Annotated in this window: 31 protein-coding genes and 3 pseudogenes; 21 read left to right on the top strand and 13 right to left on the bottom strand. The window is 69.7% G+C overall.

Annotation, left to right across the window (positions count from 1 at the left end; all coding sequences use genetic code 11):
* The coding region (locus ACFY15_RS35120) for a transposase (protein WP_390826867.1) at nucleotides 1-409 on the bottom strand (409 nt) is incomplete at its 3' end.
* Between the two features lie 129 nt (nucleotides 410-538).
* Here ACFY15_RS35120 and ACFY15_RS35115 point away from each other — a divergent pair.
* Both ACFY15_RS35115 and ACFY15_RS35110 read left to right on the top strand, forming a co-directional pair.
* Nucleotides 539-1,723: an IS701 family transposase gene (locus ACFY15_RS35115; RefSeq protein WP_390826866.1), complete on the top strand. Its 1,185-nt coding sequence runs from the start codon at nucleotides 539-541 to the stop codon at nucleotides 1,721-1,723.
* A gap of 174 nt (nucleotides 1,724-1,897) precedes the next feature.
* Nucleotides 1,898-2,851 (top strand): sigma-70 family RNA polymerase sigma factor, encoded by a 954-nt coding sequence (locus tag ACFY15_RS35110; protein WP_390826865.1) that lies wholly within the window; start codon nucleotides 1,898-1,900, stop codon nucleotides 2,849-2,851.
* Between the two features lie 154 nt (nucleotides 2,852-3,005).
* On the opposite strand, the gene ACFY15_RS35105 is transcribed toward ACFY15_RS35110, so the two are convergent.
* The 5 genes from ACFY15_RS35105 to ACFY15_RS35085 all read right to left on the bottom strand — a co-directional run bounded on the left by ACFY15_RS35105 (nucleotide 3,006) and on the right by ACFY15_RS35085 (nucleotide 14,497).
* Complete coding sequence (locus ACFY15_RS35105; protein ID WP_390826864.1) at nucleotides 3,006-3,755, bottom strand: transposase family protein; 750 nt, start codon at nucleotides 3,753-3,755, stop codon at nucleotides 3,006-3,008.
* A gap of 224 nt (nucleotides 3,756-3,979) precedes the next feature.
* A complete protein-coding gene (locus ACFY15_RS35100) occupies nucleotides 3,980-5,305 on the bottom strand; it encodes a hypothetical protein (protein WP_390826863.1) in 1,326 nt (441 codons plus the stop codon).
* 37 nt (nucleotides 5,306-5,342) lie between these two features.
* Nucleotides 5,343-8,984, bottom strand: coding sequence for a hypothetical protein (locus ACFY15_RS35095; RefSeq protein ID WP_390826862.1), 3,642 nt, complete (start codon nucleotides 8,982-8,984; stop codon nucleotides 5,343-5,345).
* The gene (locus ACFY15_RS35090) at nucleotides 8,981-11,212 is read right to left on the bottom strand and encodes a hypothetical protein (protein WP_390826861.1); all 2,232 of its coding nucleotides are present in this window, start codon (nucleotides 11,210-11,212) and stop codon (nucleotides 8,981-8,983) included. The genes ACFY15_RS35095 and ACFY15_RS35090 overlap by 4 nt, the downstream gene beginning before the upstream one ends.
* 6 nt (nucleotides 11,213-11,218) lie before the next feature.
* On the bottom strand, nucleotides 11,219-14,497 hold the full coding sequence (locus ACFY15_RS35085) for a DUF6603 domain-containing protein (protein WP_390826860.1): 3,279 nt from the start codon (nucleotides 14,495-14,497) through the stop codon (nucleotides 11,219-11,221).
* Nucleotides 14,498-15,164: 667 nt separating this feature from the next.
* Between ACFY15_RS35085 and ACFY15_RS35080 the strand changes: the two are divergent.
* Nucleotides 15,165-15,907: pseudogene (locus tag ACFY15_RS35080) on the top strand (transposase family protein).
* Nucleotides 15,908-15,989: 82 nt separating this feature from the next.
* Here ACFY15_RS35080 and ACFY15_RS35075 read toward each other — a convergent pair.
* Nucleotides 15,990-16,373 carry a hypothetical protein gene (locus tag ACFY15_RS35075; RefSeq protein WP_390826859.1) on the bottom strand — a complete coding sequence of 128 codons (384 nt, stop codon included), beginning with the start codon at nucleotides 16,371-16,373 and terminating at the stop codon, nucleotides 15,990-15,992.
* A 91-nt stretch (nucleotides 16,374-16,464) separates the two neighbouring features.
* A complete protein-coding gene (locus ACFY15_RS35070) occupies nucleotides 16,465-19,698 on the bottom strand; it encodes an ALF repeat-containing protein (RefSeq protein ID WP_390826858.1) in 3,234 nt (1,077 codons plus the stop codon).
* 756 nt (nucleotides 19,699-20,454) lie between these two features.
* Between ACFY15_RS35070 and ACFY15_RS35065 the strand changes: the two genes are divergently transcribed.
* From ACFY15_RS35065 to ACFY15_RS35040, 6 genes are all read left to right on the top strand, one after another.
* Nucleotides 20,455-20,919, top strand: coding sequence for a hypothetical protein (locus tag ACFY15_RS35065; protein ID WP_386962880.1), 465 nt, complete (start codon nucleotides 20,455-20,457; stop codon nucleotides 20,917-20,919).
* A gap of 69 nt (nucleotides 20,920-20,988) precedes the next feature.
* A complete protein-coding gene (locus tag ACFY15_RS35060) occupies nucleotides 20,989-22,635 on the top strand; it encodes a trypsin-like serine protease (protein ID WP_390826857.1) in 1,647 nt (548 codons plus the stop codon).
* A gap of 118 nt (nucleotides 22,636-22,753) precedes the next feature.
* Nucleotides 22,754-25,201, top strand: a complete 2,448-nt coding sequence (locus ACFY15_RS35055) for a trypsin-like serine protease (protein WP_390826856.1) — start codon at nucleotides 22,754-22,756, stop codon at nucleotides 25,199-25,201.
* 208 nt (nucleotides 25,202-25,409) lie between these two features.
* Complete coding sequence (locus ACFY15_RS35050) at nucleotides 25,410-26,123, top strand: hypothetical protein (protein WP_390690908.1); 714 nt, start codon at nucleotides 25,410-25,412, stop codon at nucleotides 26,121-26,123.
* 308 nt (nucleotides 26,124-26,431) lie between these two features.
* Nucleotides 26,432-26,968, top strand: a complete 537-nt coding sequence (locus ACFY15_RS35045) for a toxin-antitoxin system, toxin component (protein WP_390826855.1) — start codon at nucleotides 26,432-26,434, stop codon at nucleotides 26,966-26,968.
* A 110-nt stretch (nucleotides 26,969-27,078) separates the two neighbouring features.
* Nucleotides 27,079-28,185 carry a DUF6545 domain-containing protein gene (locus ACFY15_RS35040; protein ID WP_390690910.1) on the top strand — a complete coding sequence of 369 codons (1,107 nt, stop codon included), beginning with the start codon at nucleotides 27,079-27,081 and terminating at the stop codon, nucleotides 28,183-28,185.
* Nucleotides 28,186-28,196: 11 nt separating this feature from the next.
* On the opposite strand, the pseudogene ACFY15_RS35035 reads toward ACFY15_RS35040, so the two are convergent.
* Nucleotides 28,197-28,487 (bottom strand): annotated as a pseudogene (locus ACFY15_RS35035) (dihydropyrimidinase); the annotation flags it as partial.
* 21 nt (nucleotides 28,488-28,508) lie between these two features.
* On the opposite strand from ACFY15_RS35035, the gene ACFY15_RS35030 reads away from it, so the two are divergent.
* Together ACFY15_RS35030 and ACFY15_RS35025 are read left to right on the top strand one after the other, a co-directional pair.
* On the top strand, nucleotides 28,509-28,820 hold the full coding sequence (locus tag ACFY15_RS35030; protein WP_390826854.1) for a transposase: 312 nt from the start codon (nucleotides 28,509-28,511) through the stop codon (nucleotides 28,818-28,820).
* A 199-nt stretch (nucleotides 28,821-29,019) separates the two neighbouring features.
* Nucleotides 29,020-29,523 carry a hypothetical protein gene (locus ACFY15_RS35025; protein ID WP_390826853.1) on the top strand — a complete coding sequence of 168 codons (504 nt, stop codon included), beginning with the start codon at nucleotides 29,020-29,022 and terminating at the stop codon, nucleotides 29,521-29,523.
* 569 nt (nucleotides 29,524-30,092) lie between these two features.
* Here the strand turns inward: ACFY15_RS35025 and ACFY15_RS35020 are convergent.
* A complete protein-coding gene (locus tag ACFY15_RS35020; RefSeq protein ID WP_390826852.1) occupies nucleotides 30,093-30,905 on the bottom strand; it encodes a hypothetical protein in 813 nt (270 codons plus the stop codon).
* Nucleotides 30,906-31,100: 195 nt separating this feature from the next.
* On the opposite strand from ACFY15_RS35020, the gene ACFY15_RS35015 reads away from it, so the two are divergent.
* From ACFY15_RS35015 to ACFY15_RS35000, 4 genes are all read left to right on the top strand, one after another.
* A complete protein-coding gene (locus ACFY15_RS35015; protein ID WP_390826851.1) occupies nucleotides 31,101-31,259 on the top strand; it encodes a hypothetical protein in 159 nt (52 codons plus the stop codon).
* A gap of 102 nt (nucleotides 31,260-31,361) precedes the next feature.
* Entirely contained in the window at nucleotides 31,362-31,766 is a 405-nt protein-coding gene (locus ACFY15_RS35010) for a hypothetical protein (protein WP_390826850.1), read from the top strand.
* Nucleotides 31,767-31,875: 109 nt separating this feature from the next.
* Nucleotides 31,876-33,138 carry a DUF6875 domain-containing protein gene (locus ACFY15_RS35005; RefSeq protein ID WP_390826868.1) on the top strand — a complete coding sequence of 421 codons (1,263 nt, stop codon included), beginning with the start codon at nucleotides 31,876-31,878 and terminating at the stop codon, nucleotides 33,136-33,138.
* A gap of 435 nt (nucleotides 33,139-33,573) precedes the next feature.
* Nucleotides 33,574-33,726, top strand: a complete 153-nt coding sequence (locus ACFY15_RS35000; protein WP_390826849.1) for a hypothetical protein — start codon at nucleotides 33,574-33,576, stop codon at nucleotides 33,724-33,726.
* 132 nt (nucleotides 33,727-33,858) lie between these two features.
* Here the strand turns inward: ACFY15_RS35000 and ACFY15_RS34995 are convergent, their stop codons facing one another.
* Nucleotides 33,859-34,059: a hypothetical protein gene (locus ACFY15_RS34995; protein WP_390690918.1), complete on the bottom strand. Its 201-nt coding sequence runs from the start codon at nucleotides 34,057-34,059 to the stop codon at nucleotides 33,859-33,861.
* Between the two features lie 21 nt (nucleotides 34,060-34,080).
* On the opposite strand from ACFY15_RS34995, the gene ACFY15_RS34990 reads away from it, so the two are divergent.
* The 4 genes and pseudogenes from ACFY15_RS34990 (at nucleotide 34,081) to ACFY15_RS34975 (ending at nucleotide 37,567) form a co-directional block, all read left to right on the top strand.
* Nucleotides 34,081-34,950, top strand: coding sequence for a hypothetical protein (locus tag ACFY15_RS34990; protein ID WP_390826848.1), 870 nt, complete (start codon nucleotides 34,081-34,083; stop codon nucleotides 34,948-34,950).
* A 90-nt stretch (nucleotides 34,951-35,040) separates the two neighbouring features.
* Nucleotides 35,041-35,433, top strand: a complete 393-nt coding sequence (locus ACFY15_RS34985; protein ID WP_390690920.1) for a hypothetical protein — start codon at nucleotides 35,041-35,043, stop codon at nucleotides 35,431-35,433.
* 457 nt (nucleotides 35,434-35,890) lie between these two features.
* A pseudogene (locus ACFY15_RS34980) lies at nucleotides 35,891-36,740 on the top strand (IS5 family transposase).
* 62 nt (nucleotides 36,741-36,802) lie between these two features.
* Nucleotides 36,803-37,567, top strand: coding sequence for a maleylpyruvate isomerase family mycothiol-dependent enzyme (locus ACFY15_RS34975; RefSeq protein WP_390826847.1), 765 nt, complete (start codon nucleotides 36,803-36,805; stop codon nucleotides 37,565-37,567).
* A gap of 353 nt (nucleotides 37,568-37,920) precedes the next feature.
* Here the strand turns inward: ACFY15_RS34975 and ACFY15_RS34970 are convergent, their stop codons facing one another.
* Both ACFY15_RS34970 and ACFY15_RS34965 read right to left on the bottom strand, forming a co-directional pair.
* Nucleotides 37,921-38,319 (bottom strand): hypothetical protein, encoded by a 399-nt coding sequence (locus ACFY15_RS34970; RefSeq protein ID WP_390826846.1) that lies wholly within the window; start codon nucleotides 38,317-38,319, stop codon nucleotides 37,921-37,923.
* Nucleotides 38,316-39,179, bottom strand: a complete 864-nt coding sequence (locus tag ACFY15_RS34965; protein WP_390826845.1) for an IS5 family transposase — start codon at nucleotides 39,177-39,179, stop codon at nucleotides 38,316-38,318. Before ACFY15_RS34965 ends, ACFY15_RS34970 begins: the two co-directional genes overlap by 4 nt.
* Before the next feature lie 201 nt (nucleotides 39,180-39,380).
* Between ACFY15_RS34965 and ACFY15_RS34960 the strand changes: the two genes are divergently transcribed.
* Nucleotides 39,381-40,679, top strand: coding sequence for a hypothetical protein (locus ACFY15_RS34960; RefSeq protein WP_390826844.1), 1,299 nt, complete (start codon nucleotides 39,381-39,383; stop codon nucleotides 40,677-40,679).
* 170 nt (nucleotides 40,680-40,849) lie between these two features.
* Nucleotides 40,850-41,068, top strand: coding sequence for a hypothetical protein (locus ACFY15_RS34955; RefSeq protein ID WP_390826843.1), 219 nt, complete (start codon nucleotides 40,850-40,852; stop codon nucleotides 41,066-41,068).
* Nucleotides 41,069-41,370 lie beyond the last annotated feature (302 nt).

Below are 41,370 nucleotides of genomic sequence, written 5' to 3'. Positions count from 1 at the left end.
CCTCCCCCTTTTGCCGGGCCTTCTCCGCCTCCTCGGCGGCTTTCTCCAAGGCGGCCAGGGCATCGGGCTCCAGGTGCATCCCGGCGGCGTCATGATGGGCCCGGACGGTGGTGGAATCCACACTGACCAGGGACAGGTCCACCTCGCCGCGCTTGGCGGCCTCCGCGATCGCGCCCTCCAGGACGGCCTCGAACACTCCGGCGTCCCTCCACTGCCGGAAGCGGTTGTGGACGGTGGACCAGGCACCGAACTCCCTGGGTATCTCACGCCACTGGCTGCCGGTCTTGAAGTGCCAGATCACGCCCTCGAACTGCTGGCGCAGCCGTTCGGGGTACGGGCCGTACTCGCCGATCGGCAGGTACGGCTCGATGAACTCCCACTCCGCATCTGACAGTTGCACTCGCGTCACGGCATACAGTCTACCGGATCAGGCCACGCCGCGAGGGCAACTTCCCAGAATGATCACGACCAAATACGCGCCCTAGTACTGCAACGGCGTTTGGCGTGACTGGTTGCCAGGGCGGTCGTTGGTCTGGTCATGGGTGGGGTGCTTGGGGATGTCAGGTCATGGGCGGCGGGTCTGGGTGAGTTGCACGAGCGGTTCGTGCACCGGTTCGCCCGGTCGGAGCCGCGGGAGTCGGCGTTGGCGTATATGCGGGGGCTGATAGCCCCGTTGGAGCGGAAGAACGGCTGGACGCTCGCGGAGGAGGCCGGTCATGGTGGCCCGGACCGGATCCATCGTCTGCTGAACCGGTGCGACTGGGACGCCGATGAGGTCCTGGCCGATGTCCGTGACTATGTAGTCGAGCATCTCGGTGACCCGGGTGCGGTGCTGATCGTGGACGACACCGGGTTTCTGAAGAAGGGTGTCCGATCTGCCGGGGTCCAGCGCCAGTACTCAGGCACCGCCGGGCGGACGGAGAACTGCCAGGTCGGTGTCTTCCTCGCCTATGCCGGCGAACGCGGCCGCACGTTGATCGACCGCCGTCTGTATGTGCCCACGTCATGGACGGAGGACCGGGAACGGTGCCGGGCCGCGGGCATCGAGGACACGGTCGCCTTCGAGACGAAAGTGGCCATCGCCAAAGCCATGGTCCGCCGGGCGATCGCCGAGAAGATCCCGTTCCGCTGGGTGACCGCGGACGCCGCCTACGGCTACTCCAAAGGCTGGCGGAGCGAACTCGAGCGGGCCGATGTCTTCCACGTCATGGCCACCACCCGTCACGACACCGTCGTCACCCGCTGGGCCATGGACCACCCCGTCCACGACCTGTTTCCCGGCCTGCCCCGGCAGAAATGGAAACGCCGTTCCTGCGGCAACGGCGCCCACGGGCCACGCGTCTACGACTGGGCCCGAGTGGAGGTCCGTCCCTGGCACCGCGAAGACCGACGGCATTGGGTGATCGCCCGGCGAAGTGTCCGCAAGCCCCAGGAGATCTCGTACTACATCGCCTACTGCCCCGCCGAATCCACCCTCGACGAACTGATCCACGTCGCCGGCAGCCGGTGGGCGGTCGAGGAATGCTTCCAGACCGCCAAACAGGAGTGCGGCCTGGACGACTACCAGGTCCGCCGCTATTCGGGCTGGCACCGCCACATCACACTGGCCATGGCCGCCCACGCCTGCCTCACCGTCCTACGGGCCCGCGAACAGGATGCCGGGAAAGCAGAAACGGATCCTCCCAGCTCATCCCACTCACCCTCCCCGAACTCCGACGCCTGATCACCCGCTTCACCCGACCCCGCCCGAGCATCGACCACGTCCTGCACTGGTCACACTGGCGTCGACGACGACAACACCAAGCCCGAATCAGCCACTACAAACAACGAGGCCACACACCACCAGAAACTGCCCAACCGTCACAGCAAAGACCGTTGCAGTACTAGGGTGATCCACATGGACACCGTCAGCGATCGCTTCGACACCAGCCGGTTCGAGGCCAGCCGGAACCGGCTGGCCTCGCTGGCATACCGTCTGCTGGGCTCCGCCGCCGACGCCCAAGACGCCGTGCAGGACGCGTTCTTGCGCTGGCAGGCCGCCGACCGGCAGCAGATCAAGGCCCCGGAAGCATGGCTGACCAAGGTCGTCACCAACCTGTGCCTTGACCGACTCCGCTCGGCACAGGCCCGCCGCGAACGTACCGCCGGCACGTGGTTCCCCGAACTGCTCCTCGACGGAGACCCGATGCTTGGGCCGGCCGACACCTTCGAACAGCGCGAATCGGTCTCCTTGGCCATGCTGACCGTCCTGGAGCGACTCTCACCCGTTGAGCGGGCCGTATACATTCTGTGCGAAGCCTTTTCCTACGGCCACGCAGAGATCGCCGACATCCTCGACATCACCGAGTCCGCGAGCCAACAGCACCTCCACCGCGCTCGGACCCGCATCGGCGCCACACATCGCCGCGGCGGCAGCGAAGTCGACCCGGCATCCGCCCGCAGGATCATCGAGGAATTCCTGAGCGCCGCCACCTCTGGCCGCACCGACCGCCTGGTGGCGCTGCTCACCGACGACGTGATCGCGATCTCCGACGGCGCCGGCCTGGCCGAGAAGCTCATGCGGTACGACACTCCGCAGCGCGTAGCCGCCGTCATGCGCGGCGGCTTCAGGCCCACGCCCGCGAAACGGCGCCTTGCCGGCGGCGCACCCGCCATCCACTACGCGCTCGTCAACGGCGCCCCCGCCGTCCTCTTCGTCCTCGGCGGCCAAGTTCTGGGCGCCGTGACGTTCGATGTCACCGAAGACAAGATCGCAGCGGTGCGCGGTATCGCCGCCGCGGGCCGGCTCGCGCGCCTCAACGAGGCTTGGCGGCAGCACGAACCCGACGCGCCGGTCATCGCCGCATGGTGACCGCATACCAGTGACGGTTACGTAAGCCCAAATTTAGTGACCTGTCGCGGTGGAGTGAAGTGATCCAGACCGGCTGCGCGGGTCAGCTCGACGACGCCACACCCAGCACGGCTTCGCAGTCATCATCAGGGGTGTCGCGGATCAGTGGGCGTTTTCAGCCTTGCCGCTCCAGGGTGAGGACGGCTTTGGCGATGACGGTCATGCGGTTGGGGCTGATGCGGGATCTGCGGAAGATCTGCCAGGACTTCAGCCGTGTCATGCCTCGTTCGACCGGTGCCCGGGCCGCGGCCAGGGCCCGGTTGACGGTGCGCTGGGTGAGGGTGAGCTCGCCGCCTGGTGGGCGTTTGAGTCCGGTGGTGACCCAGGGGCCGGCGCCCTGGTACGCGCGGTCGGCAAGGATGGGGACGCCCTGACGCTCGCAGATCCGGATGATGCGGTGGGTGCGGGCCGCGGTCAGGTCGTGAGTGCGGCCCGGCAGCGCGGGCGAGATCCACAGCACCTCACCGGCAGGATCGGAGATGACTTGGACGTTCACGCCGTGCCGGCGGTGCTTGGCCGAGTAGTCGGCCCGGCTGTCGCCGACGCGGTCGCATTCGGCGAGTGTCCCGTCCAGGAGGACGAACTCCGGATCGCGCTCGCGCAGAGTCTTGAGCAGGCCCGGCGCGCGATCGGCGGGCAGACCGGTCACGGCGGTGACGTATGCGTGGACGGTGCCGACGGATATCCCGAAGCCGGCCGCGATCCGGACGAGGGTGTCGTGGCGGCGCAGGTACACCAGAGCGATGAGCGCCCGCTGGTGCGGCGGGAGTTTGCACCTGCGGTCACCCTCACGGGTGACGATGAGCATCGTGACCCACTCGACGAGGGCATGCGGGAGGTCGAGTGCGGCAGGATAGGGAACCAACAGGGCTCCTGTGCCGATGGGTTGAGACTTCGAACACCTCCACCAACGGCACGGGAGCCTTGTGCGTTGCGGTCCTCACCTCGACTTGACCGGCATCACCCGATCAGTGGCCACGTTGAAAACGCTCACTGTTACACATCACCGACCAGAATGGTGCCCGCGCCGACAGAACTGACCGCGACGGGGCCAATGCGTGACCTGCGCCGGCGCCCCCGGCGGCCGGTTCAAAGTTGCGGGTCCGGGGTGACGGTCTGCTCATCCTGCGAGAGGTCTTCCGGCTCCTGCATTCCCTCCGGCTCCTTTCCAAACGAGCTGGCAGAGGAGACATGCTGTGTCCGCCAGGCGGCGTTGTTGTAGAGGATCCTAGAGGTTTGGGCTACCTCCTTATCGCCGCCATAGTCGGGCCCCTCCTGCAGGTACCTGTTCTTGTGACTTACGAAGCGGAGCGTGTCGCCCGCCCGGAGCACCCGATTTCCTCCTGCCTTGATATTGCCGTTGGCGGTGAGATTGTCGGTGATGGTGACGCTGTTACCGGGCAAGACGTTGACGTGACTGTTGATTTTGAGCGGTTCGCCGTACGGGCCGCGGAGGTCGGCGATCCGGACGATCTTCCCGGTCCCGACAGCGGTGACAGAGCCGTTGAAGGTGCTCGCCCCGGTGACGTTCAGGGCCGCGTCGACCTTCAGGCCCGCGTTCTGGCTGACCCTCAAGGGGTTGCTGCCCGCACCGCGCACCGATCCGGCGATCGTCAGGTCCTTGGCGGTGTTGCTGAGGCTGACGCTGTCGGCGAATGTGGCCGGGCCCTGGACGGTGAGGTTCCTGACGACGAGGTCAGGAATGCGTACGGTGACGGCCGTGGTCAGGGTGTGGGTGAGGGTGACGCCGCCGGCTGTGACCTCGGCGCGGAGCATGAAGCCGGTGACGGTGGTCAGGCCGCGCGGGGTGGACCAGACACGTTCCTTGTCAAGGGAGACTCCGGCGGGGGTGTCGCCCCAGTGCAGCGTGTACTTCGCGTCCGAGCCCTCCCAGCGGAGCACGGCTACCTCACCGTTCTCCACCATGATCTTCTCGGGCGCGAAATTCCGGAACACGAACCCGGCCGGGAACTTGTCCACCTCGACCGCGGCGTTCTTGTTGGTGAAGCTCCCGTTCGTCGTTGACGAACTTTCGATGATCTCGATGGAGACCTGACCCGCCGTGCGGTTGACTGCGATGTTGGACAGGGTGAGGGTGACGATCTGTCCGGTGAACTGTACCGCGCGGGCCGGGGTGAAGGTGATGACCGCGAAGCCGCCGGAGACGGTGGGGGGAGACGGCGTCCAGCCGGTACTGGCACCGGTCCTGATGCCGGCGCCTTCGGTGGTGAGGTGCTCGGCTCCCGCGCCGACCGGTACCCGGATGGTGATTCTGTTGCACCAGGCCGGGGTGGTGATCCCGCTGCCGACATTGATGTTGACGGAGCCGTATTCGGTTTCCTCAGCGGAGCTCACCCGCAGCGGCTTTGGGTCGGTCGACGGTTCGTATGGCAGCAGGTTGGTGGTGTTCACCATGACAACGCTCATGCAACAGCCCTTCTGGAAAGGAGGTTCAGGACGCCTCGGTCGCGTCGAGCAGCAGGTATCCGTACCGGGCCTCTGCCTGCGGATCCCCGAAGTGCGCCGTGGAATCGGCCGGAACGATCGGTAGCTCCACCCACTCGGTCTCCGAGCCACGCGGCTCGGCCCAACTCCACGCTCCGTGCCACGACGCGGGCTGCGGCAGCACCACACCTGCCTCCGTCGGCTCCTCCCCCGTCCACGTCCGCCGGGCTTCCTCGGCCTTGTCGACCCGCTCGGCCGCGAGCAGTGGACCGAGCCGGAAGGACGCCCGGATCCGCCGCATCGCCTCGGACACCAGGTCGTCGGGCAGCTGGACCTTGGTCACCGGGAGGATGTCCGTGGTGGCGTGCACCGCCGCGTTCGGATCCATCAGCAGCGTCAGGTGGTGCGTCACCGGCTGGTCCGGGGTGCGCGCGGGCACGGCCAGGCCGTGGCCTTTGTCGATCGGGGTGAGATAGCCCCCGCCGCCCTGCGGCATGACCGCGTGGAAGAGTTCGTACGAGGTCTCCTGGTCGGGCCCGGTCGCCCCGGCGAAGTATCCGATGAGGCCGTCGCCGAGCCGCTTCTCGTTGCCGAGGCGGACCGGCCAGCGGTAGCCGTCGTACTCCTCCTCCGACTCTCCAAGGACCTGGTCCCAGCTCGGGTTGCTCAGCAGCGGCCCCTCGAGCTCGACGCCCAGATCGGCGCGCACCAGTGCGAGCGGGCGGCCGATGAGCCGCAGCGCAGAGCCGTCCTCCTGCGCCGCGTCGTCGAGGATGGTGTCGAGGGTCTGGTCGATGGTGTCGAGCAGACCGGTGAGTGCGGCGGCGGGTTTGTCCTTGAGGGTGCGGACGAACCGGGCCAGGTGCGGCATGGCGTCCTCGAACTCCGGGGCGTCGACGTCGGGGTGGGGCGAGCCGGGGAGCGGTAGCCACACGCTGTCGTCCGCGCCGTCGATGTCCTTGACGACGCGGAGCTCGCCGAGACAGACGCCGTCGGGTCCGTGGACGACGAGGGTCTGGTCGAGGTGGTTGAGCAGCAGCCAGCCGGCCAGGGGGTTTTCCGTCGTGGTCGCGCGGGCCATCGGCGAGAGCCGCTGTCCGTCCACGGCGCGTACGGTCTCCAGCCGCACGCGGGCGCCCTGAAGGAGACGCGGGCCGAGCTGGACGAAGCGGGCCGTGCCGATGAGGTCCTCGTGCAGGACGCAGTCAGGGGCAACGCTCTCCGCGAGGGTGAGGGAGACCTGTTCGTAGTTGCCGCTGTTGACGATGTCGTAGGTGCGCCCGAAGCGGTCGACGATGCGCAGGTCGTGAAAGGTGAACTGGCCGGCGCGCACGGGCTGGAACGGTGTTCCGGGGTCATCGGCGGGTGGTTCGAGCGGGCCGCCTTCCGGGACGCTCTGGATGTCACCGACGAGCCTGGCGACGGCCTCGGGGACGTGCACGGTGGTCCTGGCGGCGCCGTCCTGCTGGACGAGCCAGTCGTGGAAGCCGTCGAGGCGCTGGGAGAGCATTCCCGGGTCGCCGAGTTCCTCGCGCAGGGCGAGCAGGCCCTCGGTGGGAGCGCCGGAGTAGGTGTCGAGGTAGTGGTCGATCTGCTTCTGCAGAACGAACGGCGCGCTCGGGGTGAGGAACGCCCGGTTCTTGAAGGCGAGCCACCGCAGGTCGGCTTCGCCACCGCCGGGCTGGGCTCCCCGGCCGGACCATTCGTAGCGGCTGCCGTTGAAGGTCCAGTAGGTGGTGTCGTCGGCCTGGAAGGGCGTGGGGCAGTACTTCAGTTCGTATTCGAGGTGCATAGGCAGCCAGGGCTGCCGCCATGGTGCGGTGTACTCGGGGACGGGCCCGGTGACGGCGGCGGGGTCCTTGAGGGCCGCGTCGAGAGCGCCGGGGACCCGGGCTACCTGGTCCAGGAGGGCGAACTCGGCGAGCAGCGGGGTACAGGCGTCGGGGAGACCGGCCAGTCCGGGGCTGGGCGGAGTGGTGGGCCGGTCGTAGGTCGTGCCGCCGACGGTGATCCGGGTGATCAGGGCCTCGGGAAGGCGGCAGGGCAGCGGGGTGTCCCGGGTGAGGGGCTCCTTGGCACCGGTGTCCTTGATGAGCACGACCGGGTCGGCGGGGCGGTAGTAGGACTCGCGGGCGGTGCGCTCCAGCTGGTAGCGCGGGTCGAGTCCGCGTTCGGTCGCGTACTTCGCGATGTCGGCCGCGAGTTCCTCCGGGGTGCCTCCGGTGGGCAGTTGCCTCAGCAGCACGAACTGTTCGTCGAGCAAAGCCTTGGTCCGCCCGGCCAGGCTCGTCGCATCGCTCTCGTTGAGCTGGACATCAGCTGCGGCGTCGAAACCTGCGGGGTGCTCAGGGGTGAACGGGGGAACCGGCTTGTTGCGCAGCCACCAGATGTTCCACAGACGCTGCTGAGAGTGGCGGAGCCTGAGCGTGAGGTCGTCGTACTGCCTTTGGACATCGTTGAGTTCGGTCAGCCATCCGGGTTCCGGCGGCGGGGGCGGCAGCTCGTCGTCGCCGTCGACGGGGCGCGCGGTCACCTTCCAGACATGGCCGCCGTCGGAGCCGGAGAACCAGGAGTGATGGGTGAGGGTGTCGAGGTCCTCTTCGCCGTCGGCGGTGTCGAGTGTTTCGAGGGTGCCGTGGAAGAGGGAGCGTACGAGGTCCCCGGTGCGCGCGGACCGGGTCTGGCGGGCGGCCAGCCGGCCGAGGGCTTCGGCGCTGCTGCTGCCCAGCGTGAGGATCTCGCTGAGTTCGATGTTGCTCGGTTTGTCGGACTCGTGGGTGGCGCCTTCACGCTGCCAGTCGACTCCCAGCGCCGAGCCGCTGTAGAGAGTGCGGTCCAGGGCGTCGACGGCGGTGCCGTCGGGTGTGTCCCAGCCGAGGGCTTCGAGGAGGTTGGCCGTCCCGCTCGCGTCCGGCGGAAGCAGACCGGGCACGGACGCGGCGTGGTTGAGGTAGTCGAGTTCGTCGTCGCTGTACCAGCCGACGACGAAGTAGCTCAGTGTCGCGTCGGGCGGGTAGTTGTCCAGGTCGCCTTTGAGGTCCTCAAGGGTGTCATGGATCGAGAACACGTCTTTGTTGTACGGCTGGTAGGCCGCGAAGCCGGGCAGTCCGGGCCCGGCCGCGGTCAGGTGCGGCTTCTGGGCGGGTGGTTCGGTCCACGGTGCCCGGGTGAGGTCGTGGCGGCGGCCGAGGAAGGTCAGCTCCAGCGGAGCGCCCTCCGGCGTATCGGGGTTCGGGTGCTTGTTGGTGCCGTAGATGTCGTTGCCGTCGGCGTCCTGGACCGGGCGGCTCTCCAGGTAGTCGCTCTGCACGATCCACCCGACGGCTTTGCGGTCCGCCTCCGCCTCTGTGGTGCTGTAGCGCACGACCAGCCAGCGGTTGGGGACGAAGGGGAAGGTCGTCTCCCCCGTCGTCTGGTCGTGGTGTCCGTTGGCCAGCGCCTCGGGCAGCTGCCACTGGACGTAGACGCCTTCGCTGTCCGCGCCCATGGTCTCGGTGCCGACGCCGGGGGGCGGTTCCGCGCTCGCGCCCTCCTCGACCATGGCGTCGAAGTTCGGTGTCCACCGGTTGAACGTCTCGGCGGTGCGGGTCAGCCGGTTGACGACAAGGGCGTTCACCTTGACGGGGACGATCAGGTCCGTGGCGCTCATCGGGCGGTCTCCGTCCGGGCAGCGGTGCCGGTGGGGCTGAGGATTTCCTGTTCCAGCGGGGCGTTGACGAGTTCCAGGGCCAGTTGTCCGGGGTCCAGGTCGGTGAGACCGAACTCCCGGGCCAGGGCAGGCACCAGACCGCCGGTGCCGAACATCCGGAGCACCGCGGGTCCGGTGTCCGGGTTGGAGCGCAGGTGGAGGTCGAAGAGGCTGCCGGTGGCCGGGTAGTAGGTCTCCAGCGGGGTGCCGATCGGCGGGTCGGTGGCCAGGCTGCGCAGGCCGAGGCGGTTCCCGGCGTCGATGCCGTAGTGGATGCCCTGTCCCGGTTCGCGGATGACGACCTTGTCGGGAACGCCGTCCCAGAGGACGAGCAGGATCCTCTTGTCCGGTTTGGCGCGGCGCAGTTCGCTCAGGACGGTTCCGTCCTCGAGGTAGGCGGAGATCTTGATGTCCGGCCAGGCGGGGACGAGTTCGGAGTGGATGAGCAGCCCGCCGGCGGCCCGCTTCGTGTTGCCCGACCGGGCGGTGGCCCGGTTGAGTTCGGGGGCGAGGCGGCTGTCGACGGAGGTGTGTACACCGACGTCGGCGGCTCCGGCGACGAGCGCGTCCAGCCAGCCCTGGTCGAGGCGGAACATCCGGAGGGATTCCAGGGGCAGCATGCGCGGGTCGGGCACGAGGTGGTGGAACGGCACGCCCTGGAGCAGGCCGAGGCGGGCCTGCCAGGCGGCGATGGCCTCGGCGTTGCGTTCCGCGGTGGTCCGCAGCAGGGAGACGGTGCGTTCTTCCGCGAGTACGGACCTTGACTGTGTACGTGTCACTCTCGGCTGTGGTGTCCTGCGTCCGGCGTCGTCCGGGAGCTGGGGGCTCTTGAGGCCGGTGCTGAGCCGCTCGCGGAAGCGTGCGGAGGCGAGTTCGCGCAGTGCGCCGAGGGCGGGCGGGGCATCCGGGTCGACCGAGGCGCGCGCCGGGTCTCCGGCCAGCGCCATCAGTGTCGTCGCCCGGTTGGCGAGTTCGCGGCGGGCCCGGCCGACGGTGGTGGTGTATTCGGGGTCGGCCAGGCCGATGGTGCGACCGAGAGTCCAGGCGACGGCATAGCTGACGTCGAAGATGCCGTGCTCGGGCTCGTAGATGAGCGCGTGGTCGGAGGTGGTGTGTGGGCCGGGGCTGTGCTCGGTGGGGACGTCGAAAGCGGTGACCGGGGTGGCCGGGCCGCGGTACCAGGCGAAGGTGCGTTCGCCGGAGAGGGTCAGGTGAGGGACGGCGGTGTAGCCGAGTGCAAGGCGCTCGCGGACGTAGTCGTCCTCGGGGTCGTCGGTGATCGGTGCGGTAACCGGTAGGCGCAGGGCGAGCTCTTCGGGCTCCTCGGCGCCGGGGGCGACGAGGTTCTCCAGCAGCGTTCCGGGGTCGGCGGCGGGCCCTTCGCTGCTGGTGAAGCTCCAGCTGTGCAGCGAGCACAGGCGGACGGCCGTGGTGCCGCCGGGCAGGGTGCCGGACAGGCGTCCCTCGAAGCCTTCGAGGGAGACGAGGTGGACGGCGTAGTTACCGGGGTTGTGGGGGAAGCGGTTGGCGTTGACGACCGCGTACTCACCTTCTTCGAGGACTTCGCCGTCGGCCCGGGTCTTGTTCGCGTCGACGACCTTGCGGACGTGGGCGAGGTAGTACATCTCGTCGTCGCGCGGGGCGACCGCGTTGAAGAGGTCCGCCGGGACGTCGATGGTCTGGCACTTGCTCCGGGCCTCAGCCTCGTCGACGCCGCCGGGCGGCAGGTTCGGGCCCTTGACCCCCGCCTCGGCAGGGTTGCGGAGCTCCTCGACGGTGCGCAGCACGGTGTCCCCGGACGCGGCGGGGTCGTCGGGCAGTTCGTTCTCGCCGAAGACGAGCAGGGCGAGCCAGGGCGGGCGGGCCGGGGGCGGCTCGGCGAGGGTTCCGGCGAGGTTGCGTTCCCAGGGCAGGATCGACCGGCTGAGGGTGATGTGCGGCAGGGTCCTGGTGTAGGCGCCAGTGCTTTCGCGCGGCGGGTAGTAGGCGTGGACGGACGCTTCGCTGAGCACGAAGCGGATGGCCTTGATCTCGAAGGTCTCCTCCGACGGGAGCAGCTTGTCCTGGGCGTCCAGTTCGCCGTCGGAGTCGCTGAGGGTGTTCTTGACCACGACCCGGTAGTCGCCGGGGGTGGCACGCGGGATCAGGTGGTCGAGGAAGTGGATGCGCAGATCCGGTTCAGCGGTCACGGCCGGTCACCTCGTCGCGGTGGTGGTCAGGGGCGGGGTGGTCAGGCTGCGGCCGGCGAGTGCGGCGTAGCCGGTGAGCGGACTGTCGGTGCCGGCGCCGGGGCCGGCACCGAGCCGGGCGAGGGTGCTGAGCGCGGCGGTGCGGAGGTCCTTGACGGTGGGGGCGGCGACGGTTTTGACGATGGTCCGGATGCTCTGGTCGTCGGCCCGCGGCTCGGGCCCGGCGGGGGCGGACACGCGCAGGGGCATGCGGCCGTCCGGGAGTCCTTCGTAGGAGAGCGCCTGTGAGGTGACGGGCCCGGTGTCGGTGCCGTAGTCCGGCTTGGGGAGGGTGATCCTCAGGCCGGTGAGGCGGTTTTCGAGCAGTTGGTCGCCGTGAAGTGCATCACCGGGTTTGGCCAGGGGCTTGCCCCACAGGCCGGGGGCGACCGTGCCGGTGACCGGCTTGGCCACCCAGTGATGGTCGGTGGGGTGGAAGGTCGTGCCGTCCTTGGTGATGGTGACCCGGTGGGCTGAGGTGACACCGGTCTTCCGCATGGGGCGGATGTCAATGGTCCCCTCGTCGGACTGCTTGATCAGCCGTTCGTTGATGTACAGGTGTGAGGCGGGGATGCCGGCTTCGGTGGTGAAGGTGAATCCGGCCGAGGAGACGAGGGTCGGCTCCTTGGCGGCCGCACGCCGGGTGATCTCGCCCTGATCGGCGTCGGCGAGCAGGCCCTCGTTGGGGATGACCCGGGCGGGTGCGGGGATCTGGGTGCGGAACTCGGGCCAGTCCACGGCGGGGGTGCTGTCGCGGGAGGAGCCGAAGCCGAAGCTGAAGGAGATGAACCAGAGTTTGACGGTGGCCCGGCCCCCGAAGGGCGGCAGCCACAAGTGGAGGTCGATGCCGACCTCGACGGAGATGCGGACCCGGACGAACCAGACTCTGATGGTGGCCGCGACGCCGATGCTGATGCCGAGCCGGACGTCGAGGTAGAAGGGTTTCCACTGGACCAGCACGTCGAGGTGTGCGGTGAACCACGCGGAGAAGATGCCCTTGTCGTAAACGGCGGCCAGGCGTCCGCCGAACATGAACGCGGCGGGCGTGATCGCGGCGTATGCCTCGGCCCGCACGGTGATGTCGCCGGCCGGGGACCACACGAACCCGAGTCGTCTGGGCCGGGGGTAGTGTGTGGGGACGTTGTAGTCGGGGTGGTAGCCGCCGAGGCTGATGGCGAAGTCACCGGCGCGGCCTCCGCCGGTCCAGACGTAGACGGCGATGCCACCGGTGAGTTCGATGGACGGATCGAGCACGTAGCTGCCGGGCAGCAGAGCCACGTCCATGGACAGGCAGTGCTCGGCGGAGCTGAAACCGAGGCTCAGGCCGATGTTCACCCTGGCGATGGCCCGGGCGTTCGGGTTGAGGGTGCGCGGCAGGCTGACGGAGGTGCGGCCGAGCAGCATGGCCTTGACGGAGTCGCCGAGTTCGATGACGGCGAGGGCTTTGGTCTCGATGAAGCCGAAGCTGGTGAACTTCACTCCGGCGGCGATCCAGTACTGGCCCTCGGTGGGGCGGATCCAGCCGGTGGGTCCGGTCAGGGCCTTGAGTGCGTCCTCGGGGGTGTACGGCGTCGGGGCCGGCATGCCCGGCAGGGCCTGGGCCGCGTCCAGTCGTGCCACCAGAGGGAATTCGGCGATCTCGGCACCGGTGGGGACCTTCTTGAAGGAGCTGTTGATCCCGAATCCGGCGGAGAAGCCGGTGACGGTGAAGGGTGGCGGGCCGAAGACCGAGGCGCCGCCGAGGAGGGAGATCTCGCCGTAGATGAAGACGGAGTGCCAGCCTTCGACGCTGCGTGCCCACACGGCCTGGGCGCCGAGTTCGACCGCCATCGCCTGGACGAGGATCAGTCCGGCGAGTTCGAAGTCGAGGGAGGGGTCGTCGGGTGTCTTGTTGAGCAGGCCGCCCTTGAGGCCGATGAGTCCGTCGGCGGCAGTGGCTTCGATGTTCATGCCGTGCAGGAAGGGCAGCAGCGGGAAGCCGCCGCTCATGCCGACGTAGAAGCCGAGTCCGGCGACCTGCCAGGTGAGAGAACCGATCGTGACCTGGCCCTGGAGCTCGATCAGCAGGCCCTTTTTGCGGTCGTAGCGAAATACGATCGACGAGAGGTAGACCGGCCCGAACTGCTTGCCAATCACGAACTCGTATTCGAGCTTCGGCTTGTCCGGGCTCTCCGGAGCCGGTCCGAATTTCGGCGGGACGGTGATCACCAGCGCCGGGGTCGGATGGCCCATGACCGTGAGGTGGACCGCCGCACTCACGTTCTTGCCCAGCGGGACCCCTGCCGCCGCGTTCACCACCGGCAACTGCTGGAGCGGGCCGAGGTCGTACTCCGTGACGACCCGGTTGATCTTGATGACGTCTTCGGCGCTGAGGTTCTCGGAGACGTACATGATCTGGAGCGCGGGCAGGGACAGCAGCCCGTTGCCGATCATGGGTCCGACCACCGGCAGCCCGGAACCGTCCCAGTCCGTGCGGGCCCGGACCATGGCGACGGTGGTGGCCTTGGCTTTGCCGTCCTGGCCGGTGCGGCCGAGCACCGTGGTACGCAGCACCAGCAGTTCCACTGGGTTCGCGCCGGTGCCGTGGTCCACCGGCGCTTCGGCGGTGACCATCAGGTTGTCCATCTTGCCCATCGGGTGCTGGTGCAGCTGGACCCGCTCCAGCCAGTCGACCAGCGGTCCGGGCAGTTCGACGCCGTACTCGCCGAGGGCTTCGAGCAGCGGGGTGATCAGCAGCGGCGGTCCGTCGAGGGGCTGGGCCGTGCCGATGGACTCCTTGCGCAGTTCGGCGCGGAACTCCAGCGGGTCGGCGATTGCCCCGCCAAGCTGGAAGCCCACCCAGGGCCCGGTGCCGGGGCACCGTCCGGCCGCGGCCGCGGCCTGTCCGGCGGCCAGCAGGACCCGCAGTGACCGGCCACCGGACAGCCCGGTCAGGTCGACGCGGGCGACGGCAGTCTGGAGCAGCCAGGTCGCCGGGCTCGCCTCGAAGAGCAGCGCATCGACCGCGGTGCCCGCGGCGAAGAACCGGGCGCTGGCCGGCATCGCCTCACCGGCCAAAGTGACTTTGCCGGTCACTGTCAGAGCGGCGCTGTCGGCAGTCGCCTCACTGAGGGTCAGAATGCCGTTGGGCAGGTGCTCCAGGGACCCGGCCTCGCCGGTCAGCCCGAGCCGCCCGGTGTCGAGCTCGAACGTACCGGCACCCCCCGCCGGGAACAGTGCAACCAGTTCGTCGACCGTCAGCGCCATGGGTGACCCCTGCCTGTGGACACGGTTGAGTGAGGCGCCCGCGGAAATGCGGGGCCTCTGTGCCGGTATATGCCGTTACGGAAAATAAAATAGGCGAAGGTCACGGAAACATCAATGCGGAGCGTGCGGGCGGCACAACCATCCGGCCGATACGTCTGGAAAACATCGGCCAGGTACCTGGAAATGGCCACCTCTTTTCCGTCAAATGTTCTTTCATGTGAGGGGATTTATGATATTTTTCGGGTCACCGAAAGCGGACATCTGAGGGCTGTCCCATAAATGGCGGCCGAGGCAGGTGGGACACGATTGCCCGAGCTGGCAGCGGACGAGCGGTGGCAAGATGACGGTTTCGACCACCCCGAGAGGCCGCTCTCGTGCCCACCCCCACTGACTACCTTGCCCTTGCACGTACAGAGAGGGACGTCTCTGCCCTGCAGGGTCTCGCGCAGTGTCCGTACCCCTTCGTCTGGCAGGCCCTGGCAACCAATCCCCACACCCCGTCCGCCGTCCTCTTTGACCTGAGCGCAGCCCGCGACAGTGAGCGTTTTCAGCGTGGCCACTGATCGGGTGACGGGGGCGGGAGTGAGGGAGGGGTTCGCAACGCACAGGGCTCCCGTGCCGTTGAGGGAGGTGTTCGAAGTCTCAACCCATCGGCACAGGAGCCCTGTTGGTTCCGAATCCTGCCGCACTCGACCTCCCGCACGCCCTGGTCGAGTGGGTCACGATGCTCATCGTCACCCGTGAGGGTGAACGACGGTGCAAACTCCCGCCGCACCGGCGTGCGCCCGTCGCTCTGGTGTACCTGCGCCGCCACGACACCCTCTCCCGCAACGCATCCGGCTTCGGGATATCCGCCGGCACCGCCCACGCGTATGTCACCGCCGTGACCCGCCTGCTCGCCGAACGGGCTCCCGGCCTGCTCAAGACTCTGCGCGAGCACGATCCGGAGTTCGTCCTGCTGGACGGGACCCTCACCGCGTGCGACCGCGTCGGCGACAGCCGGGCGGACTACCCGGCCAAGCACCGCCGGCACGGCGTGAACGTCCAGGTCGTCACCGACCCCTCCGGTGAGGTGCTGTGGATCTCGCCCGCGCTGCCGGGCCGCACCCACGACCTGACCGCGGCCCGCACCCACCGGATCATCCGGATCTGCGAGCGTCAGGGCGTCCCGATCCTCGCCGATCGCGCCTACACGGGCGCCGGCCCACCACCGGCCTCAAACGACCGCCCGGCGGGGAGCCCACTCCCACTCAGCGCGCTGTCAACCGCACCCTCGCGCAAACCCGGGCCCCTGCCGAACGCGGCATGGCACGGCTGAAGTGCCGGCAGAACTTCCCCAGATCCCGCGTCAGCCCCAACCGCATGACCGTCATCGCCAAGGCCGTCCTCGCCCTGGAGAGCCAACGCTGAAAAGGCTCAGTAAGAGGACCCAGGTCGGCGATGTCTTGACCACTGGCCACGTAGTGGACATGGGCAAGCAGCAACGGCGAGCTCAGTTGCCCACGTACCAGAAGGCCGCACCGAGGAACACGGGCAGGGTGAAGGCTATTTGGAGGGCCCACGGGGTGGCCGTCCCGTCCTCCGGAAGGTCCGGGTTCTCCGCCCGGTCGGCCATGTACGCGCGAAGCGCCTTACCGTGCCCCAGGAAGCCCGTGGCGATCGCCAAGTTGATCGCGCAGTAGACGGGGAGCAATTCGGTGATGGGCCACTTGTAATTAAAGGTGAAGGTCATGATGGCGATAAACCCCGCAACCGGACCACAGGACACGAAGATCTTCTGCCCTCGGTTGGCCATCCCCGGGAACAGCGTCGCGAAATAGAGCGCCACGCCGGCCGCCGCGAACACCCACCACAGTGGAGAGGTCTTTTCTAGCATCGATATCCTTTCATCCATGGAGGCCGGACGAGCCTCTCGTGCGGCGGAATGGCGGCGAGGTTCTCACTCGCCGCCAATCCATTCGATCGTCCTACGCTGTGAACCAGCCTACGATGGCCGAAGTCGCGTTGTTGATCCCGCTGACCGCAGCCCTACCCACGTTGGTTTTGGCCATGGAGCTCGCCAGACTTCCCACGCCGCCGAGACCGATGCTCAGAGCCATACCGGCGACACCGACGACGACCTGCTTGCTCCCCCAGCCGAACGCCTTGGCGTTGTACAGGGTGCTGATCCCCGCGAAGACCAGTGAAGCCCCGCCCAGCGCGGCCGCCAGGGGCTGAAGGCCGGGTACGAACGCCGTGACGACCGCGGCCGCTCCCAGGCCCGCGCTGATCTTCGCCATGGTCGTGGCCGTTGCGGCGGCGGACGCCTGGGCCTCGTCCTTGAATTCACCGGGGTTGACGGTGTCGTTCGCCGCCGTATTGGCCGGATCGACATTGTTGGCCTTGTTCTGGCGAGCCTGTTCCGCCGCCTTCGCGGCCTCGGCAGTGATCTCGTCCTTTCGCATCTGCTCGGCGAACTGCTTGGCCTCGACAGCCGCGGCCTTCGCTTCTCCGGCGCTCTTGCCGGCGGCCGTCGCGGACGCGTACGCGCGGGCCGCCGAGGCCTTGGCGCTGTCGGCCGAGGCCACTGCAGCCTGGGCCGAGGCCGTGGCCTGGTTCGCGGAGAAGTTGGCCTGACGGCTCGCTGTGCGTGCGGACGCCGCCGCCGACGCCGCGGTGTTGGCCGAGCTCTTCGCGTCCGCGGCGGACTTGTCGGCGGACGCGGACGCGGCGGCTGCCTGGTTCGCGTACACCTTCGCGTCCTGCGCCGACTTGGCGGCCTTCGAGGCCCAGCCCTGTGCCTCCGTCGCAGCTTGCCGCGCCAGGGCGGCCGCCTGGGCGGCCTCGGCGGCGTCCTTGTAGGCGTCGGCGGCGATGCGCGCCGCCGAGTTGATCTGCGTGTTGATGGACTCCACATGGGTCGTGGTGTCGCGGTCCGCCTCCTGCGCCTTGTAGTAGGCGTAGGTGACGAACTGCTGCACCATCCACTGCGGGCCCTCGAGGGCGGCCTGGGCCGCGGCCTCCACATTGGGCCCCGCGCCGTTCAGCGCGGCCAGTGTCGCCGCGCGGTCGTCTTCGGTCTTCGCGGTCGAGTAGTCGACGAGCAGGAACTTGTGCAGGGCCTGGACACTGCCGTTGTCGAGCGCCGCGCTGGCGGCGGCGGTGACAGCCTTGCCCGCGCCGTTGAGGGTTTTCAGCACGGCCGCCCGGTAGTCGTCCACCTGGACGTCCATGGCACCTTGGAGCAGGAAGTTGCTGACGGCCTTGGGGTCGCTGCTCTCCAGGGTCTTCTGCGCGGCCTCCGAGAGTACGACCCTGTTCTGCTTGGCCAGCGTGAGGACCTTCTCGCGGTCGTCGAGTCCCGCCGCCTTCGTGTATCCGCTCTTCGCCCAGTCGACGACCCCCTGGTCGCCCGCGGTCAGAGCCTCTTGTGCCCCCTGCCGCGTCCAGGCCCCCGCCGAGTCCATCAGGGTGAGCGCGGCCTTGCGGCCGAGCGCGGCGGCCTTCGCGGAATCCGTCTCGGCCTTCGCCCGGGCCAGCAGGTCCTGGGTCTCCTTGTTCGTCGATTGCTCCTGGGCCTGGAGCTTCTGGGTCAGGGCCTGGTACTGGCCCTCCTGGGACTTGAGCTCCTTGGCCACCTCGATGGCCAGAGCACGCTCCTCGGCGAGCTGGGCGGCCTCGGTGTCGCGGGCGAGCTGGGCGATGCTCTTGGCCTTCTCGACCGCGCCGCCCGCTTCCGCGGCGGCGGCGATGGCCGCGTTGGCGTTCGCCGTGGCCTTGTTGGCCCACTCCACCGCCTGTCCGGCGTGTGCGGCCGCGTCCTCGGCCGCCGCCGCCGCGGCGTCGGCGTGCATGGCCGCGCTGCTGGCGGCGGTGCCTGCCTCGCGGGCCGCGGCCGCGGCCCGGCCGGCGAGGGTCGCCGCCCGGTTGGCCGCGGCCGTCGCGGTATTGGCGGCGGACCGGGCGAGGGCAGCCGCCTTCCTCGCGCGCTCGGCCTGCGCCTGGGAGACCCCCGAGGCCTCGGCGGCGTCTGCTGCCGCCTCGGCGGAATCGGCGGCGTTGCGCCCCGCGCGCGCCGCCGCGTTGCCCGACTCCTGGGCCGACACGCCGGCGTCGGCGGCGTACTTGGCCGCGTCGGCGGCCCGGCGGGCCAGCTTCGCCGTGTCGCGGGCGGTCTTGGCGGCTTCGCTGGCCGCGCCCGCCTTGCTCGCGTCCTTGGAGGCCTCGGACGCCGCGGTGAAGGCGCGCACGGACGCCTTCGACGCGGCTGCCGCCGCACCGGCCGCGGCCTGGGCTGCACTGGAGGCCGTCTGCGCGGCGGAGATCGCCGTCCGTGAGGCCGAGATCGCCGTTCGGGCGGCATCGGCAGCGCCCTGGGCGGCGTCCGCCGCGCGTCCGGCGGCACGCGACGCCTTGACCGAATCCGCCTGCGCGTTGGCGCTCTCCTCGGCAGCCTTCAAGGCCGCCTTCTTGGCCTCGGCGGAGGCCGCTTCGGCCCGTTCGGCAGCCTCCTTGGCGGCCACCTTCGCTTCGAGGGCCCGGCGTCCGGCGCTCTCGGCCTGGTCCACAAGCTGACCGATCGTCAGCGACTCCTGGTCACGCGCCCGCGCCAGGTACTGGTCCTTCTCCAGCAGGCGGGTGACGTCGGCGGGCGTCCCGTCGAGGGCCCGGTTGACCGCCTGGGTCAGGTTCGGCCCGGCGCCATTGAGCAGGGTGAGGGCCTCGACGCCCTGGTCTTCCTCGCGCGCCTTGTACTGGCCCGACTGGAGGAAGGCGTCGAGGGCCGTGGCGGAGCCGTCGTTGAGCGCCTTGTTCGCCTCGCGGGCGACCGCCTTGCCGCCCTTGCCCATGACGGTGAGCACCGCGGCCCTGCGGTCGTCGGCCAGGGGGGCCTTGTAGCCCTCCGTCACGAAGGTGTGCAGTTGCGCGTCCGTGCCGGAGAGAGCCTTCTGGACCGCCGCCCTCACACCGGGGCCGGCGTAGTTGAGCATCGACAGGACGGCGACGCGTTCGTCCTCGGTGCGGGCACGGGCCATCCCCGTGTCGAGGAAGGACTTGAGGTCGGCGTTGCCGCCGACGAGGGCGGCCTCGGCCTCCTGACGCACCGCGCGGCCACCGAGCTGCCACGCGTCGAGGACCTGGGCGCGCGCGTCGTCGGGCAGGCCGACCTCGGCCGCCGCCGCGGAATCCGCCCAGGCCGTGCCGAACACACTCAGGGCCACACCGAGGGCGATCCCGGATATGCCAGTACCGCGTCGCCGTTTGAGGCGACTTCCGTTTCTCATAACTGAGTTGACTCCACGTTGTCTCGATTGACGGGTGAAATGGGTGGTGGGGAGTGCGCACGCATGCCCGTGCAAACGGGATTGGCAGGGCTGGCCGCATCCACGCCGAAACTCCAAAGGAGCGAAAAGAAGCGCAACGGGACGCGGACCGCATGCATGTGTCATGACGCCAGTCGCGCGCTCATGGGCCTCCGCGACGACGAAGCCCTGCCGGAACGAGCCGGACCGGACAACCCCGAGGACGGCGACCGCCGTCCACGACGGCAGGCGGAGCCGGCCGCTCCCGAGACGGGCCGTGACCCGGGCGCCGGAACGCGGACTCCCCCCGGGCTGGCACGACCGTATGCCCGAAGCCACGGAAAATCAACTGAAGTTGATTGGTCATCATCCAGCGTTGATAAAGCTGAGTTCAGTCGCTACCTTCTCTCGGGGGAAGGCCCTCGCCGGCCGTCGATGGACAGGTCCGGCTGTTCGAGTGCCCTCGGACCCGGTTGCCACGGACCCGAGCACGGGTCACGGCACGGCTGCGGCCTGCCCCGCCAATTCCGTCACACGGCCATGCGTGCGCCTTCGCACGCCTTCGTGTGCGGCCAGAAGTTGTAGAGTTGACGAGGACGAGGACACATGCGCATGAAGCTTTTCTCACGGACTACCGCGGGTGTCGTTGCAGGTGTCGCGGCCATCGCCGTTGGCGTGGCGATTCAGGGCGGGGTGTTCGTGGCCAGTGCCGCCGCTGCCGGTGATCCCCTGCCTCCGGTCGCGGTGGAGACCTTCGAGTACCCGGATGCCGCCAAGATCTTCCAGCAGCGCGGCATCAAGTTGAAGAGCGGCGACGGGCACATCATGCTCGCCGCCTGTGGCGAGCCCGGTCTCATCGAGGTCCGAGCACGCCGCATGCAGGACATCGACACCGTCGGACACGGCCTCTTCTGCTTCCGGGTCACCGGCACCACGGGGCGCCTCGACCTCGAACTCCCGGCCGTCATCGGCGCCAAGGGCAACGACTACGCCGTCAAGGTCAACATGGTGACCCCGACGGAGACGTCGACGGAGGAGAAGTCCTTCGACCTCAACAAGAACGCCTGGACCAATATCGGCGAGACGGCCGACCCCCAGGGCCGCGACTTCACCCTGCTGCAGATCACCGCAGCCAAGTAGCCCCTGAAGCACCGACCGCCCTGGCGCTCACGGTCGCGCACCGAATCCCGATTCGTAAGGAAGTCCCACATGCATGCTCCACGTCCGCGCACCGCGCAGATGACCTGCCTTCTCGCCGCTGCCGCCGCAGTCGCCGCGGGCCTGATATCGGCCGGCCCCGCTCAGGCACTCAACGGCCCGGATGCCACAGCGGGGCAGTACACGTCAGTCGTGAAGCTGAACGTCGGCGGCGAGACCAATAGCCGCGGCTGCACGGGCGCCCTGGTCGACGCCTCCTGGGTCCTGACCGCCGCGAGCTGCTTCGCCGCCACGCCGGGTGACGCGGTCCCGGCCGGCAAGCCCGCTCTGAAGAGCGTCGTCACCCTCGGCGACACGAAGACCATCGAGATCACCGAGCTCGCCCCGCGTACCGACCGCGACCTGGTCCTAGCCCGCCTGGCCACCCCCGCGGCCGGATTCACGGGCATCAAGCGCGCCGGCGCCGCCCCCGCTACCGGGACCGACCTGACAGCGGCCGGGTTCGGCAGGACGAAGACCGAGTGGGTCCCCGGCAGGCTCCACACCGGAACCTTCACCGCCGGCGCCATCGGCACCACCACCCTGACCCTCAGCGGTAAGGGCACCGACGTCCTGTGCAAGGGTGACACCGGCGGCCCGCTCCTCAACCGGGCCGGTGAACTCGTCGGAATCAACTCCCGCTCCTGGCAGGGCGGATGCCTCGACACCGACGCCGCCGAGACCCGCACCGGCGCCGTTTCCGTCCGTACCGACGACCTCCGCGAGTGGATCGACGGGTACCGCGCCCGCTCCTCGGGCTGGAAGACCGCTACCGCCGTACAGTCCGGCAGCAGCCTCTACCAGGGCATCCGGCTGCCCGACGGCTCCTGGACCGGCTTCGCCGATGTCCAGAGCCAGGCCGGCAGCATCGGGGGCGTCCGCTCCTCCGCCGTCGTCGGCATGAACGGCGACACCCACGTTCTGGCCATCAGCAACAACGGTGGTCTCTTCCACACCATCCGCAAGGAAGACGGCACCTGGGGCACCTTCGGCGACGTCTTCGGCGAGGCCGGCGCCCTCGCCAACCTCACAAGCGTCACCGCCGCCAACATCGGCTACGACCTCCACGTCGTCGCCGTCGCCGACGGCAAGGTCTTCCACACCGTGCGCAACGCCGCCGGCCAGTGGAGCAAGTTCGGCGACGTCGCCGGCGCCGCCGGACCGATCGGCAACGTCACGGCCGCCGCCACCGCCAGCACCGGGGGCCAGCTCCAGGTAACCGCCATCAGCGGCGGCAAGGCCTACCACACCCTGCGCAACACCGCCGGGCAGTGGACCGGATGGGGCGACGTCGCCGCGGCTGTCGGCTCCACCACCGGCCCCATCAGCGCCGTCACCATGGCCGGCACCGGAAACGACGCCCAGATCGTCATCGCCACCGACGACGGCACCCACCAGTACCACGCGATCCGCAACGGCAACGGCACCTGGACCCCCTTCGGCGACCTGAAGCCCATCATCGGCACCGTCACCGCCAAGTCCATCGCCGCGGCCCCCGTGAACGGTGAACTCCAGTTCGCCGTCACCACCGCCGACAACAAGGTCCTGCACACCACCCGCCACACCGACCGCACGTGGGACGCCCCCACCACGGTTCCCCTCCAGGGCCTGCCCGCAGCCCCCGGCAGCATCGCCATCACCCCGACCTGGACCCCGTAACAGCGGCACGGATGGTGATGCCGGCCGGCCGTCGGCATCACCACCGGGCGGCACCCTCCGATCCCGCACCTCTCCGGAATCCGCGCGTGGCCGTGAAGCCCGTCCTGAAGGAAACCCCATGTCTGACACCCGTCCGCGCCCGGTACGGATGACCTGCCTGCTCGTCACCGCCACCGCCGTCGCCGCCAGCTTGATCTCAGCCGGCTCCGCCCGGGCCCTCGCCGGCCCCGAACCCGCTCCCGGCCAGTACGCCTACGCCGCCAAGCTCACCATCGGCACCGAGACCGACAGCCGGGCCTGCACCGCCACGCTGGTGAACGCCCGCTGGGTCCTGACCGCCGCCGCGTGCCTCGCGGCCAAGCCCGGTGACGCGATCGCGGCCGGGCGGCCCGCGCTGGCGACCACGGCCACCTTCGCCGGAGGCCAGACCCGCCAGGTGGTAGAGGTCTCCGCGGGTGCCGACGACCGCGACCTGGTCCTGGCCCGTCTGTCCGCCCCCGTCACGGACATCGCCCCCGTCAAGCGCGCCGCCGCCGCTCCGGTGGTCGGAGCGGACCTGACCGCAGCCGGATTCGGGCGCACGAAGGCCGAGTGGGTCCCCGGCAAGCTCCACACCGGCACCTTCACCACCAACACCACCGACGCCGCCACCCTGGCCATCACCGGCAAGGGCACCGACGCCCTCTGCAAGGGCGACACCGGCGGCCCGCTCCTCAACGCGGCTGGCGAACTCGTCGGCATCAACTCCCGCTCCTGGCAGGGAGGCTGCTTCGGCGAGGCGGAGACCCGTACCGGAGCCGTCTCCGCCCGCACCGACAACATCGGTCAGTGGATCGACCAGGTCATCGCCCCCCGCAACAGCAGTCAGGTCTCCCTGCTCGCGGTTGGCGGCGGGGCCATGTGGAAGCAGACCGGCGACCTCGCGTACGGGGAGTACGAGCAGTCCTGGGCCAAGGCGGACGGGCTGGACGTCTCCCGGGTGAGCACGGTTCGCCACGGCGATCAGATCCGCGCCTACGCCATCGCCGGCGGACGGGTCTACGGCCAGGACTTCGACACCGGCACCGGCAAGTGGTCGGGCTGGGGCGAAGTCCCGGGGGGCGCCGCCGACGCGAAGGACATCACGGCCTCGCTCGTCGGCGACACCGTCCACGTGCTGATCGTCGGCTCAGAGGGCAACCTGTACGCGCAGGCCGCCGACTACCGGGCCGGCCGCTGGAGCAACGTCTGGACCGCGGTCGGGGCGACCGGGCTCTCCCACATCACCAGCGCGGTCTCCGGTACGACGGTGCGCGTCGTGGGCATCGGCGGCGGTGAGGTCTACAACCGCGACTTCGACACCCGCAACGGCAGCTGGAGCCCATGGGGCGCGGTCCCGGGAGGCGCGGCCGGCGCCGTCGACATCGCCTCCAGCACCACCGGCAACAACGTCCACGTACAGATCATCGGCTCCGACGGCGCGATCTGGACCCAGTACGGCAACTACGACGCGGGCCGCTGGAACGACAAGTGGACCAAGGCCGGTGGCACCGGCCTCACCCGCATCACCAGCGCTGCTTCCGGTGACTCCGTCGAGCTCTACGCGGTCGGGGCCGACGGCAAGATCACCCATGCCACCATGAACGCCGCCGACGGGGCCTGGACCGCCTTCCGCGACGTGTCGGGCGGCCTCGCGGGCGCCTCTGACATCGCGGTGGCGGTCTCGGCCGCCCCCTCGAAGGTGACCCTGGCAGCGGGTGCGGCCGACACGATGTCCGCCCAGAGCGGCACCCTGGCCACCGGCGCCTTCGGCGCCCGGTGGGACGGCGTCGGCGGCGCCCCCATCACGGCACTCACCAGCGTCGACACCGGCACGGTCATCCGCTACGTCGGCGTCGCCGGCGGCAAGGTCTACGACCGCGTGTACGACCCCCGGGCCAACACCTGGGCCAACTGGTACGACGTTCCCGGCGGCGCGGCCGGTGTGAAGGGCGTCTCCGCCGCCATGATCGACAACGTCCTGTACGTCCAGATCATCGGCTCGGACGGCAACCTCTACACCCAGACCGGCGACTACAACGCGGGCCGCTGGAACGACAGCTGGACCCCGGTCACCGGAGTCACCGGCCTGACCGCCGTCACCAGCGTCAAAGCAGGGCCGTTCGTCCGCCTGTACGGCCTCGCCAACGGCAAGGCCTACGGCCGCGACCTCGACACGCGCAAGGGCACCTGGTCCGTATGGGGAGAGATCCCCGGCGCCATCACCGACGCCAAGGACATCGCCGCCGCCCGCGTCGGCCACACTGTCCAGGTCCAGGCCATCGGTGCGGACGGGGCGCTGTACAACCAGAGCGCCGACTACCTGGCCGGGGCGTGGAAGCCGTCCTGGACCAGGATCGGCGGCAGCGGCCTGACCCGCGTCACCAGCGCCTCGGCCTCGAACAACGTCCACGTCTACGCCACCGGAGCCGACGGCAGGGTCCAGAGCACCATCCTCGACACCGCGACGGCCGGCTGGACCAGCTGGCGCCAGGTCCCTGGCAGTCTCAGCAGTCCCACTGCCATCACCGCCACCGCAACCAGGTGACACCGCGCCGAACCGGCTCCGCCCCGCATCGGGATCTCGTTCCCACGATGCGGGGCGGAGCCCTCGCCGCATCGGCAGCGTGACGCACAACCGCTCAAACGTGGGCTGATCCCTGTAATCCACGGTTGATGAAACCGAGCTGAAGTCGCTACTGTTCGGCATTCAAGTACGCCATCGGCTACGAGTCGACATCGAGTGAGGAGCGGGAATGAACGAGAGGTTCGCTGTGGACCCCGTCAGGACCGTCCGGCTCATCACCTCCCTGCTTGAGCGCGCCGGGCTGGACTCCGGGGACGTTCTCCGCGTGGAAGGCGAGGGCGGGCTCTCGTACGCCTCGGGACTGCCCGAGGAGGATGTCCGGTCGCTGCTGCGCGGTGAGCCGCCGCAGAGCGACGGCGGTGGGCCGGATCATGCGGAGGATCGCCAGAGCCGCGTGGTCGCCCGTATCGTCTTCCTGCGCCGCACCCGGCTCCGGACCTCCGCCGATGGGCAGCGGCGTGCGTACTCGCTGGCGGACATCGCGGCGGGAGCGGGAACAAGCGCGCAGTGGCTCGACAAGATGATCAAGACGGGGAAAGCCCCGAACCTCGATCACGCGGCCGGTATCGCGAGCTTCTTCGGAGAGAGCATCGAGTTCCTGCTCGCTCCGCCCGCCGAGGCTCTGGACCGGGTGCTGCAGCGAATCCACAAGGACCTTCTGGAGCAGACCGTCGCCCGTCAGGACCGGGACATCCGGCGTCTCAAGGACTCGGGCGCCGCCGGTTCCCCCGGTAGCGATCTCGGGGTTGTCGGCTACGCCGCACGCGCACTCGCCGATGTTCCGGACGACACCGCACAGCCGATCATCGCCCTCATCGAATCCATTGCCCGGCGTTCGCGCGAGGAGCGGGCCAAGGAGAGCCGGGCCGACGGCCTCGGATAGCCGGGCCCGGACCACCGGTCTCGCGCCGGGTCGCCCCCGTATCCGACCCTCACGGCCATCTCCCTTCCGCACGGCGGTCGTTCGCCCGGTAGCCGTTTAAATAGTCCCTGGCCTGGGATGATGGGTTCCGGGCCGCAGTTGCTTGCGATCATGGCAGTGGCTACTGTCGCCGACAGGTGAGGACCGGCCCCAGGACCTGTCCCTCCCGCGGACGGGAAAGCGGTGTGCACTGACCAGCACGCCGTGCGTCCGCTCAGAGTCGGCGGAACGGGGCACCCCGCGAGGGGATGCGTCCGGGTGGGGGAAACATGTGGGACGCGATGGACACATCCCGAAAAATGAGACGTCACCGGGACGAACTGTTCGCGGGAGCGGAGCGACCCTTTGCACAGGATCCGCATGGATTGCTGCGGGCGATCTGCGCGTACTTGACCGAGAGCAGCGGCCGCGAGGTCCGTCTCATGCTGGAGGCGTTCCCTCCTGACACGGTCAGCGGGCTGTGGCTCGACCTGGGTGACCACGAGGTGATCGCGGTGGAGAAGAACACCCTGGCGATCCATCAGATGGTGATCTTCGGGCACGAGTTGTGGCATCGCAAGGAAGACCGCCCCGGCAACGCGGCCGGCGAGGCCGCTGCCGCGCGCACGCTCGGGGACCGGTGGCACCTCGGCGACGCGGTCGCCCATGTCGCGGCGCGCACCGACTACGACCTCGAGGAGGAGCGGCGTGCGGAGAGGTTCGGCCGCATGCTGGCGGCGAAGTTCCGGCCCTTCCTGACCGGAACGCGCGGCAGCCTGCCCCCCGGTGACGTGGCCGGCCGCATCTGGGCATCCCTGGCGGGCTGATGATGCGGGAAGGTGTCAGCTACTACATTCCCGCCGCCGTACTGGGCGCCGCCCTGCTGGCGAGGCTGCCCGGGCTTTTGCGCGGGTGGCGCAGCGCGACGGTGCGATTGGTGAACGCCTTGCTGTTCCTGCCCTGCGCGGGCTTCGTCCTCAGTTCCCCGCCGACCGTCGCGGCGGTCAACCGGCTCTCCGGCATCAGCAACCTCTCGGCTCTCCTCGTCCACTGCATCATGACCGCCTTTTCGTGCGCGTCCTTGATGCTGCTGGCCTACTGGCGGGAGGAGTCGGGAGATCGCGCCCGTACGCGTCGGCGCGTGCGGGCGTGCACAGCGGTCTGCTGCGCCGTGATCACGGCCCTGGTGGTCCTCTTCGCCCTGGGCGACGCCCCGGTGGAGCGGCCGCGGGACTTCGACACCTACTACGCCACCACCCCGTTCATCAGCGCGATGCTCGTGCTCTACCTGCTCGCCTACGTCTTCGCCGCCGTGGCCATGACCATCATGTGCGGGAACTGGATGCGTGACGTCTGCACGAGGCCGACGCCCGGGGCCAGGACCGCGGTCGAGCGGTCCCTCCGGGTCGGACTGATCGTCCTGGTCATCGCGTCAGTGGTCAACATCGCCTTCGGCTCGTTCAAGCTGGCGGCCATCGCCGCGCGCTGGGCGGGCCGGGACTGGGACGCACTCAACGAAGGCCTGTCGCCCCTCATCTCGGTCTCCGGGATGATGATCGGCATCGGGCTCCTCGTACCGGTGTACGGACCCGGGCTGATCGACCGGGTGTGGCACCCGCTGGTCGGCATCTCCGCGCTGAGGCCCCTGTGGCAGCTGGTCGGCCGCACCGGGCCGAGCCCCGGCAGCGGCCTGTTCCTCTCGCCCCCCTGGTATGCCGGACCCGAGCAGGTCCTGCTCTACCGGATGACCACCATTCACGACTGGATGCTCGAAATGTGCGCCTACTGCGCGGACGAGACGCGTGAGCTGGTCTACCGGCAGAGGAAGGAGGACGGGGCCACGGAGCGCGAAGCCGTGGCCGCCGGCCTCGCCGTCATGTTCGAGGCGGCGGCCGATGGCCGCGCCCGCAAGGCGACGCCCGAAAAGGAGCAGAACCACCTCGTGGTGGCCGCCATGCGCTCGGCGGAGGCCGAGGACCGCGACCTCCTGGTCTCGATCTCCCTGGCCCTGACGGAGCGCAGGGGCCGGCTATGGAGTCGGTGACGTCAGTCGTTCCCTGACCGCCGGGATGACGCGCTGTCCGTACGCGCCGGCACGTGGACCACGCACGGCGGCGAGCCGGCCACCCGGGCGAGCTGGCTGGCCCGGTAGGTGGCCTCGGCCTCCAGCAGCGTATTGCGGACCTCGCCGTGGTGGCGGGGATCGGTCTCCCCGCGCGCCATGGCCTGGTCGACGAGGAGGTCGATTGCGATGCCGTTCCCGGCCTGCATCGTGATCAGCCCGCCGTTGCCGGAGGCCCGCTGCATGGCGCGCAGGATCTTCCCGCCGTCGCTGTAGAACACGCCCGCTATGAATGATCACGGTTCATGGGTCGGGGAGATCCCACGGACGACCAGCGGGCGGCACCGGAGCCGTTGTTGCCGAAGGGGACGAGGGAGGGTCGGCCGCCGGTTCGGTCTCGGCGGCGACTGATCGACGGCATACGGCTTCAGGTCCGGACGGGTGTGCCGCGGCGGGACGTGCCTGTCGAGTACGGGCCGTGGGGCCGGGTCCGTGACCTGTTCCGCTGTGCTGCGAACACGGTCATGGGGGTGGCGGTGACGGCCGGGTCTCCGTCGCGGGAAGCGGGCTGGAGAGTTGCCTGGACGGCTGCCTTCAGCGGGGGACCGGAGGTGTGACCGGCAGTGGGAGCCTGGCAAATCGGACACCCCTCATCGTCCCTGGTCAGCCTTGGTGGGCAAGCCTGCTTTCGGCGAGAACACCTCTTACCTCGCGATAGCCGAGGGGAGAGGTCTATCCGTATCCCGGGGGCCGGCGGCCGCGCGGAGGGGTACATGTACGGGTATGGCTCGTGAACGGATCCGGTGGCCTCTCGTCGTGGACCGCGCTCGGGAGATCGTGGACGGGTACGCGCCGCTCAAGGTCACGCTGCGACAGGTGATGTACCGGCTCGTCTCCGAGGGCGTGCTGCCGCACACACCGCCGATGTACCGGCGGCTGTCCGCGCAGCTGGCCCAGGCCCGGCGGGAGGGCCGCTTCCCCGACCTGATCGACACCGTCCGCGAAGTCCACGTCCCGCCGGCCTGGCCGGACGCGGACGCGTTCGTCGCCGAGATGCCCACCTGGTTCCGCCTGGACCGCACGGCGGGCCAGGAGCAGGCCCTGTACGTCGCGGCGGAGAAGGACACTCTCCGGCAGCAGCTGACCGGCTGGCTCGAGTTCGCAGGCACCCCCGTGCTGGTCCGCGGCTTCAGCTCCCAGTCCTACACCGGCGTTGTCCGCGACCGCGTCGCCCACGAGCACCGCGAAGCCCACCTTGCGGTGGTCGGCGACTTCGACTGCTCGGGCGAGGACATCGAGCGGGACGAGGGGCCGTTGTAGGCAGGGCCTGTGCCTGTACGACGGGCCCGCCCCGGTCGGCTTGTCCGGGTGTGGGCCCGTCGTGGTGCATGTGCCGCTGCGGCGGTGCGCAACCCCGCCGGGCGCGGCCAGGGCCCGTCACAGAAGCCGCCGGTGTGGGCCTCTGCGTCGCGGCTGCTGTCCGGCCCACCGGTCACCGACCCGACGGAGCGCCGGGCTCGCACCGGCGGCCAGCTCCCCGTACCGGCCGTCGGATCGGAAAGCCGGGTTCGGCGGGGAACCGCCGGTGGTTGAGTAGGAGCGCCCATCAGTGTCGCCCCCTTCTCTGAGGCGGCTCTGCCGACACGGTGCGGGGGCCTTCGGCCGGGCCGTGCGTGCACGGGAGTTCCGGGGGAATGGGAAGGCCCAGAGGTGATGACCGTGGTTCCCCTGAGCAGCGCCTGCGACACCCGGACGGGTCGGCGGTCAGGGGCCGGTGAGTTCGCTCGTGCTCCTGATCTTCTTCCGCTCGATGGTCCGCTCGTCCTGGGACAGCCGACTCGGCGGTCCACCGCCATCAGGCGAAGCTTCCTCACCTGGGTGGGTGATAGTCAGTACAGCGGCGCCTGCGGCATGTGGTGCTCCGGCCAGAAGGGGTCGTGCGGAGGCTGGGGTGGGTTGGCCCTGGACTCCGCAGCGGCCTCCGCGAGACGGCTCGGCCATTCCACTGCCCACATCAGGGCGACCGTTGCGACGAGGGGCCAAAAGCCGGCGATGTGCAGCAGGCCGGTGAGCCACACGATGAGCCAGAGCACGAGCGCGTTGACCGACACGAGGATCAGCGACGCCACTCCGGGCACGGGCAGCGTAAGGGTCAGCCGGAACCGCAGATGGAACAGGGCGGCGACGACGGCGAGCGTCAGCCACTGCGTGCCCGGGGCTTCCACGCCGTCCAGCCACACTGCCGCGAGTGCCAGGCCCGCCAAGCACGAGAGGTAGCCGGTGAGCGAACGCAGGGCCCCGGGGCGGCGGCGCTTCACCGGCACGGCGAGCACGAGCAGCAGCACTGTCTTCACGGCCGAGACGACGAGCCCGGCGGTGACGAGGGCCTTGAGCCCACCGCCGAGCTCAACGTCCAATCCCAGCAGGGCACCCAGCTTCACCCCGGCCCACAACCCCGCAGGCCCCACCACTGTCAGGACGACGGCCGACAACACCATGCCCAGCCCGACATGGCCGAAATGCCTGCGCAGAGGCGCGAAGAACTTCCAATCGGAGCCATCCCAATCGGGCTCCTCCGCGATGCGCCGCTGATTTCGCACCATGGCCCGCCCCAGCATTCGCTCCAGGGGCATGGGCACCAGCATGACGGTGGCGGTGAACACAGCAGCGAGGCCGACCACGAGCCCCACCCGCTCGCCCACGGTGCCACCCACCCGTAATTGACCCACAACCTCTGAGGCCACGTACACTCCGACGGCCGCGCACCCCAAGCTCCTGATGACCCGCCCCGTTGTCTTCATGGAGCCAGAGTCCCGCCCGGAACGCCGCGACGGAACCCCACCGACACGGTCGGTCGGGCGGCGGACCGACCCGGTTGGGCCGCCGGGCGTTGACTGGTGGCCGACGTCGTCCTCGCCGAAGCCGACCGCGACCTCGCCACCGCCTCGCACGGCACCGTCCACTGCGCCCAGAGGCGGGCCCGCCTCATCCGCGCCCTCTACGAGCGCCTCGACCGCCTCACCAAGGCCGCACCCAGGCCCCTCAGGTCCCTGTGAGCCACCGCGCCCGGAGACCGGCTCCCGAAGGCGCGGTGCTGGCACCGTCCCGGCCGGATCCGGCCCGGGACCGAAGCACCACCCGGCACCGAGAGGATCACCATGAGCACCGCAACCATCGAGCTGCGCCGCTTCCTGACCATCACCGGCCAGCGCTTCAAGGACGGCCAGTCCGCGCCCGAGATGTTCTCCCCGGCCGTGGACGCCGCCTGGCACGAGATGCTCGGCACCCCCGCCTACAAGGTCCTGTGTCAGGAGACCGCCGGCCAGCCGATCCGCCACGTCGCGAACAACGGCCACGACCCGATCGCCTGGGTCACCGCCTACGAAGCCGCGTACGGTCCGCTGCCGGACATCTGGTTCACCGACGCCCACGGCACCGTCGACGAGCCGGCCCTCGCACGCTACCGCGAGACCGGCACCGTGGTCGCCGAGTGGGACTGCGGCCCCGCCGGCGGCGACGGCGACGACGCCGCGCCCGACCAGCCGGAGACCGCCCGCCGGTGACCACCGGCCACACCACGCCAGCGCCCCGGCCACCGCCGGGGCGCTGCGCCTCGTCGAAGCCAGCACCACCACCCCGACCACCATCGACATCACGGCGTACGTGCGGCAGATGACCGCCCACTGCCCCTACCTGGCTCCGTCCCTCCAGCAGGGCCTGACGACCTGGACCGTGTATCGGGCCGACGGCGATCCCGCTGCGGTGGAGGCGGAGCTGTTCCATGCGGGCGTCCAGGCCGCGGAGTGGCTGCGGCCGCTGCTGAGGCCGCACGGCGGGCTGCGGTGCGAGAACATCGTCCTCCTCGGCGACGTCCCCGGCGCCCAGCACCGGAACCTGCTGGCCTGGCCGCACTGGGTCCTGAAGAACATCTACGGCCCCGTCGGGATCATGTTCGGCAAGTTCCACGCGGGCGAGGAGGAAACCACCCGGGCCGGCCACCGGATCCCGGCCGCCCCCGTCTCGTTCCTCCCGGTGAGGGCCGCCGTACGCCGCCGCGACTCCCGCTTCCTCACCGCGACCCCCGACCTGGCGGCCACGCTCGCCGTCGCCGAGGACGACGGCCGCGACCTCCTCGAGCACGTCCCCGACCAGTGGAAGGAGATCAGGACATGGGCCAAGCGCTTCCTCCCCCCGGTGAAGCCCTCACCGCCTCACCGAACAGCTCGGGGAACCCCTCACCGCCAGCCTCCTGAGCGACCGGCGCGGCTCCCGAGCCTGGAAGATCCAAGGGACTCGGGGAACTGTGGCCCTGAAGGCGAACAGCCCCGACGAGGACACCATCCGGGACAAGGCCGCCGAGATGACTCAAGAAGACGAGCACCTCCTCCGCCTCACCGCGGCCGGGGCCCTCCGGCCCGACTACCGCATCGACGCCGGCCCTTGGGACGGCGGCCGATGGCTCGCGGTCCGCTGGATCGACAGCGTCCCGCTGTGGCGGGCCCTCGCCCTGGCCCGCGGCCCCGAAGGCGACCGCCCCTCGGTCCGGCCCTGGCTCCAGAAGATCGCCCGCACCTGGGCCGAGCACTTGGCCGGCATGCACGCCGCCGGATGGGCCCACGCCGACGTCCAGCCCACCAACACCCTCATCACCGAAGGCGGCCGTGCCGAGGTCATCGACTACGCCCTCGCCTGCAACCCCGAACCCGATGGGCGCCTGCCGTACCGCGGCGCCCTGACCCACACCACCGCCCCCGAGATCGCCGCCGCCGTCCTCGCGACCCCAGCCGACACACACGTTCAGGCGCAGCCGGCCACCGACGTGTGGAGCCTGGGCGCCTCCCTGTTCTTGGACCATCAAGATCCATTGTCAGAGTGTCCACACTCCCGGGGATGCCTCAGGCGGGTGCGTCCCCCCGGACGAGCACAACGCGCTGAGGGGCGTCGGCGCTCACCGACGGGCAGATCACCACCAGGAGGCGGGCCTTTGGGACCTTCAACGGTGTCCGGGTCGTCCACGGACTGTGCGGGATTGTGCCGTCCGGGGGCTGGCCGTGCTCAGGCGAGTACGCGGACAGCAGGCCGCCTGACCCACACGGTCGCGCTTCGGCACCACACGGCTGCCGGCTTCGCGACTGGCCACCATCAGCTTCAGCTCGCAGGCTCCCTGCTCGCCGAAGTGGGCCGGCAAGGAGCGCTCAACCGGAGGCGAGCACCTTGGTCATCGCCGACCGCAGCCGGCCCGGCCATCAGCTGCGCTCCGGGGGCCGACCACGACGCCGGGCCCTCCACGGCTTGGTGAACGGGTGACGATGTCACTACGATCCGCCCCCTGTCTGTCACCCTGGCCGGGGCCGGACCGTTGGGCCGGACATGTTCGCTCGCACAGAGCACGACGCCCACCCGGGCGCGCTGCTCGACGCCTTGCTCGGCACCACCGACTGCCTGGCGTGGGTGAGCGCGGCCGCGGCGGGGCAGAGACGCGGCCGCCGACGCAGCGGTCTGTCCTGGTGCAGCACGCGATGACCGCGCTCGCCGCTGCCTGCGCCCTTGCCGTGTTCACCGCACCGCACCCGGCGCCGGCCGACGGCTCCGGGCACGCGCGAGCGGCCGACCCCACTGCCGCCGACAGCCGGTGACCGGGGCCCTGCCCGGGGTTCAGCGGAAGCCGAGCAGGCCGGGGGTGTCGATGCCGGTGGCGAGGGCGCCGGGCGGGTACTCCGCTCGCGCGAGTTTCGTGAGTTCTGCGGCCGTGTGGAGCAAGATCGAAATGCGGTCGGCGTGACGCACCTCGACGATGGCGTCGAAGAGCGGAGCGCGAGGGCCGACCTGTGTCAGCCGAGTGCTCCGCTGAGTCATGCGTCAGAGAAAGAGGGAACCATGACAGCAGCGACGGAGACTCGCACTCGCGCAAAGGCCGGAGTGGGCCAGGAAGAGTTCGGCGAGGAATCCGCCTTCGGGCCGCTTCTGCTGGCAGCGTTGCTGGCCCGGCGTGAGGAGCGCGGCGAGGAACCGATGATCGAGCATCCGCTTCTCCTCGCCGCGCTCGCGCGCCGTCGTGGTGAGGAGGGCGGTGAGGAGTCGATCATCGAGCACCCGCTCCTGCTCGCCGCGCTGATGCGCCGCCGTCGTGAGGAGCGCGGTGGGGAGTCGATGATCGAGCACCCGCTCCTGCTCGCCGCGCTGATGCGCCGCCGTGGTGAGGAGGGCGGTGGGGAGTCGATGATCGAGCACCCGCTCCTGCTGGCCGCGCTGATGCGCCGTCGTGGTGAGGAGGGCGGTGGGGAGTCGATGATCGAGCACCCGCTCCTGCTCGCCGCGCTGATGCGCCGCCGTGGTGAGGAGGGCGGTGGGGAGTCGATCATCGAGCACCCGCTCCTGCTCGCCGCGCTGATGCGCCGTCGTGGTGAGGAGGGCGGTGGGGAGTCGATCATCGAGCACCCGCTCCTGCTGGCCGCGCTGATGCACCGCCGTCGCGAGGAGCGCGGTGGGGAGTCGATGATCGAGCACCCGCTCCTGCTGGCCGCGCTGATGCACCGCCGTGGTGAGGAGGGTGACGGGGAGTCGGTCATCGAACACCCGCTCCTGTTGGCCGCGCTCGCGCGTCGCCGTGGTGAGGAGGGTGACGGGGAGTCGGTCATCGAGCACCCGCTCCTGTTGGCCGCGCTCGCGCGTCGCCGTGGTGAGGAGGGTGACGGGGAGTCGGTCATCGAGCACCCCCTTCTCCTCGCCGCGCTCATGCGCCGCTGACAGGAAGCGACACTCTGCCCTCCGATCCCGGCAACCGCCGGGATCGGGGGGCAGGTCCCGTACGGCCAACCGAAGACATGAGGAGAAACAATGGCAGCTGAGTCCGGCGAGAAATCGGAACGGGATCCCTTGGAGACCTTCGTCGACGAGATCTTCGAGGAAATCGTGCGCGATGCCGGAATCCCCCATACCGGCACCGGTGCCAAGTATGGAAAGGATCCGCTGGCGGGACCCCTGATGGAAGCGGCCGTGGCGTTCCTTTCCCAGCCGCCTTCCGGTTCCTCGGAAATTGAAAGGGTGCTGTTCGCGCAGGCCCTCGCGACCGCACTGGCAGATGCTCTCGCGCCCGCCCTGGCAGATGTGCTGGCCTCCGAGATCATGAAGGTGCTGGACCACCACGCGGCCTCCGAAAGAGGCGCCACCCACGAAACCGTCGGCGGATCCGGTCAGAGCCGCCGCTCTTCCGGCGAGGGCGGGCGATGACGGTCTCCTGATGCTGCACAACGTCGGGGTCGTGATCTTCGAGGCTCGGTTGGGTGTGTGACCGAGGGACAACGAGGGCCGCACGCATGCTCAGCGCCGGATCGCAAAGGACAGCGGAATCCACCACGTGGAGTGGCCGGCGTCGGCGCCACCGAGACGGCGACCGGCGCGGCGGCATGCCGGCCCCGGCACGCCAAAGGGAAGCGCCTTCCAGAGAGCGCGAAGCCTGCCGAGTACACATCAGCCGGAGGCCCTGCCGAGAGACCGGCGGGCCTCCGGCGTTCCAGGTCCCCTTCTGCCCGTACGGCCCTTCCGGGCGGGTATGCGATCGAGCACCGCCCACCGGTCGGCATGGCAGCGCCCCCCGGTCTGTCGGCGAGGTGGCCCGGGTGGCAGAACGGGCACGGGTCCACGTGATCATGGAGTTCTCTACGCTCAGTGATCACGAAGGGCAGCCGTGCCCGCGCTGCCATCTGGTCTGGTCGAACCCCTCTGGGACCAGTTCGCCGCACTCCTACCCACACGGCCGGAGTTCGCCGCGGGGCACCCGCTCGGCTGCCACCGCCGCAGAATCCCCGACCGGACCGTGTTCGAACACGTGGTGCTCGCGCTGGTCCACGGCTCGGGTTACGAGCGCCTGTCCAGTCCCGGATGCTCCGACCGCACCATCCGCCGACGGCTCAAAGAGTGGCCGCGCAAGGCATTTCCGAGGCCGTCCACACCATCGCGCTCCAGCCGTACGACCGCATGATCGGCCTGGAGCTGTCCGAGATATCCGTCGACGGCTGCATCACCAAGGCCCCGTGCGGCGGCGAGTGCGTAGGCCGGTCCCCGGTCGACCGCGGGAAGCAGGGCCTGAAGCGCTCGCTCGCCTCCGACGCGTGCGGCGTCCCGCTCGGCCTGGTCGCCGCAGGGGCCAACAGCCACGACTCACCCCTCCTCGGCCCGACCCTCGAAGCGGCCATCGGACAGGTGGGACCCCTGCCCGAGGATGTGAACGTCAACCTCGACCGGGGCTACGACAACAACAAGTCCCGCACTCTGCTCGGGAGTTGGGCTTCACCGGTGAGATCGCCCGCAAGGGCGTACCCGCCCCGATCCAGGCCGGCAAGCGGTGGGCCGTGGAACGGACGCACTCGTGGATGAACGGCTACGGCAAGCTCCGGCGCTGCACCGAGAGGAACGGCGCGGTCGTCGAGTTCTACCTCCACCTTGCCGCGACTCTCGTCACGCTCCGCATGCTCATCCGACGCTCGACGAGCCGCTACCGCTGGGACGGCCGCCCCACCACCCGACGCCTCAAGTGATCCATCTGCCGGTCGGTCTTAAGCGAGTGCGAGAGTCCCGGTCCGGGTGATACAAGGTCCGCGTGACTGATCATCTCTACTTCCCCACCCTGCTGCGGATGATTGGCGAGCGTTCCGCCGCGTTCCGCGCCGCCGTCGCCGCGGCCCCCAGCCTCGACGCCGACGTCCCGTCCTGCCCGGGCTGGACGCTGTACGACCTGGCGAACCACCTCAGTGAGGGGGACCGCTTCTGGGCCTACATCGTGCTGAACACCGCGCCGGGCGACGAACGGCCGAGCAAGGACGGGCTGGCGGCGCCCAGGGAGCGCGAGGCCCTCATAGCCTGGCTGGCCGACTCGACGGAGCAGCTGCTTGCTGCTCTGCGCGAGGCCGGTCCGGACCGGGGCTGCTGGGCCTGGTGGGAGCCGCTGGCCTCGCCGCACACGGTGGCCGCCGTGGCCCGCCGCCGCGTCCCGGAATCGCTGATCCACACCTACGACGCCCAGCTGGCCTCCGGTGCCCCGCAGGAGCTGCCGACGACCGAGGCGGTCGACGCCATCGAGGAGTTCCTCGCCACCGTCTGCACCGGCACGGTCCCGTGGCCGGGCGAGCCCGCCACCATGGACTACCACGCAGCCGAGGCCGGCTCCTGGCGCCAGACGGTGGACGCCACCGGTTCCCGCTTCACCCGCCTCACCGCGGCGGAGGCCGCCGAGAGCAAGCCCACCGCCGCCATCTACGGCACGGCGAGCGAGATGGCCCTGCTCATGTACATGCGCATCCCGGCCGGCTCGCTGCGGATCGCGGGCGACGCCGACCTGCTCCAGCAGCTGCAGGACTGGGGCTGAGGCCGACCGGCAGATGGATTACTTGAGGCGTCGGGGGGTGGTGTCGCCGCCAGCCGCTACAGCCCCGTGAGGGACGCTGGCTGGCCTGGGAGGAATGGGCCGCCCCGAAGTTCGCCACCACCCCCGACCGACTCGCCGCCGCCGAGGAACACACCCGCTCCGACTGGCAGGTCGAGCGGGAACGGCGCTGGCAGCAACTGTGTGACCCCGCCCGCGCCGCCCAGCTCGAGGAGCTGGGCCGTCTCGGGCAAGCACAGCGGAACAGGTGACATGCACCTCTTGCAGGGCCCAGGTCGTGAATCATTGAGCTTCTTCGAGTTGGCCACCGATCGGGTGATGGCTTTGAGTGGACGTTAAGTCCGTTTCTGGTAGCGGCCGCGTTCGGGTTGGGTGAGGAAGCCTTGGCGGGTGAGGCGTCCGAGGCGGCTGCGGGTGATGTTGACGGACGTCTCGTGGGTGGGCATGCCGAGGAGTTCGTGCAGCTCACGAGCCCTGAATGCCTGGTCGGGGTGCTGGTTGAAGGCGTTCACGATGGCCTGGTAGGCGGTGTTCGTCTCGGTCGGATCCGGCTCGTCTCCGGTCGGCGCGAGTTCCGCGATGACCTTCTGGGTGGTGGTCAGATCGGTAAGTCGCGCTTCGGTCTCGGCCAGGGCGGCGGTGAGGTGCTCGATCTGGCCGCGTAGTTCCCCGGCTCGGGCGGTGGCCTCGTCGTGCTGGGTCTGGAGGCCGGCGAGGAGGTCGGCGACGTTCACGCGGCCAGTCCGAGGGTGTCGCGCCAGGCGGGAATCGGTGTGGTGAGGCGGCGGGTCATGTTCGCGGTGGAAGCCCAGTAGACGCGTGAGGCGGAGGTGTCGGGCCGGTGGTCGTACTCACGGGTCAGACGCCGGTGCAGCATCAGCGTGCCGTTCGTCTGCTCGACCACCCACCGCTTTGGCTGAGGGACGAAGCCTTTGCCCTGGTCAGCAGGGTTGCGGCGGACGACCTCGACGTCGATGTCCAGTAGGGCGCCGTGGATGATGACCTCGTCCTTGAAGCTCTGGTCCACCAGGGCCTTCTCCAGACGCATCCCGCACCGTTCGGCGGCCTGGTCGAGCAGCGCGGTGCCGGCGGCGTTGTCGTGGGCGGAGGCGGCCAGCACGACGACACCGATGATCAGCCCCAGAACGTCCACGGCCAGTCCCCGCTTGCGCCCCGAAACCTTCTTGTTCGCGTCCAGCCCCGTCGTGGTCTTGGGGACACCGGCGGCCGCGCGGACGGACTGGGTGTCGATGATCACGAGGGACGGGTCCTCTAACCGGCGGGCCTTCTCCCGTACCTGGCAGCGCAGGAGTTCCTGGATCCGCTGGTCCAGCCCGTCCTCGCGCCACAGGCTGAAGTAGTAGAACACCGCCGACCAGGCCGGTAGATCGTGCGGCAGCAGGCGCCACTGGCAGCCCGTCCGGTTCTGGTAGAAGATCGCGTTCGCGACTTCCCGCAGGTCGCAGGACCCGGGATCTCCGGTCGCCGACCGCGCCACCCGGTCCTGCTTCCAGGCCGTGATCATCGGCTCGATCAACGCCCACTGCTCGTCCGACAAGTCGCTGAGGTACGGCTCTCTCTTCACGCCCCGCATCTCAACATGGACATGCCCACGAGGCGATCCGGACCGCGATCAGTACCACGATCGAGCGATCACGAACCGAGGAAGATCGGACTTAACGCCCACTCAGATCCTCCCGCTTCCCTCATTTGTATTGGTCTGACCAGCGTGTCGGGATGGACAGCCTCGGGTGTGGACAGCCGCATGGTGCGGGGTTGCGGCTGGGGGTGAGGGGTGTCCGATCAGGGGCTGGCTGCTGGGGGCATGCCGCTGCGGCCGGGTGCGGGGCGTGAGGGCGCGGTGGCGCGTCTGGTGGCGTTGGATTCGCGGGATCCGTACGACGACGTGGTCCACACCCGCGCCGCCCTGGCCTCCCACGCCCCGCACGACGGACGCATCACGGTGCACCCCACCCCAGGCACCGACTCCGTCATCGCGCTCGCCTACGACATCCTCGCCGCCCTGGGCAAACCCGTCCCCCTGGACGGCTACCGCCCGCTCGATACCGCCCCGGCCTGGTCGATCGCAGCCGCCTGGGTCCTCGCCACCCCCATCACCCACCTCACCCTCCTGCGCGCACATCTCCTGACCCCGCACCGGTTTAAAGAGCTCCTCGCCCTGCGCCGACGCACGGGGGTGCGGCTGGTCCTTGTCTGCCACCACCGCGCCGTGCGCGCCTTCCTGGAGCGCGAACTGCAGCAGATGGATCACACCATCAGCGAGGCATCCGCGCTGCTACCCGCACCCGAGCCAGCCACCCCCGGTCGGCAGGCGCCGGGGCCGCTGCGCCCGCTGGCGAACCGCTGGATCGGACTGCCGGCCCTGACCACCCTCATGACCGACGATGAGCTGGCCAGCCCCTGCCAGTGCGCCGCGCCCCTGGCGGCCGAACGGGACTTCTTCCCGCCGGTGATGCCTTCCCTCACCGAGGCGGAGGTCGCCTGGCGGCTTCACCGGGCTACCGCGCATCCGTACCTGGCTGCCCAGCTCGCCACGGCGGTGTTCACCGCGGCCTGCACCACCCAGCTCGATACCGTCCACGTCCACGACTTGGCCCTGGACGGCTCGACCCTCACGCTTCACGACCATGGCCTCCGCCGGGGCTGCATGACCCACCCCGTTCCCACCTGGGCCCGCTCCCTGCTGCGGGCCGCAGCCCTTGTCTGGAGGCTCAAGGCGGGCACCAACGGTCCGCTCTTCACCGATCCGCTGGGAAGCACCGGCCTACCGCCGCTGACCGCCTTCGCCGAGAGCTGCAAGCTGCGCCCGCCCCAGCCACCACGCCCCAAACGCCGCCGTCGCAAAGGCACGACGCCGGTACCGAGACCGCACCAGGAGACGGTCTGGCCTGTGTGCACCGTCCACTACCGACGGCCCTGGGCCGCGCCTGAACCTGAGCGGATGTACGGCTGCCCGTACCCGCCTCCTCACACTCAGAGGACCATCGACAGGAGGAAGAAGGGATGGCTGCCCCCTGACTACGGTCTGCGCGAACTCCAGGCCCCACACTGGCTGTTGGAGCCGCCCCTGTAGCCCGGGACGAGAGCAGGAGAAGCCGAACCCTGCTGCCCCACTCGGGGTTCACCAAGGACTCCGCAGCTTCACCGATCGGCGACGCAGCGAGCCAGTGGTGCAGTCCATCGGTTCCAGAGTCGATCCGAAAGAGAGAATGAAGCACCGGCTGGCTGAGGTAGGTTGTCCGTGTGGCTAACGTTTCCGACTACGAGAAGGCCATGCCCCGGGTTCAGGAACACGTGGCACGGTACGAGAGGGCCTTGGCCGAGATCCGCACAACGCATGCCGGCAGACCGGTACCGGAGGTGAGGGAAGCCCTCCTGGCCGCTGGCGAGAGGCATGGCGTGCGCATCGCCAACGAGGTCGCGCAGGACGCGGCCGAACGTATCTCTGACGGCACGCTGTAGACAACCAGCGCCCCGCTACAACCCCCAGGCGGGATCCCCGCAGCACACCGCCACCGGCTTCCCGTAGCCAGCCGCCCGCGGAGCGGGCTTGTCCTGGAGGCGAAGCCGGAAGGACCAGGTGGGGGAGCGAAGCGAACCCACCCAACAGGCCGAAGGCCTGAACCTCGTGAAACGAGGTCACCTCCCGCGCGAAGCACGGGAGGTCCAGGCCTGGCGAAGCCAGGCCGCTCGGGTGAAGCGAAGCGGAACCCCCCAGTCCGAAGCGAAGCGGAGGACCCCGGCCCGAAGGGCCGGCCCTGGCT

The organism is Streptomyces sp. NPDC001373 (assembly GCF_042895815.1).
Lineage (GTDB): Bacteria > Actinomycetota > Actinomycetes > Streptomycetales > Streptomycetaceae > Streptomyces.
This window is presented reverse-complemented; position numbering and strand designations above follow the sequence as displayed.

Excerpts from the sequence above, each read along its gene's own strand:
- ACFY15_RS35115 (WP_390826866.1), top strand. The coding sequence starts at position 539 with ATGGGTGGGGTGCTTGGGGATGTCAGGTCATGGGCGGCGGGTCTGGGT.
- ACFY15_RS35110 (WP_390826865.1), top strand. The coding sequence starts at position 1,898 with ATGGACACCGTCAGCGATCGCTTCGACACCAGCCGGTTCGAGGCCAGC.
- ACFY15_RS35100 (WP_390826863.1), bottom strand. The coding sequence starts at position 5,305 with ATGGTGAACACCACCAACCTGCTGCCATACGAACCGTCGACCGACCCA.
- ACFY15_RS35095 (WP_390826862.1), bottom strand. The coding sequence starts at position 8,984 with ATGAGCGCCACGGACCTGATCGTCCCCGTCAAGGTGAACGCCCTTGTC.
- ACFY15_RS35085 (WP_390826860.1), bottom strand. The coding sequence starts at position 14,497 with ATGGCGCTGACGGTCGACGAACTGGTTGCACTGTTCCCGGCGGGGGGT.
- ACFY15_RS35075 (WP_390826859.1), bottom strand. The coding sequence starts at position 16,373 with ATGCTAGAAAAGACCTCTCCACTGTGGTGGGTGTTCGCGGCGGCCGGC.
- ACFY15_RS35060 (WP_390826857.1), top strand. The coding sequence starts at position 20,989 with ATGCATGCTCCACGTCCGCGCACCGCGCAGATGACCTGCCTTCTCGCC.
- ACFY15_RS35055 (WP_390826856.1), top strand. The coding sequence starts at position 22,754 with ATGTCTGACACCCGTCCGCGCCCGGTACGGATGACCTGCCTGCTCGTC.
- ACFY15_RS35050 (WP_390690908.1), top strand. The coding sequence starts at position 25,410 with ATGAACGAGAGGTTCGCTGTGGACCCCGTCAGGACCGTCCGGCTCATC.
- ACFY15_RS35045 (WP_390826855.1), top strand. The coding sequence starts at position 26,432 with ATGTGGGACGCGATGGACACATCCCGAAAAATGAGACGTCACCGGGAC.
- ACFY15_RS35030 (WP_390826854.1), top strand. The coding sequence starts at position 28,509 with ATGGGTCGGGGAGATCCCACGGACGACCAGCGGGCGGCACCGGAGCCG.
- ACFY15_RS35010 (WP_390826850.1), top strand. The coding sequence starts at position 31,362 with ATGAGCACCGCAACCATCGAGCTGCGCCGCTTCCTGACCATCACCGGC.
- ACFY15_RS35005 (WP_390826868.1), top strand. The coding sequence starts at position 31,876 with ATGACCGCCCACTGCCCCTACCTGGCTCCGTCCCTCCAGCAGGGCCTG.
- ACFY15_RS35000 (WP_390826849.1), top strand. The coding sequence starts at position 33,574 with ATGTTCGCTCGCACAGAGCACGACGCCCACCCGGGCGCGCTGCTCGAC.
- ACFY15_RS34995 (WP_390690918.1), bottom strand. The coding sequence starts at position 34,059 with ATGACTCAGCGGAGCACTCGGCTGACACAGGTCGGCCCTCGCGCTCCG.
- ACFY15_RS34990 (WP_390826848.1), top strand. The coding sequence starts at position 34,081 with ATGACAGCAGCGACGGAGACTCGCACTCGCGCAAAGGCCGGAGTGGGC.
- ACFY15_RS34985 (WP_390690920.1), top strand. The coding sequence starts at position 35,041 with ATGGCAGCTGAGTCCGGCGAGAAATCGGAACGGGATCCCTTGGAGACC.
- ACFY15_RS34965 (WP_390826845.1), bottom strand. The coding sequence starts at position 39,179 with ATGCGGGGCGTGAAGAGAGAGCCGTACCTCAGCGACTTGTCGGACGAG.